We start from the raw sequence: 57,671 nt of genomic DNA, 5'->3' as shown, positions 1-57,671 counted from the left end.
AATCGCACGTTGGCTGCCGGTGCCAAGATGCATTTCGTCTGGGGCGCAGGCATTGCAACGCCGTCGGGCGTGGCCACGCGTCAGTCAAGACCCTTCGAATACGACGTCCGGGAGCCGTTCACGGCGAGCTTTAGTTGTGAGCGCGAGAACGCCAACGCCCCGTGCACGCCGCTGCGCCCGCTACGCCTGACGTTCAATTCGCCGGTCGCACGCGACATGGCCGCCAAGCTGCGCGTGGAAGGCGCCGGGGCGGAACGCAGTCCAAAATTCGACGCGAACGATCGTGCGTCGAGCGTCACCGATGTGACCTTCGATGCCCCGTTCCCCGAAAAGGCCGAGCTGACGATCAACCTCCCGAAGGGCTTCACCGACGACAGCGGCAGACCGCTCGCCAACGCGAGCGAGTTTCCGCTTCGCACCAAGACGTCGACGATGCCGCCGCTGGCGAAGTTTGCCGCAGCACCGTTCGGCATCGTCGAGCGCTTTGCCGAGCCCGGCATGCCGCCGATGCTGCCCGTGACGTTGCGCAAGGTCGAACCGGCGTTGCAGATCAATGGCCTGGGCGTGGCGGGCGAGGCGGCGATCAACGGCCGCACGATGCAACTGCGTGTGGACGACGATGCGCAGGTCTTGACGTGGCTGTCTCGCGTGCGCCGTTTCGACGAAACCTGGATGACGCGCAAGCAGATTGCCACCGAAATGCCGTCGATTCTCTCGGGCCCGGCGGCCAAGGACAGCTTCGGTCCCAACGCTGCGGCTACGGTCGAAGACAAAGTGACGCGTTACGACACGCGCAGCCTGTCGCTGCTCTCTGGGCTGCAAGGCGTGCAGGCGTTGACGCTACCGGTGCCGAAAGAAAAGGACCCGCGCCCGTTCGAGGTTGTCGGCATTCCGTTCCAGAAGCCGGGCTTCTACGTGGTGGAACTGGCATCCCCCTCGCTGGGGGCGGCGCTGCTCGGCAAATCGCTGCCGATGTATGTGCGCACGACCGTGCTGGTCACCAATCTCGGCGTGCATTTCAAGATGGGGCGCGACAACGCCGTGGCCTGGGTCACGACGCTGGATAAGGGGCAGCCCGTGCCCAACGCTAACGTTCGCGTGCTTGATTGCGACGGTAATGAAGTCGCGACCGCCGTGACCGACAAGACGGGCGTTGCGAAGATCGACAAGCCATTCGAGAGCTACAAGTACTGCGAGAAGAGCAGCCGATCGGGCTACTTTGTCGTGGCTCGCACGCAGGGCAATGATCCCGATATGGCATTCGTTTCCTCGGACTGGAATCGCGGCATCGAGCCGTGGCGCTTCCATGTGCCGACGGATGGCGGCAGCAGCCCGACCGTGCGTGCGCAAACGGTGTTCGACCGCATGCTGTTCCGCGTCGGTGAAACCGTGTCGATGAAACATTTCATTCGTCAGGAGACGATGCAGGGGTTGTCGCTGCCGGGTGGTTTGCCGTCGCAACTGACGATCACACACGAAGGCTCCGGGCAGACCTACACGCAACCGGTGACGTGGCGTAACGGCCGGTTAGCGGAGAACACCTTCCAGATTCCTCAGGGCGCCAAGCTTGGCGAGTACTCGGTGACGCTCGACTACACCGACGGTGACAAGCGTCCGCCCAACTACCCGGCGTCGCTCGATGCGGGGCACTTCCGCGTCGAAGCGTTCCGGCTGCCGGTGTTGGCGGGCAGCATCGGCGTGCGAGACGCTGCGAAGTCACCGCTCATCAACAAGACGGAAGCGCCGCTGAACGTGCAGGTGAATTACGTGGCAGGCGGGCCGGCCGGGAATTTGCCGGTGCGCGTGTCGGCATTGATGCGCCCGCGCGACCTGACGTTCGACGGCTACGACGACTTTAGCTTCACGCCTTATCGCCCACCCTCGGCACAAGCTGGTGCGTCGGACGACGACGACCAGAATGGCGACGAAGGGGCGGGGGCGAGCGATCAGAAGCTCGTGGCCGACAAGCAGCGGCTGGTGCTTGATCGCAATGGTGCTGGCAGTCTCACGCTCAAAGATCTGCCGAAGGTCGACCGGCCGAGCGATTTGGTGCTGGAGGCCAGCTTTGCCGATCCGAATGGCGAGATTCAGACGCTGCGCGGCAACGCCACGCTGTGGCCGGCGAATCTGATTACCGGGGTGCGCAGCGAAAGCTGGGTATCGGTGACGAACAAGCTGCCCGTGAAGGCGCTTGCGCTCGACCTGCAAGGCAAACCCAAGTCTGGCGTGGCGATGGACGTGCGTGCTGAAGCGCGCATCACCACCAGTAGCCGCAAGCGCATGGTGGGTGGCTTCTACGCCTACGACAACCGCACCGAGGTGAAGGACCTTGGGACGGTATGTAGCGGCAAGACCGACGATCGCGGACTGTTGTCGTGCGACGTGTCGCTCACGCAACCGGGTGAAATCACGCTGGTGGCGCAAGCGAAAGACGACAAGAGCAATCTGAGCACGGCCACGACCAGCGTCTGGGTCACCGGGCGCGGGGAGGTGTGGTTTGGCGGCGATAACACCGATCGTATGGATGTGCTGCCGGAGCGCCGCAGCTATGAGCCGGGCGAGACGGCCAAATTGCAGGTGCGCATGCCGTTCCGTACGGCGACGGCACTCGTGGCGATCGAGCGCGAGGGCGTGATCGAGACGCGCACGATGGAGATTTCGGGCAAGGATCCGAACATCTCGCTCAAGGTCGACCCGTCGTGGGGGCCTAACGTCTATGTGTCGGTGTTGGCGGTGCGAGGCCGCATTCATGAAGTGCCGTGGTATTCGTTCTTCCAGTGGGGCTGGAAGCAGCCGCTCGAATGGTTCCGGGCGTTCTGGTACGAGGGACGTGAATATCAAGCGCCGACCGGGCTGGTCGATCTGGGCAAGCCCGCCTATCGCTTTGGGGTGACGGAGCTTCGCGTGGGGACCGCGGGTCAGCGTCTTGGCATTGAAGTCAAACCAGACGCGGCGACGTACCCGGTGCGCGGTCATGCGAAGGTGCGTATCAAGGTCACTCAACCAGACGGCAAGCCCATGCCGGCCGGCTCGGAAGTGGCGCTTGCCGCCGTAGACGAGGCGCTGCTGGAGTTGGCACCGAACACCAGTTGGAATCTGCTCGACGCCATGTGGCAGCGCCGCAGCTACAGCGTGACGACGGCGACGGCGCAGATGGAGATCATTGGCCGCCGACACTACGGCCGTAAAGCCGTACCGGCAGGTGGGGGCGGGGGTAAGAGCCCGACGCGTGAGTTGTTCGATACGTTGCTGCTGTGGCAACCGCGCGTGGTGCTCGACGACAAGGGCGAGGCGAGCGTCGACGTGCCGCTCAACGACGCGATTTCGAGCTTCCGCATCGTGGCGATTGCCGACGACGGAAAGCCGGGTGACCCGAGTGCGAAGGCCCTCGGCTGGTTTGGCACGGGGACGGCGACGATCCGCACGACACAGGATCTGCAACTGATCTCGGGGCTGCCGCCGTTGGTGCGCGAGGGCGATAACTATCGCGCGCAATTTACCGTGCGCAACACCACGCAGCACGCCATGCAGGTGCAATTGACCGCTCGGGCGACACAACTCACGCTGGCACCGCAACGGGTCGACATCCCGGCAGGGGAGTCCCGCGAAGTGGCGTGGGAAGTGACCGCACCGACGGGGCTGGCGGATACGCGTGCGCAACGCGTGTTGTGGGAAGTCTCTGCACAAGCACCGGCGGCAGGGGGTGGTGCGGCCGCGAGCGACGCCATCAAGGTGGGGCAGGACATACAGCCCGCGTTGCCGGCGACCGTGCAGCAGTCGGTATTGACGCAAGTGGAAGGCAGCCTCACGTTGCCGATGGCACCGCCCGCCGGGGCCGTGGCAGACAGCACTGGCAAGCTGCGCGGCGGCGTGCGTGTGAGTTTGCAGCCGCGCTTGTCTCAGGGGTTGCCGGGCGTGAAGCGCTGGTTCGAGCTGTATCCATATGCCTGCCTCGAACAACAGGCGTCGAAGGCGTTGGGATTGCGTGATGTCGCGCAGTGGAAGCGCGTGACGGGCACGCTGCCGTCGTACCTCGACGAAGACGGTTTGGCGAGTTACTTCCCGCCGCAGGAAGGTTTTGCGAATCAGGGCAGCGACACGCTGACCGCCTATCTGCTTGCTGTCAGCAATGAGGCCAAGGCGCTCGACCCGGCGTATGCCATCCCCGACGATGCGCTCGCGCGCATGGAAGACGGGTTGGCGGCGTTTGTCGAAGGACGCTTGACGCGCAAGTTCTGGGCTCCGCGTGACGACCTAACGCTGCGTAAGCTCACGGCGATCGAAGCGCTTTCGCGCTACGGCCGCGCCAACGCGCGCATGCTCAGTTCCCTGACGATTGCGCCGAACGACTGGCCGACGTCGGCCGTCATCGACTGGTACGCCATCTTGCAACGTCTGCCCGACGTGCCGCAGCGTGCCGAGCAAATGGCGCAGGCCGAGCAGATTCTGCGTGCACGGCTGTCGTATCAGGGCACCCGCGTGGGCTTCTCGACACAGTCGAGCGACGGGCTCTGGTGGCTGATGGTTGGCCCCGAGACCAACGCCGCACGCTTGGCGTTGCTGATGAACGCCAACCCGGCGTGGAAGGACGAGATGCCGCGTTTGGTCATTGGTTTGCTCGGTTTGCAGTCGCGCGGGGCATGGTCGACGACGACGGCAAACGTCTGGGGCGGGCTGGCGGTCGATCGCTTCTCGGCGCGTTTCGAACGCGACACCCCGACGGGCCAGACGGCGATCCAGTGGCAGCGCGACAACCAGACGAGCGGCGGCGTTCAGACCGTCGACTGGGACAAGCTGAAAGCGGGCACCGTGCCGCCGCCGGTATCGCTGCCTTGGCTCGCGCAGGCCGCACCCGGGTCCGATAGCGGACGCGACGTGCTGCGGCTGGATCAGGGCGGTGCAGGCAAGCCGTGGGCGACGATTCAAAGCCTCGCAGCGGTGCCGCTCAAGGCACCGTTCTCGGCGGGTTATCGGGTCACGCGTACGGTGCAGGTGCAGGATGCCGCCGACAAATCGGGCGACAACTTTGTTCGCGGTGCCGTGTTGCGCGTGCGCCTCGATATCGATGCGCAAGCCGATATGCGCTGGGTCGTCGTGAGCGATCCGCTGCCGGGCGGCGCAACGGTATTGGGCGGCGGGCTGGGTCGTGATTCTGCGATTGCGACGCAGGGCGAGCGCAGCGAAGGCGCGATGCCAGCGTTCGAGGAGCGCGCGCAGGATGTCTACCGTGCCTATTACGACTACCTGCCGAAGGGCCAACACCGTATCGAATACACAGTGCGCCTGAATAACGTCGGCAAGTTTGCGACGCCGCCCACGCGTGTCGAGGCGATGTACGAACCGGCCATGTATGGCGAGTCGCCCAACGCGCCGGTGCAGGTCATTCCGGCCAAGTGATGAATCGGAGCATGAGGACGTTATGACGTCGAACTTCTTCCAGCCGTCGGCGGTTTTGCCGCGCGAATCCCGGCGCTTCTGGTGGCTGGCCGCTGCCGCGGGTGCCGGGTATGCGATCTCATTGCGCGGGGCACCGTATCCCGATCAAGCGGTCGCGAAGGTGTTCCTGTGTGCGCTGTTGTTGTTCGCGGCGCTATATCACCGCGTACCCGGCGAGCGTGGGTGGCTGTGTGCGGCACTGATTTTCTCTGGTGCGGGCGATGTCCTGCTGGCGTTGCCGGAGATGGCGCAAGGGTTCGTGCTGGGCCTCGGTGCGTTTCTGCTGGCGCACTTGGCCTACTTCGTCTTGTTCTGGCGCGTTCGCCGCCGTTGGTCGCAAGTGCCGGGGTGGCATCGAATCGCCATCGTGCTGGTATGGGTCACGGCGGCGCTCGCTTACGTGATGTATTGGCCCGGCATGGGGGAATTGAAGGCGCCCGTGGTCTGCTACGTGATCGTGTTGGCCATGATGGCCTCGGCGGCGCTACTTGCCGGTGTCAGCGGTGAGTGGGCCGCGGTCGGGGCATTGCTGTTCACGGTGTCGGACGCGCTGATCGGCACCACACGCTTCGTCGGCAGCGTGCCCGCGCAGGAATACGCCATCTGGATTCTTTACGCACTGGCGCAACTGCTGCTCACGGCTGGCATTCTGGCCGAACGTCCGGGGAGCGTGTCTCACGTTCCCGGGAGTCGCGGGGGTGGCAGGGGTGACGGCACAGACAGCGACGGCGCAACGCGTGGAAATCGTGGAGACGTGCGCGGTGCTTGATGTTCGCCGACTGACGGCCTCCGCCGTCATCGCCCTCGCGCTTTGCACGCTACAGGCGGTGCAGCCTGCGCATGCCGTGCCGTCGTTCGACGACGTGCGGCAAGACTGGCGCGCATCGGACTGGATTCTGCTGGATCGCCACGGGCAGCCGTTGCAGCGTCTGCGTGCAGATATGCGAGCGCAGCGCGGCGATTGGGTCACATTGGCCGATGTATCGCCCGCGTTCCGGCAGGCGTTGATCGTGTCGGAAGACAAGCGCTTTTACGAGCACAGCGGCGTTGACTGGCGAGGGGTTGCCGCTGCCGCGTGGGGCAATCTCTGGCATTCCCGCACGCGAGGTGCTTCGACGTTGACGATGCAACTGGCAGGTTTGCTCGACGACGATTTGCGGCCGAACACGCGCAATCGCTCGATGACGCAGAAGGTCGGCCAAGCGGCGACCGCCGTGTGGCTCGAACAACGCTGGCGTAAAGATCAAATTCTCGAGGCGTATCTGAATCTCGTGCCATTCCGCGGCGAACTGGTTGGGATCTCGGCCGTGTCGCAGACGCTCTTCGGCAAGCTGCCGATCGGGTTGGACGCACGGGAGTCCGCCATCGCCGTTGCGCTGCTGCGCGCGCCGAATGCGCCCGCTGCACGGGTTTCGCAGCGCGCGTGCGGCATCTTGCGCGATATGAATTCGGCAAGCGGGCAGGGCGGCGCTGCTAACGACTGCAACGGCTTGGAGGGGTACACGCAGCTCGTGTTCTCGCGGCCCGCCAGCGTGATGACCACACGGGACGCGGTCAGCCTGGCGCCGCACTTTGCACGCCGTGTGTTCTCGGCAAGTCGGCCTCCGGCGGGAACGCGTTTGACGAGTACGCTCGATGCCAACTTACAGCGTATGGCCGTCACCACGCTGCAACAGACGCTGCGCGAACTGGGTGCCCCAGGGCGCGGGCGCAATGTTCAGGACGGTGCGCTGGTGGTCATCGACAACGCCAGTGGCGATATCCTCGCGTGGGTAGGTTCGTCGGGTGCATTGTCGGCGGCGGCGCAGGTCGATGGGGTGACGTCGTTGCGTCAGGCGGGCTCGACGCTCAAGCCATTCCTCTACGCACAAGCGATTGGGGAACAACGGATGACGGCGGCATCGTTGCTCGACGACTCGCCGCTGGACCTGCCGACAGGCGGTGGCCTATACATTCCCCAAAACTATGACCGGCACTTCAAGGGGTGGGTGAGTGCGCGCACGGCGCTGGCATCGTCGCTGAACGTGCCAGCGGTGCGCACGCTGGTCATGGTGACGCCACGCCGCTTCGCGCAGACGTTAGTGTCGCTGGGGCTGCCGCTCACCCAAAGCGGCGATTACTACGGTTACAGCCTCGCGCTGGGCAGCGCAGACGTCACCTTGCTTTCGCTGACCAACGCCTACCGTGCGCTGGCCAACAACGGTGTGGCGAGCGACACGCGTGACCTGATGCCCGCGTCCTCGCGCGCCAGCAACGGCAAACTCGCTGCCAACGCCAACGCCAACGCCAACGCGAGTTCGCGGACGACCGTTTTCTCGCCGCAAGTGAGTTTTATCGTCTCGGACATGCTCTCCGATCGTCAGGCGCGCACGCGTACGTTCGGGCTCGACAGCCCGCTCTCCACGCGTTACTGGACCGCGGTGAAGACCGGCACGAGCAAAGACATGCGCGACAACTGGGCGGTGGGATATTCGCGCCGTTACACGGTCGGTGTCTGGGTTGGGAATGCGGACGGCGCGCCGATGTGGGATGTCTCCGGTGTGTCTGGCGCGGCGCCCATCTGGCACCGCGTCATGGATTATTTGCACCGCCGCACGGCCAGCCTGCCGCCCGCGCCGCCCGCAGGCGTCGAGCATGTCGCAGTGCAGTACGCCGAGCATGTCGAACCCGCGCGCGAAGAGTGGTTTCTCGCCGGTACGGCGCAGAGCACTATCGCGTTATCGTCGCTGGCGTCGAAAGCCCCGAGCGGCCCGCTATGGCGCATCGCGGGGCCGGCCGATGGCACCATCGTTGCACTCGACCCCGACATTCCCCCGGCGAATCAACGCTTGTGGTTTCAAGTGGCGGCGGCGTGGCCCAAAGGTGCCGCATGGCGACTCGATGGCAAGCCGCTGAGTGGCAGCGCACGCGTAAGCTGGCTGCCCTGGCCGGGACGCCATACGCTCGAACTCGTCGACGCATCCGGCGCGGTTCGCGACAGTGTTCGTTTCGAGGTACGCGGAGCGAGCGTGAACGACGGCAAGCGCATGCGCAATGCGAGTCGCTAAGCGTATGTGCTTATTCCGCAACAAGGATTGCGCGGTTTAATTTTGGATGGGGCAGACGCGTCGACGCGATGCGCGCTACACTAAAAATCAGACTTGGCAATGCGTGACGCGATGTGTCGGTGGCGGGTCGATCCCCCAACGGTGTGCGCGCACACGCCCTGTAGCGGAGACACATCGATGATCACGCTGGATGCGCGGCAAACCGCGCAGTTGCTACCTTATCCGCAATTGGCCGACGGTATCGAGGCCATGCTCATGGAGATGCGCTCGGGCACGGCGCGAGCGCCGGAGCGTCTGCACTTTCCCCTGACCGAACCTGAACGCGGCCGTCGTGGCGGCGTGTTGCTTGTGATGCCCGCCGCCAATCGCGACGTGGCGATGACCAAGCACATCACCGTGCATCCGGAGAACTGCCGCGCGGGCAAGCCATCGATCATCGGCGAAGTGATGGTGTTCGATCCGCATACCGGCGAGCGCCTGATGCTGCTCGACGGCCCGACGGTCACCGGGCGTCGCACGGCTGCTGTCACCTTGTTTGCCGCGCGCAAGTTCGCGCCACGTCCGCAGGGGCCGGTGCTGATCGTTGGCGCGGGTGTACAGGCGCGAGCACATCTGGAAGCCTTTGCGGCGGGCATGGGCACGCGTCACTTCATGATTTTCTCGCGCAGCCCGGAGCGCGCTCACGCGTTGGCCGATCATGCGGCCACGCTCGGCGTCGAAGCCACGGTCGTCGATGCTATCGAGCCGGTGTTGAGCACTGTGAGTATCGTCATCACCGCAACCACCAGCAGCGAGCCGGTACTGCCCGATAGCGACGCGATGCGCTGGCGCGACGACATCTTCGTCGCAGGCGTAGGCGCTTTCCGCCCCGATATGCGCGAACTGCCGCCGCAGTTGTGCCGTGACGCCGCGGTGCGCGGCACGCTCGTTGTCGATACGTGGGAAGTCAAACACGAAGCCGGTGATTTACTGCACGCGGCGATCGATTGGGGCCGGGCGGCACCGTTGCTCGACGCGATCATCACCCCCGACCGTTTCCGTGCAAGCGGCCCGGTGCTCTTCAAGAGCGTGGGTTATGCGCTGTGGGATCTGGCAGCGGTGCTGTGCGCGCGTGCCAATCTCAAAAAGGACGGCGTGCCGGAGGCGTGAGCGATGTGCATCGGCCTACGCCGGTAACGCAATCGGCACGCCAGCGGCGCCTGCCGACAGATGCGCAATGTCGGGGGTAATCACGTGAACGGGCAGGCCGAGCGTCTGCTCGATGAGGTCGGCGCGCATGATTTCGCGTGGCGTGCCCGTCGCCAGAATGCGGCCATCGGCCAGCAGCGCCATACGGTCCGCATGACGCGCGGCGAGGTTGACGTCGTGCACGATGGCCATCGCACCGAATCCCCACGACTTCGCGAGTTCACGCGTGAGCGCAAGCAGATGATGTTGATGCGCAAGATCTAGCGCCGCCGTCGGCTCGTCGAGCAGCAAATAGCGCGGCACCGACGGGATCGAAGATTCACCCGCCGCGTCCGAAGGCCACAACTGCGCCAGCACTCGCGCGAATTGCACGCGCGCCCATTCCCCGCCAGAAAGCGTTGTCACGTCGCGATGCAACAGCGGCCCAGCGCCCACGCGCTCCAGCGCTGCCGTGGCGATATCGGTATCGCTCGCGCCGCGTGCGTTGCCGCGACGTGGCGTCGAAAACGGCAGCCGCCCCATGGTCACGATTTCCAACGCGCTGAACGGAAACGACAACTGCGCCGTTTGCGGCAGCACGGCACGCAAACGGGCGAGTGCTGCGGTGGTGTATTGCGACAGATGCGCACCGTTGAGTGTGATGGCGCCCGACACTTGCGCACGCGGCGACATCGGCTCGCCCGCAAGCGCTTTGAGCAATGTGCTCTTACCCGCGCCATTGCGCCCGAGCAGCACGAGCAATTCACCGGGACGGATATCGAGCGACAGACCGTCGAGCACGGGCGAATCGGTATGGGCGATCGTCAGATTGTGGGCACTAAGCATGATGAAGTCCTGTCGGGTCTCGGGGCTCGCGTCACGTTCGTCGTTCCACGGTTCCCATTCCGTATTTCACAACCCGAACTGGCCACGGCGTCGCCACAGCAGCATCAGGAAGAAGGGGGCGCCGAGCAGTGCCGTCAGAATGCCGAGCGGCAACTCCGCAGGCGACACCCACGTGCGAGCGACGAGGTCGGCGAGCAATGTCAGAATCGCGCCGAACAGCGCCGCCGCAGGCAGCACCGCGCGCGGATCGGGGCCGACCACCAGCCGCACGATATGCGGTGCAATCAAGCCGATGAAGCCGATCATCCCGCTCGATGCCACGAGAGCCCCCACGCACAACGCACACGCGACCATCACTCGGCGCTTTACCGACTGCACGGCCACGCCTAGATGCAACGCTTCGGCTTCACCGAGCAGCAGCGCGTTGAGCGAGCGGCACTGACTCGCCAGCACCACAATGCCGAGTGCCACCGGCCACACGATCACGGCCAGCATCGGCCATTGCGCGCCGCCTAGGCTGCCGAGTGTCCAGAACGTGAGCGTGCGCAGTTGCGTGTCGTTCGCGAGATACGTCAGCAAGCCAATCGCAGCGCCGGAAATCGCGTTGATGGCGATACCCGCGAGCAGCAGCAAGGGCAGGGCGAGACGGCCACGACCCGCAGCTAGCCGATACACGAGCGCGGTGACGCCCAGTGCGCCAACGAACGCCGCCAACGGCAGCATCCAGAGCCCGAGCGATGCTGCCAGCGCCGCGGGCAGCAATACGCCGCCCATCACGATGACACCCGCCGCACCCAGCGCCGCACCGCTCGCGACGCCGATCAGACCGGGGTCGGCAAGCGGGTTGCGAAACAACGCCTGTAACGCTGCGCCAGCGGCACCGAAACCCGCGCCGACGAGCATGCCGAGCACGATGCGCGGCAGACGAATCTGCAACATCACGCTGCGTGCCTGATCTTGTACGAAATCGCCAGTGGCGCCACGAAACAGCGCCGTGATGGCTTCGCCCGGCGCGATCCGGTACGCGCCCCCGCACAGCGCCGCCAGCACGGCGAGTGCAAGCAATGAGACGAGGACGGTCATCACCAGCCATCGTGGCGGACGACGGCGAGCGATGCCTGTGACAGGGCGAACGACGGCGCGCGATGGCGACGGCGCGTTGAGCGGGGGAGCGGCTGACATATCTTCGTTCAATTGCTGACCTACAGCTGACCTATAGCGGGCCGGTCGCCAAAAGCAGACGCCCGGCGCGATTTACGCGGCGTGCACGCGCTGCGCGAGTTCCGCCACGGCCTGTGGCAGACGCGGACCGAAGCCGAGCAGATAGAGCGCATCGAAGCTCACCACTCGCTTGGCGCGTCCCGCAGGCGTGTTCGCCAACCCCGGCTGTGCCAGCAACGTCGCCGCCGGATCGGCGCTCGACGGCCCAGTCGTCGTGGTGAGCAGCACATCGGGCTGCGCGGCCACCGCGGCTTCTGCCGTGAGCGGGCGGTAGCCCGTAAAGCCAGAGAGAGCGTTGTCGGCACCGGCGTAGGCGAGCATCGCGTCGGCGGCGGTGTCCTGACCCGCGACCATCACCTGATTGCCGGTGTGGCCAAGGATGAACAACACACGTGGTCGGCGTTGCTTGCCATAGCGTTGCGTAATCTCGTCGCGCGCTTTCTGCCAGTCCGCCATGAAGCGCCCGGCCACGCGTGCGCCGTCGTCGTTCAGGCGCATCGCGGCGGCGACATCGCGAATGTTGTCGCGCACCAACTCGGCCGTGTAACCGTGCGTGAATCGCTTCACCGGCACGCCCGCCGCGGCGATCTGCGTGAGCACGTTCGGCGGCCCGGCTTCGGCGCCCGCGAGCAACAGATCGGGATGCAGCGACAACACGCCCTCGGCGGAGAGCGTGCGCAGATAGCCAATCTTCGGCAGCTTCGTGGCGGCTTCGGGGTAAAGGCTGGTGAGGTCGTTGGCCACCACACGGTCCTGCGCACCGAGCGCGTAGACGATTTCCGTCAGCGCGCCGCCCGCAACGACAACGCGCTTCGGCCCCGCTTCTGGTCCCGTTTTAGGCCCCGTTGCATTGGCACCGGGGGCGGGCGTGGCCGCCCACGCCGACGCGAGCGGCGAGAGCCACGCCCCCGCCGCAACGGCCATGCCGCCCGTGAGCAGCGCTCGCCGGGCAGCGTTGCCCGGCACACCCACGGACGTCACCGATGACGTGCGCGTGAGCGTGTCATGGGCGTCACGTGCGTCGAATTTCGTTTTCACGCTCACGCTCCCGTCACAGCGGTGGCAGCGGCCACGCGACCCAGCGTTGCACGCCAGTCTTCGCGTTCGGCCTGACCCGGTTTGCGCTCACCAAAGAACATGGCAATCACCATGCCCGAGGCGTCGAGCAATTCGAGCGACGACACGATGCCGTCCGACGTCGGCTTGCGCACGACCCAAGCGGTGGCGACGAGGTCTTCGCGCAGGTGCAGGTTGAAGCCAGCGTCGAGCACATTGACCCACGGCCCCATCACGCGGATGTTCTTCACCGGGCCGGTGTGAATCTGAATCATCCCGGCATTGCCCACGAACACCATGATCGGCAGGTCGGTGCCCGCAGCATCGTCGAGCAGCGTGCGCACCGACGATGCGGGTACGCGTTGCGCGTGCTCTGCGGGCGCGAGACGCAAAGCTTGCGCGCGCGATACGCCGTGACGGCGAAGCATGTCGAAGAACTGGTGCGTGTCGGTCATGGCGAGCCAGTCGCGCTGGAACGCGGCAACGTCGATGTCGGCGTCGGGCGTCTCGGCCTTCGGCGCGTCGGCGGCGACAACGTGTTCCCCCGGGGTCTGATCGTCGGCGCGGAACTTCGCGACGAGCGCGTCGTACGCGGCAACATCGCTGTGGTCGCGCAGGAACATCTTGTGCACGGCGGTGCCGGTCTTATCGAAGAATTGCAGCGAGCGGCGCGGACCGTTCTCGGCTGGCGTTTCGACGGCGTAACCGTAGGCCCACTGGTGATAGAAGATGCGCAGATCGAGTTCTTTGCCGAGGCCCAGACCGATGGTGCCGTTATGCGAGAGCTTCTCGTAGGGGCCATCCTTTTCGTGCACGGCGGCATTGTTGCGCGTGAGCGCCATGACGCGACCCAGTGCGGGCAGCGCTTCGACAATCTCGATGAAGTCGGGGCGCAGGCGCACGACGTGTTCACCGACAAACGCGGCAACAGTCTCGCCTTCGGACACACCGAGTGCGGCAGCGGCGTCGCGATCGCGCAGATTCTGTTCGGTCTTCACGCGTTGGAATTCGCTGCGCAGACGGGTGACGTCGGCGAGTGCGGGAAACACTGCGTTGGCAGCGGCGGTGGCGTTCTGAGCATTCATCATGGCAAATTCCTTTGTTGCGGTAGCTTGCTGGCAGGTGGCTTGAAGTTAGCTGGCAGGCGCCCGCGCGGCGGCGGGCGCATCGTCTGACTATCCCGAAGGATCAGTACTGCAATTTCAGGCTCACAGCCACGCTGCGGCCCGGTGCCGAATACGCGTCCTTCACGTTCGACGTCTCGGCGATGTTGCGCACGTCCGACCAATTCCAGTACTTGCGATCGAACACGTTGTAGACGCCCGCATAAACCGTGGCGTGTTTGTTGATGTGATAACCGCCCGAGAGGTCGAGCACGATCGACGAGCCCGGTGCCCAGCAGTTTTGGTTCTGCTGCGTGCCCGAGGTGCAGGTCTTCGCGATCTGGCTTTGCGACTTGGCGGCCTGGAACAGCAGGTCGGCTTGTGCGAACCACGTGCTGTTCGGCTCGTAGCGCACGCCCAGCACCATCGAGAACGGGTTGATGGTGTTGAGCGGCTGGCTGCTCGAACCATCGTCTTCCGTCGTACCGTGCGTATAGGCCATCGCCGTGCGCAGCGTCACACCGCCTTTGAGTGCCCACGTCGCGCGGCCTTCCCAGCCTTGAATCCGGGCGCGGCTGAAGTTCACGTACTGATAGATGAGCGGATCGTTCGGGCGGCCCGAACCGCTGATGTTCTGCTGCGAGATGAAGTTGCGGTAGTTGCCCGCAAACACCGCGGTGCTATACGTGACCGGCCCCAACGTGGTGGCCAGACGCCCGCGCAGACCGAGTTCCACCGTGTCGCTCGTTTCCGGCTTGAGGTTCGGGTTGGCGATCGACATGTAGCCATACAGCGGGTTCGCAAAGCCGTTGTTGACCTGATCGGGCGTCGGGGTACGGAAGCCGCGCGCGTATTGCACGTACGGAATCAGCGACGGCGCAATTTCATACATGATCGCCAGACGCGGCGAGAACGCCGAGTCGTTCGACGAGGTGGGGGCGACCGGTTGACCGCTCGCCGATTGCGAAACATACAGCGGGTCGTTTTGCTTGGGCGAGAGCCAGTAGGCGTCGTAACGGATGCCCGGCGTGACGGTCAGCGCGCCGTAACGGATTTCATCCTGCAAGAACGCACCGAAGAGCGTGTAGTCGGTATCGGGGAACGCCTTGTTCGGGAACGATTCACCCGCCCCTGGCACCGTGCCGTTGCGATAGCTGGTGATGAAGGCGCTGCTCGCGTCCGTGCCGTACACGAGCTTGTGGGCGAGCGGGCCGGTCACGAAGTTGCTCTCGGCTTGCAGCGAGCCGCCGATGGTGCGTTCTTTGTACGTGTTGTCGCGCGTACGATCGCCTGCGGTGCGTTTTTCGTACGCGTACTGATTGTTCTTGGCGTCTTGGTAGTAGAACAGCGCGTGCACGTTCTGCACATACGCTTGCGACGCGTCGTTGAAGTCGTAGTCGAGGCTGACGCGGTTGCGCTCTAAGCGGTCGCTGGTGGTCAGCCCGAGGGTCGTCGGCGGATTGACGGCGGACAGCACGCGGGTGTCGACGCGGCGGCGCACGTTCTCGGCGGTGAGCTTGAAGGTCGAGGTCGGCGTCGCCTTGAACACGAGCTTACCCAGCACCGAGTCGCCATTGCTGTCTTGCGGATTGGCGGTGGTGCGCGCGGTGCTGGCGGTGTTGTTGCTGCCGTGGCTGTCGAGTTCGTGGCCCTTGTTGCCGTCGATGATCACCATGCCCTGCCACTGCTCGCCGCCCCAGGCGGCTTGGGCCGTGGTGCCGAAGCTGCGGTCCATCGAGTTGTAGTACGGGCGCAGCGAGAAGTAGGTCGACTTGCCGAAGGTATCGAGCAAATCTTGCGGATCTTTGGTCAGGAAGTTGACCACGCCGGTCAGGCCGTCGCTGCCGTAGAGCGACGATGCCGGGCCACGCAAGATTTCGATGCGGCGCAGGATGTCCATACTCATGTAGTCGCCGCGACCGGCTTCGAGCGGGCCGAACGAGTAACCGGACGGCATGCGAATGCCGTCTTCGAAGAGGGCGACGCGGTTGCCTTCGAGACCTCGGATATTGATGCTCGAGTTGCCGTCACGCCCGCCGCCCAGCGCGGCCGAGCCGGGGCGATAGGGGGCACGGCGCACCGTGACGCCGGGCTCGTAGCGCAGCGCCTCCTTGATGTCTTGGGCTTGCTGCTCTTCGAGGTCCTGATCGGTGATGACCGAGATCGAGGCCGGTGTGCGAACCGATTCGGTGGGCGTGCGCGTGGCTGTCACGTTCACATCTCTCAGCTGGACTTCGGCGACTTGCAGCGGTGCTTTGGGCGATGTCTGGGCGAGCTGGACGGCCGGTGCGGCCGACGTCGTGGCATCGACCGGTGCCGGGGCTTGCTGCGCGTAGGCGGCAGACATTCCGGCAGGCAACCAGACAGCGGCAAACACCGCGCGCACCAGCGGACGCAGGCGCCGACGGTTCTCACGAGCGCGTTCGCTGCGCGAGTCTTCGATGCGATGACCGGCGCTGTGGCCGGTACGAATCGAAGTGGTGGCGCCGTGTCCCCGGCGCGTGGTCATGACAAATTGGCGGTCCCCGCCGCTCGACGACTGCTTCACTGCTGGCTCCCAGTGCAAATAACCCCGTTGCTGGCTGGCAAGCGCTCGTGGCAATCGTCGTGTTCCGCGGTGTCGTATGACAGGGCGGAGCACGCTGGCAGGCGCGGCTGGCGAAATCTCGTGCCACCCGGCCGCATGTTTTTCGGCCTTGGGACAACGAACTTGTCGTTCTTAAATAAGAATCATTCGCATTTTTAACGAAAAACGAAACCGGCGTCAAGCGGGAATTTCGACCGAAGTGCAAAACACGTTCTGTTGCAGGCAACGGTGAAAAAAGGCGCGCGCCGAGTCTTCGTTGGGAAAATACGAACACGCGATCCGTAGGAAGTCGTCGAGTGAGAAATCTGCGTTTCGGAACTCGGTGATGAGTCGATACCCGGCTTCGTTGAAGCGGAGTATCTCGAAGGTGTTCGCGTTAAAAAGACTTCTGTCGTGCTTGCGCTCGACTAGCGATTTGTTAAATCGATACACAGCTTTCACTCCGATATTGTTGGGGGAATCACGTCGCCCGCGAGACGCTGGGTAATGCGGGTATAGAGCGCGTGTTCGGACGTTTTCGCATCGCGCACGTAGTACGGAAACTCATCGGGTCGTATGACGGGACGTATGCATTCGAGCGCCCACAAGTTCGCCATCCTCTCGTCATCGGCGCGGTATTCGCGCTGAACATTGGCGCGCAATGTGCCCGTCGCGATGTGTCCGAGTTCGTGAAGCACGGTGAATTGGTCAAGCGGCCAGTCGAGTCCATCGCGGATCAGGACCGTATGTAAGCCGCCCTCGGCAAACACAATGCCATTGCAAGGAAGTCCTTCGTTCACATCGAGAATGGATCGGATGCCTAAATGACTACTGTGCAGAGAAATGACTGCATCGAAATAGTTCGAGATTCGTTCACTTAGCCACGCTCTGTATTGATACGACAGGGTGTTGGCTTCGCGCAAATGACCAAATCCGGGGCCATCCTCGCCGCTTCGAAGCGTGCCGTCAGCTGTGACGACAATCGGTGGCCGACCCATGGCGCGTGTCGGCAATCGTTCACCACTATGGAAGTCGTAACCCAGCACAACAACACGGTCGGACCAATCGTTGGCGTCAGCGAAGTGTTTCGTCAGCGAGAGTAACTTTGCGCGCGTGGACTCGGGAATTACCGTTGCCCCCTGAATTGGCCCAACCTGCTCGTAGAAGGCGATTTTGACTTTGTGGATATCGAGTTGCTTCGCTAGGTCGAGTAGCGGAACGAGCTCGGAGCGGTTCTCCATGCTCAGACAGGCCGCGATATTGACGAGGATTCCGGCGTTTTGCAGCCGCTCGACGTTTGCCATCACGTTGCGAAAGCTGCCTATCCCGCGACGACTATCGTGCAGCGATGCAGTGGCTGAATCGAGACTGACTTGAACACAAGGGATGCCCAATTCGGTCAACAACGCAATGTGTGCAGACAGCAGATAGTCACCGGAAATGCCGAGCAGCGGCAGAATTCGATGTCGACGAATCGTGCGAAGTATGGGGTCGAGGTCAGGGTGCCGAAGTGGGTCGCCGCCAGAAACGACCATCATATGAACGCCATTTTTCGCGGCGTCTTCCACGACGTTTTCCACATCGGCAACAGACAAACGGTGACGACCGATTTCGTCCGTCTCAACAAGATAACAATGCGGGCACCGGGAGCCACATTCGGTGGTGATCGTTAGGCTAATTGTCTGAGGGATGGGAAGTGCCAACATTGTCGCGGGAACGGTGAGAGAGGGTCACAAGCACGATTAAGGCCGCAATCGCGAGCGTATTGATCAACCGGTAAGCGGTAGTGAGATCGACGTTTTCCGCAAGGGCACCAATGCCAAACACCGCGAGCGCGGTCAGTAGCGCACGAATGAGATTGGCGATGGATAGCACCGTGGTTCTGGCAGGTGTGCCGCTAGGGATCTCGCGATTGATGCGATAGCTGTAGTACGACGGGAATATCCCGCGAACCAATTGATGCGCCGCCACGCTCAGCAACAACAATATCGGGGACGTTTCCATAAGCGCGAAGGGGAGCAATCCCGCGATGAAAACCGCGATGACGACGAGTTCCGGATACCCTCGATCCAGCCACGGTTTGGGGAGTTTCGAAAACAGCTTGGCGACGCCCCCGCCAAGCAGAACAAGTCCACAGAACGCAGCGCCGAAGTACTTCACCGGAATGCCCGTATCGAGCATGAGTGGCTGGTACGCGTTAAAGGAAGCGCGCACGCATGCGAATGTGATGGCCAATCCGGCGAATAACACGCAGAGCGTTGGCGAGGTCAGCGTAATGCGCCATGCCGAAGCGAGCACGTTTCGAATCGAGAGCGATGGTTCGGCAGGTGCTGACAATTCCCGATGCGTTGCGGACGGCATTCGCAGCAGCAGGTAGAGCGTGAGCAGAGCAAGGGCCGCCGCATCCAACAGAAGGGGCAATGCGAGCGAGTAACCCGCTAGCCACCCACCGACAGTGGCGGCAAGTGCGGCACCCCAAAGCCCGAGACCTGTTGCTTCCGCCATGACGGCGTGGAACTGCGGGGTTGCCTGGCGTGCGGCGAATGCTTCATACATCGTGGCTTGAAACGTGCCGCTAGCCAGGCAACTACCGACGGCATACATCAGTGCGACAAACGCCAGAGAGAGATGATTATTCGCGACGACCAATAGGACGATTGCGCCGACATAAATCGTGTTTCCCGCAATCAGGCATTTCTTTCGCCCAAACCTATCTGCGCAAGCCCCTGCGGGCACCTCCAACAGCCAGTTCAGAACGAAAAGACTCGCAGTAAATGTGCTGAATACGGAAAAGCTGAACCCGGCATACTCGACGAAAAAGATGACGAGTATGGCCATTGAAAATATCTCTGGCCCTAGCAGTGCCTGCGTTAGTGCGAGTCGTCGCCAAAGTCGTAGGTCTTTCGACAACGACACGTCACCTTTCATCACGAATCGCCTCGTTGCCAAACAAGTCTTTGCCGTAAGACTGGTATGCGAGATGACAGCCATGTTGATGCACACCCGCAAAATCAGCACGGTCTGTCTGATCTCTCCACCGTGCGAATAGCGGTGAATCCCGCCAAATATCGGCAAGCGATGTGCCTTCTCCGAGGCGGCGGGTCGTTCGCTCGCTTTGCGTTCTCATGTCGCAAGCGGAGACGGAAAGATCGCTGTTGATGATGATCGTGGTGGTTCCGGCGCCGCATCCGAACGTGCCACGTTGTTGCATGTGTTGAGTAGCGCGAGGAGTGATGGCGATGCGCCGGAGGAAAGGTCCACCGTCGATCTTTAGGCCGGGATGTTTTGCGCAAGCCGCTGAAAGTGAAGTCACGATTTCGCGGCAAATGACTGGCGTAAGGCTCAGTGCCTGCGCTGCCTTTGCCCCTGAACCGGTCGGGATGAACGGGGCGAGCTTCACTTCCGAGACGCCCAGCTTTTCTGCCAGATCAAGACATTGCGGTAACTGTCGGTAGTTCTGCGCCGTCATGGTGTACGCGAGCGTGACGCAGGCACCACCGGCCACTAGCGCTTCGACACCGGCAGTGATTCGAGGGAAGGTATTCGGCCCCCGTATCGCTTCGCAGGCCTCTGCCGTTGCGCCCTCAAGGCTGACTTGAAATGCGCTTGCCCCGTGCTCTATGAGGCTCAGGACACGCTCCGGCGTGGCATACATACCGTTTGTGGCGATGCGGGTGGTAATCCCGAGCGTGGTGAGGCGCCCCATGAGCAACTCAAGATCATCTCGAGTGAGCGGCTCTCCGCCCAAGATGGCGACACTACGAACGCCCGCATCCGACAGTTCATCCGCGACGTCTAGCAATCGCCCAAGGGGCGGCCTCAGCGTGTAGTCGTCGAGATAACAGTGCCGACAGCGGAGATTGCAGCGATTGGTGACGTACCACTTTGCGAACAGGGGGGTATGCAGCCAATGCACCTGTTTCATCGGATTCTCCCGTTTTCCGTCGGCTCCGGCGTACGCCGGAGCGGCGAGGTGCGTTCAGAATCCGAGAACGTTCGAGCTGCTCAGGCAGCCTTCGACTGAGATGACTTCGAAATCGGGGATTTCCTTCAGGCCATCGTCTTCGATGGCACCCTCGGTAACGATCGATTCGTCAGGGTTGGGGAATGGGTTAGGAACGGGGTCTTGCGATTGCATGCGAAAGCCCTCCGATAGGCTTGTTTTGAGGGACGGATCGTCGAGACTCGGGTGATCTCGACGTTTTCGCACTATCCGGAGTTGACGCGTCAATGTATATGGGCGAACTCCGAATTTGTCGCAGCCGGTTAGACCGGCAAACTCGTATCGAACTTAATCTCGCGCAGCACCACGCTCGTTTTGACGTGAGCGACGGCGGGCAGTCGGAAGATGTGTTCGTGCAGGAAGGCGTCGTACGCCTTGATGTCCGGCGCCACGATTTTCAGGATGTAGTCGGCCTCGCCGGTCGTGCTGTAGCACTCGGTCACTTCGGGACACGTGCGGATTTCACGCTCGAACTGTTCCGTCCCGCCTTCCGTGTGGCGCGTGAGTTGTACATGCGCGAGCGCACATACATGCAGCCCCAACTTCTCGCGATCGAGCAGCACCGTGTAGCGCTGGATCACGCCGTTTTGCTCCATCTCCTTGATGCGCCGCCAACACGGCGTTGCCGACAGCCCCACGTTTTCGGAGAGCTCCTGCGCCGAGCGGCGCGAGTCGATCTGTAACAACCGCAGGATCTGCCGCGCAAAGTTGTCGAGTAATTCCATTTTTCAAAATCCGCTATTTCGAAATGAACGTTTCGTATTCTGCGCCAAACGGAGTGAAATAGTAAAAATCTTTCTCCTGCCTGCCCATACACTGCTTCCATACGGACGCTCGCCTGTCCCCGTTGGGCCGGGCGCGACAACGAACATAACGACACGCCCCCGAAGCTCGGCCGCAGCATCGATCCCCCCAGGACCGGTCGATGCCCCCAGCAGGCCGCACGGGGTTCAGGAGATACACGATGAATGCCCCCATGCGCGCCGCGCTTGCGACGCCCACGGCCAACCCGCTGGCCCATCCCGACTATCAGCTCTCCGACGCGCTCACGGCTCGCCGCGGCCAGATTTTCCTCACCGGTACGCAAGCTCTCGTACGCATTCTGCTGATGCAACACCAGCTCGATGCCGCGCGTGGCCTGAACACCGCCGGTTTTATCAGCGGCTATCGTGGCTCACCGCTCGGGGGCGTGGATCAACAGTTGTGGAAGGCGAAGAAGCTGCTCGACGCCGCCAAGGTCAAGTTCCTGCCCGCGATCAACGAAGAGCTCGGCGGCACGGCCGTGATGGGCACGCAACGCGTGGAAGCCGACCCGGAACGCACTGTCGAAGGCGTGTTCGGCATGTGGTACGGCAAGGGCCCGGGCGTGGATCGCGCAGGCGACGCGCTCAAGCATGGCAACGCTTACGGCGCGTCGCGCCACGGCGGCGTGCTGGTGGTGGCGGGTGACGATCACGGTTGCGTGTCGTCGTCGATGCCGCACCAGAGCGACTTCACGATGATGTCGTGGAGCATGCCGGTGCTGAACCCGGCCGATATCGGCGAACTCGTTGAATTCGGCCTCTACGGCTACGCGTTGTCGCGGTTCTCGGGCGCATGGGCAGGCTTGAAAGCCATCTCGGAAACTGTGGAGTCGCGCGGCACCGTCGACCTCGATAAGATCCGCACCGATTGGGCCGAGCCGCTCGATTACGTCACCCCCGAAGGCGGCCTGCACAATCGCTGGCCCGACCTGCCGAGCCTCGCGCTCGAAACGCGTTTGGCCGCCAAGCTCGACGCCGTGCGCGCCTTCGCCCGTGTGAACAGCATCGACAAATGGATTGCGCCGACGCCAGATGCCGATATCGGCATCGTCACTTGCGGCAAGGCGCACCTCGACCTGATGGAGACGCTGCGCCGTCTGGACATCACCATCGACGATCTCGCGGCCGCAGGCGTGCGCATCTACAAGGTGGGGTTGTCGTTCCCGCTGGAAATGTCGCGTCTCGATAGCTTTGTCTCGGGCCTCAAGGAAATTCTCGTCATCGAAGAGAAGGGCCCGGTCGTCGAGCAGCAGATCAAGCAGTACCTATACAACCGCACGACCGGCTCGCGTCCCATCGTGCTCGGTAAAACCGATACCGATGGCCGTGCGCTGCTCTCCGCGCTGGGCGAACTGCGTCCGTCGCGCGTGCTGCCGGTGTTTGCCGAGTGGATTGCCAAGCATCGCCCGGCGCTCGATCGCCGCGAGCGTGTGGTCGATCTCGTGGCACACGACATCCTGTCGAACGAAGCCGACGGCGTGCGCCGCGTGCCGTATTTCTGCTCGGGATGCCCGCACAACACGTCGACCAAGGTGCCCGACGGCTCCATCGCGCAGGCGGGTATCGGCTGTCACTTCATGGCGTCGTGGATGGACCGCGATACGACCGGTCTGATTCAGATGGGCGGCGAAGGTGTCGACTGGGCCGCACATTCGAACTTCACCAAACGTCCGCACGTCTTCCAGAACTTGGGTGACGGCACGTACTTCCACTCGGGTCTGCTCGCGATTCGTCAGGCGGTCGCCTCGAAGGCGAACATCACCTACAAGATTCTCTACAACGACGCGGTTGCCATGACCGGCGGCCAGCCGGTCGACGGTTCGATTTCGGTGCCGCAGATCGCGCGTCAGGTCGAAGCCGAGGGCATCGCCAAGCTGGTGGTGGTGAGCGACGAACCGGAGAAGTACATCGGTCACGAAGGTCAGTTCCCGAAGGGCACGACGTTCCATCACCGCAGCGAACTCGATGCCGTGCAGCGCGAGTTGCGCGAGATCGCTGGCGCGACCGTGCTCATTTACGACCAGACCTGTGCGGCGGAAAAGCGTCGTCGCCGGAAGAAAAACGAATTCCCGAATCCGGATCGCCGTCTGTTCATCAATGAAGCCGTGTGCGAGGGCTGCGGCGATTGCGGCGTGGCGTCGAACTGCCTGTCGGTCGAGCCGGTCGAGACGGCGATGGGCCGCAAGCGCCGCATCGACCAGTCGTCGTGCAACAAAGACTTCTCGTGCGTGAACGGTTTCTGCCCGAGTTTCGTATCCGTGAAGGGCGCGGCGCTGAAGAAGGCGCTCGCGGCGGCGTTCGATCAGGCGGCGTTCGAAGGGCGATTGAATGCACTGCCGGAGCCGACAGCGCTCGCAGGCGATGCCCCGTTCGACATCATGGTCACGGGCGTGGGTGGCACGGGCGTGGTGACGATTGGCGCGCTCATCACGATGGCGGCGCACCTCGAAGGCAAGAGCGCCTCGGTGCTCGACTTCATGGGCTTCGCGCAGAAGGGCGGGGCGGTGCTGTCGTTCGTGCGTTTTGCGAATACGCCGCAGGCACTCAATCAGGTGCGTATCGATACGCAGCAAGCCGACGTGCTGCTGGCATGCGACATGGTGGTGGGGGCGAGCGCCGATGCGCTGCAAACCGTGCGCCGCGATCGCACGCGTGTGGTGGTGAATACGCATGCGATTCCGAACGCGACGTTTGTACAGAACCCCGACGCGAATCTGCACGCCGATGCGCTGCTCGCGAAGATGCGTCATGCAGCCGGTAACGACAAGCTCGACGCATGCGATGCGCAGGCGCTGGCGCAGCGTTTCCTGGGCGATACGATGGGCGCGAACATCATCATGCTCGGCTTCGCATGGCAACTGGGGCTGGTGCCGGTGTCGCTGGCCGCGCTGCAACGTGCTATCGAACTGAACAACGTCGCGGTGCCGATGAACCAACTGGCGCTGGCCATTGGGCGTCTGGCCGCAGGCGACCCGACGGCGCTCACGCAGACGACGGCGAAGGCCGTGAATCAGCCGGTGCATGCGCCGGTGGCTGCTGACATGTCGTTCGACGAACTCGTGGCGCATCGCGTCGATTTGCTCACGAAGTATCAAAGCGCGGCGTATGCAGCGCAGTTCGCTAGCTTCGTGAAAGACGTGGCCGATGCGGAAACGCGTGTGGCCGGAGCGCCGGGACGTCTGTCGCGTGCGGTGGCGCAGCAGCTTTCGCGGTTGATGGCGTACAAGGACGAGTACGAAGTGGCGCGTTTGTACGCCGAGACGTCGTTCACCGATGCGTTGGGCGAGACTTTCGACGGCAAGCCGGGCCGCGACTTCCGTCTTGAGTTCCACATGGCCCCGCCGCTGATCGCGCGTGGCAAGGACGGTGGCGTGCCGAAGAAGGTGACGATCGGTCCGTGGCTGTGGCCGGTGTTGCGTGGCATGGCGAAGCTGCGCGGTCTGCGCGGCGGTGCGCTTGATGTTTTCGGCTACACGCTGGAGCGCCGTATGGAGCGTCAGTTGATCGCTGACTACCGCGCGACCATCGGTCAGGCGCTGGCGGGTCTGAGCGCCGAGACGCTGGCCGACGTGGCCGCGTTGGCAGAAGTGCCCGCGAAGATTCGCGGCTACGGGCACGTGAAGCTGGCGAATCTGGTGATGGCCAAGCGCGTCGAAGCGACGATTGCGGGCCGCCTCGATGTCACGCCGTCCACGGGCGCCGCAGTGGCCGAAGCCCTCGCGCATGCATGTAGCAGCGGCAAGTCGCTCAAGGGCATTCCGGTGGTGACGGCGCGGTAAGCGGACGTAGCATCGATTGATAAGCTGTAAATGCCGTTCAGTGGCAAGACTGAACGGCATTTTTTTTGATCCGGTGAGATTGCGGCGCGCCCGTCCATGTACCGGTGTATCACTGCCCAAATTCACCCGCCCTCGCAGGCGTTTCCATACCGGCATTCGGCCAACGCGCTACCATTCGGGAGTTACGGTTTTCGCGAGTGGGTGGACTCGGCGCCGGACGGGCTCGCGACAGCGGCTCGGCACTGGGCGTCCGCCCGCCTAAGCGGTTGGATAAGCAGTTGATTATGGAGAGAAAAATGAGTGTTTCGAAGTCGCCTGCGGACCGCAAGGTCATTCTTACGGGTGACCGCCCGACCGGCCCGCTGCATCTGGGTCACTACGTCGGCAGTCTGAAGAACCGCGTCGCCTATCAGCATGAATACAAGCAATTCGTGCTCGTGGCCGACGCGCAGGCGCTCACCGATAACACGGACGATCGCGGCAAGGTGCACCGCAACGTCTCGGAAGTGGCGCTCGACTATCTGGCCGTCGGCATCGATCCGAGCGTGACCACCATCTGCGTGCAAACGTGGCTGCCCGAACTCACCGAACTCACGTTCTACTACCTGAACCTCGTCACGGTGGCTCGCCTCGAGCGCAACCCGACCGTGAAGACGGAAATCGGCCTGCGCAACTTCGAACGCGATATTCCGGCAGGCTTTCTCACGTACCCGGTGAGCCAGGCCGCCGACATCACGGCGTTCCGCGCCACGCTCGTGCCGGTGGGCGAAGACCAACTGCCGATGATCGAGCAGACGAACGAAATCGTGCGTCGCCTGAACCGGCTGGCCGATCGCGAGATTCTGGTCGAAACGAAAGCACTCGTGCCGCCGATCGGGCGTCTGCCGGGGATCGACGGCAAGGCGAAGATGAGCAAGTCGCTCGGCAACGTGATCAACATTTCGTCCACGCCGGATGAGATTCGCAAGGCGGTGAAGAACTGCTATACCGATCCGCTGCACTTGCGCGTGGAAGACCCGGGCCACCTGGAAGGCAACGTCGCGTTCGCGTATCTCGACGCGTTCGACGAAGACAAGGAAGGCCTGCAAGCCATGAAGGACCACTACGTGCGTGGCGGTCTGGGCGACTCGAAGGTGAAGGCGCGTCTGGAAGATCGTCTGCAAGAGCTGCTGCGCCCGATGCGCGAGCGCCGCGAAGAGTACGCGAAGAACCCGGACTACGTGTGGGACATGCTGCGTGCTGGCACGGAACGCGCCCGCGAAACCGTTTCGCAAACGCTGGAAGATGTTCGCTCGGTGTTTGTGACGCCGGGTTGGAAGAAGTAACCCTGCGCAAACGCGTCAGATGTAGAGAAGGGCAGCCCAAAGGGGCTGCCCTTTTTTGTTGGCACAGCCAGCGGTCATGCCTTCACTACGCGTGCGGCTTCGAAGTCGCGCCGCATGTCTTGCATCGTGGCTCGGAGCGACGCCATTTCGGCGCTGAATTCAGTTCGAATTGCGGAGACGTCATTCGCGATGTTGCTCACCGTTTGTGCGAGCGTTTCAACGCGACGGTCGGTGTTTCCCACCATTTTTGTGAGATTTTCAATGCGGCGGTCGCGGTTTTCCCCCATGGCCTTGAGATCTTCGATGCCCTTGCGCATGTGATAGGTGTTCATCGCGTGCATGCTTTGCTCCAGTTGGTTGATGGTTAGGTCGTGGAACTTGTCTATGGTGGTTGAGAATTTGTCCCACCCGGCATCGCGTTGATAGAAGCGCTGGTTGAGGATGGTGTTGATCCCGCTCGCGACAATGCACAAGACGCCAAGCGCTCCCAGCGCGGGGATGACGCCACCGGGTATCGCAATCGCACAAATCGCGCAGACGGTCGAGAGAACTGTAAACAGCGCGATCAACGTCGCTTTCACGTTGAACCGATTCTTTGATTTAGGCAGACATTGCCGAGCCTCATCGAGATGCGTGCGGACATCTCGCAGCACACTCGCTTGCTTGAGACTGTCTTCGGCACTCGGTTCGCTGGCGCACAAGGCTGAGGTCGACTTGAGCAGGCCGTGGAGTGCGCTGTCGAGATGCTGCAAACTTTCGTGAAGCTTTCGTGCCGACTTCGACATTTTCTCCACGTCGCACATGCCGCTCTGCTTGCGCGCGTAATGACGGAAAAAGTGCAGCGGATTGCGGTGAAACCCTGGAACCCGGGTTGCGTCCCACACCGTCGCGTCCACCTTCTTCATCGCTGCGTCAAGACTCTCGATAGCCGCATCGATCTGTGCTGTGGGGAGCAACTCGAAGGGCTTATCTCCCGTCTGCCACGCGACGTTTTTTAATGCGTCAAGTCTTGCGACGATGTCATGCTGAAGTTCCAGTCGTGATCGACCTTCGGCGATCTTGGTTGGTTGAATCTCGGTATCGGGCTTTGCCGCATTGAAGGGAGAGACAGCGTAATTACCGGAGTTTCGATATCGCCAAGGAGAGGCAAAGGCATATTGGGGCAGCATGTTGAGTGGGCTTCCTCTGATGTGCGCGGTATCAGGAAAAGGAAATGCTTCGTCATGTACCTGCGCTACCTGACGTAGCGGAGGTCATTCTTCTGCCGTTCGATGCGACGCGCTTTCGGTTTCCCTATTCATGTTTCACCAAGTGGACATCTCAAGTTCCCCGCGAACCGACCGGAAACCCCATATTTGGGCCTTTTCCTTGGCGCTACTTCGACAATTTGGCATCTAATCCCGGCACCCGATCACCCCCCGATGCGGTACGGGTGCCGCTGATGAAGATGACAACATCGAACGAGGGAACAGGAGATGAACCAGATTGCTGAAAAAGTGGGGCAGGCCTGGGCGCTGTCCACGCGGGATATGTGGGTGCTGGCCGCCAGCGCCTTGATGATGGTGACGATGATTCTCGTGCTGCCATTCGAGGACAAAACCAACCGAGGGCTCGCGCTCGCGGCCTTTGTCGCCGTGTTGTGGCTCTCCGAAGCCGTGCATCTCACGATGACGGCGCTGATGGTGCCTGTGCTCGCCGTGCTGCTCGGCATTTTGGAAACTCCCGCAGCACTTCAGTCGTTCGCGCATCCCATCGTGTTTCTGTTCTTTGGCGGATTTGCGCTGGCGACAGCGCTACGCGTGCAAGGACTCGACCGCTTTCTCGCGAACCGGCTGCTGCATCTCGCCGGTGGCCGCATGAGTCGCGCCGCGTGGATGCTGTTCGGTGCCACGGCGCTCATGTCGATGTGGGTGAACAACACGTCGACCACGTCGATGATGTTGCCGCTCGCGCTCGGCATTCTTGCGCAACTCGACACGCGCTCCGATCGCAACACCGTGACCTTCCTGCTGCTAGGCATTGCCTATAGCGCGAATATCGGCGGCTTGGGCACCATCGTCGGCAGCGTGCCCAACGCGATGGTGGCAACGCATCTCGGCATCGATTTTCTGACGTGGGCGAAATTCGGTGTGCCGTTAGTCGCCGTACTGTTGCCGCTGATGGTGATGACGACCTATGTGGTGTTGCGCCCGCGACTCGATCAGAAAATTCAGATCGAAACGGAGCCGATGGTCTGGACGCAGCAACGCGTGGTGGCGGTCGTGATCTTCGGCGGCACCGTGTTGAGTTGGATCTTTAGTCAACAACTGAGTGCATGGCTCGGTGGCGTGAAGCAATTGGATACGCTCATCGCGTTGTCTGCTGCCGTGCTGATCGGCATGACCGGCGTGGCCAGTTGGAAGCAAATTCAGGAGCACACCGACTGGGGCGTGTTGCTGCTCTTTGGCGGCGGGCTGACGTTGAGCGTGGTGCTGCGCAATTCGGGGGCAAGTGAGGTGATGGCGCATGGCGTATCGAGTGTCTTCTCGATGAGTCACACGCTGGCGGTTCTGCTCATCACTGCGGCGTTCATCGTCTTTCTGACTGAGCTCACGAGCAACACGGCCAGTGCGGCGATTCTGGTGCCGATTTTCGCCACGATCTCGGTGTCGCTGGGGTTTCCCGAAGCGCTGCTCACCATGGTGATCGGCATCGGCGCATCGTGTGCCTTCATGCTGCCCGTGGCGACCCCGCCCAACGCGATCGTGTTCGGCACAGGACAGGTGCCTCAGCGCCGTATGGTGCAAGCGGGCTTCTTCATCAACCTGATCTGCGTGATGGTGATTACGGCCTTCGCTTGGATGCTGTGGCGCTAATTTCACCAACATGAAAAACGCCGTGACGTTGTGCGCGTCACGGCGTTTTTTGTTGCTGCGTTCGTAATACCGATTAATGCGGCTGCTTTGCGACCTTACCGTCCTTGAACACCCACTGAATGCCTTCGCCCTGACCGGTCAACACGTCGATGGCTTCCAGCGGGTTGCCGTCGATGACGAGCACGTCGGCGAGCGCGCCCGGGGCGATGACGCCCAGCTCACCCACACGGTTCAGAATCTCGGCACCGATGACGGTGGCGGAACGCAGCGTATCGGCAGCGCCCAGCACATCGGCGCGTATCGTCAGCTCGTCCGACTGGTACTTGTGCATGTCGCCCAGCAAGTCGGAGCCGAAGCCCATCTTCACGCCAGCATCGCGATAGATCGACAGCGACTCGCGGCCCGCGCGTTGCACGCTCTCCACCTTCGCGACCGACTCCGGCGGCAAGCCCAGCGACGCGCCGTCTTTGGCGAGCGCATCGTAGGTCACCAGCGTCGGCACGACATACGCGCCTTTCTCCGCCATCAACTTGGCCGTCTCGGCATCGCACAGGTTGCCGTGTTCGATCGTGCGCACACCGCATCGCACCGCACGGGCAATGGCCTTCGGCGTGTACGCGTGGGCCATCACATACGTTTGCGCCGCTTCCGCCTCAGCAACTGCGGCGCGAATTTCGTCTTCTGAATATTGCGTGTTCGCAATCGGATCGACCGGCGAGGCGACACCGCCCGATGCCATCAACTTGATCTGCGTCGCGCCCTTCTGAATCTCTTCACGCACGGCCAGACGGATGGGATCGACACCGTCGACCACGCGCCCGATCGCGCCTGCACGGAACGCGCACGAGCACGGCTCGAGTACATCGCTGCGCGGACGGAAATCGCCGTGTCCGCCGGTTTGCGAGAGCGCCTTGCCCGACGGGAAAATGCGCGGCCCCGGAATCACGCCTTGCTCGATCGCCTGTTGCAATGCCCAATCGGCACCGCCGGCGTCACGCACGGTCGTGAAGCCTCGGTTGAGCATGCTTTGCATGATCGGCAGCGACTTGAGCACCGTCAGCACATTGGGCTGACTCGCGTTGGTGCCGAGGTTCGGATGGGAGGCGAGCACGTGCACGTGGCAATCGATCATGCCGGGCATGACGGTCTTGCCGGTCACATCGATGACGGTCGCACCCGCGATGTCGAGCGGCGTGGCCGAGACGGCGGTGATGCGGTTGCCCTCGATGGCGACGTCGTGGCGCGCGAGCAAGCGGCCGGCGGCAGCGTCGAGCACATTGCCGCCGCGAAGCAGGGTAACGGACATGGGGGAGTTCCTTGGACGTTGTTTGAGTGGTGGTGCAGAAATGCAGAGTTACCGCGATGTAGCGATGTTGCGAAACGGGAAAAGCAAAAAGGCGCGCCCTTGAGGACGCGCCTTTGATGCAGAACGCTTACGCCTTGGTCGTCGAGTTAGCCACCTTAGGCAGCGGCTTCACGAAGCGCGTACCGACGAGGCTGATGGCCGCCGCGATGATCACGTAGATCGCCGGGGCCATGTTGCTGCCCGTGCGGGCGATCAGCCACGTGATGATGAGCGCGGCGAAACCGCCGAAGATCGTCACGGCGAAGTTGTACGCCACCGACAGGCCGGTCGAGAGCACCTGTGCCGGGAACAACTCCGAGAACGCCGCGAGAATCGGGCCCGTGTAGCAGGCGATGAGCAGGCCGAACACGATCTGGAACGTGAGCAGCGATTGCAGGCCCGGCGCCACGTTCAGGTACGTGAACATCGGCCATGCGAGCAGCAGAATCAGCAGTGCGGAGCCCGACAGGAACGGACGGCGGCCGAAGCGGTCTGCCAGACGTCCCACGACCGGTGCGAACACCAAAATCATCGCGCCACCGACCATACCTGCGGTGAAACCATCCGACGCGGGCAGCTTCAGCACGCGCTGGGCATACGTCGGCATGTAGAACAGCAGCACGTAGGTGCAAATCGTCCACAACACGACCATCGAGAAGCTCGCGAGCGTTTCGCGCGGGTACTTCGAGAACACGTCGCGCAGCGGCGTATTCGACTTCTCTGCGTGTTGGAACGTCGGCGTCTCGTCGATCTTGCTACGGATGTAGAAGCCGACCGGGCCGATCAACATCCCCACGATGAACGGCACACGCCAGCCCCACGATTCGAGCGATGCCTTGTCGAGTTCGGTCGTCACGAACGTGCCCACGGCGGCACCGAGCAGCACGGCAAAGCCGATGCTCGATTGAATCCATGCCGAGTAATACGCGCGCTGATTGGGCGGGGCGTATTCCGTCAGGAAGGCCGTCGCACCGCCCATTTCGCCACCGGCCGAGAAGCCTTGCAGCAAGCGAGCGAGCACGATGATCACGGGCGCTGCCAGACCGATCTGGTCGTAGGTCGGCGCGAGGCCGATCATCGCGGTGCCTGCCGCCATCAACAAGATGGTGAGCGAGAGCGCGGCTTTGCGGCCCACGCGGTCGGAGTACACGCCGAGGACGATGCCGCCGACCGGACGCATGAAGAAGCCCACGCCGAAGGTGGCCACCGCCAGCAGGAACGACGAGAGGTCGTCGCCCGTGGGGAAGAACTGCTTGGCGATAATCGCCGCGAAAAAGCTATAAACAGTGAAGTCGAACCATTCCAGACCGTTGCCGATCACCGTCGCCACAATGGCGTGACGGCGTTGGCGGTCCAGGTTGTCTTGAGGCACTGCGTAGGTCGCCTGCATCTGGGTCTCCCGGAGGATGGGTGGCGTCCGTCGCGTGCGAGAAATCACGTCATACCGGTAATACGCCTGCTTTTTTGTCGGATCATGCCCGCCATACGGCGCGGACATGTGCGGATGGACCACAACATAGGACAGACAAAATGACAGGAGAAACGATAATTCCGCATGTTGCCATGCGTGTAGCGCATAGCAACTTTCTCAAAGCCGCCGTAAACCTATGATGGCAAACGAATTTGCGAGTAGATCCAATTGCGGAAAATTCGCGCTGCGGCATGCTCATGGCGATCGGCAGGCCACACGAGGTAGTAGCCGCCGCCGAGACTCGCGTGAGAATCGCAGGCTTTGACGAGCAAACCGGCCTCGAGACACGGATCGATCATATGACGCCAGCCCATCACGATGCCGCCGCCTTCGATGGCCATTTGCACGAGTAGCGGGTAGTAATTGGCGCTGACCATGCGCGGCGATTTAGGCGCACTCACGCCTTGCAATTCGAACCAGTCGGGCCACGACATCCATTTGCGCTGACCGTCTTCGATGAACAGCAGCGTTTCGTTCACGAGATCGGCCGGTTTGAGGGTGCGGCCGTCGAGATAGGCGGGGGCGCAGACGGGGAAGACTTCTTCGTCGAAGAGCCGCCGTCCCGCGAAATCCGGCGGCAGATCGTTGCGCACGTAGTAGACGCCGAGATCGAATTCAGACGCTGAGAGCGACGTGATGCCATCTTTGACGATCACGCGAATCTTCACATCGGGGTGGTCGGCGCGAAAGCGCATGAGTTGCGGGGTCATCCACAACACGGCGACGCCCGACGAGCACGCGACGGTGAGTTCAAGGTCGCCGCGTCGCTTCATGAGGTCGGCGGTGGCCTCGGCGCACTCGTTGAGCAGGCGTTGAATCTGTTCGGCGTAGCGCTGGCCCGCGACCGTGAGGCGCAGGGTGCGATGTTCGCGCGTGAAAAGCGTGCGCCCGAGAAACTCTTCGAGTTGCGCGATCTGACGGCTGACCGCGCTTTGGGTGAGATTGAGTTCCGCCGCCGCGCGGGTGAAGCTCGCGTGCCGCACGGCAGCGTCGAATGCAACAAGACAGTGCAGTGGCGGCAACGGCGAGATGGGCATGCGCGGCGGGGTCTCCTGTGGGCGGGGTGGTTGGTGCGGCGCTTAGCGCTTACCGACCATTTGCTCCGGGCGCACCCAGGCGTCGAACTGTTCGGCCGTGACGTGGCCCAGTGCCAGCGCCGCTGCCTTGAGCGTGGTGCCTTCCTTGTGCGCCTTCTTCGCGATTGCGGCGGCCTTGTCGTAGCCGATATGCGGATTGAGCGCGGTCACGAGCATCAGCGACTCTTCGAGCAGGTTGCCGATGCGCGCACGGTTCGGCTCGATGCCGATGGCGCAGTTGTCGTTGAAGCTGACCGAGCCGTCGGCCAGCACGCGTACGCTTTGCAGGAAGTTGTGAATGAGCATGGGCTTGAACACGTTCAGTTCGAAGTTGCCCATCGAGCCGCCGATGTTGATCGCGACGTCGTTGCCCAGCACCTGACAACAAAGCATGGTCATCGCTTCGCACTGGGTCGGGTTGACCTTGCCCGGCATGATCGAGCTGCCCGGTTCGTTTTCCGGAATCTGCAATTCGCCGATGCCGCAGCGCGGGCCGCTAGCGAGCCAGCGCACGTCGTTGGCAATCTTCATCAGGCTGGCGGCGAGCGTCTTGAGCGTGCCGTGGGCGTTGACGATGGCGTCGTTGGCGGCGAGCGCTTCGAACTTGTTCGGCGCCGTGACGAACGGCAAGCCCGTATCGCGGGCGAGCGCGTCGGCCACTTTCTTGGCGAATTCCGGATGCGCATTCAGACCGGTGCCGACTGCGGTGCCGCCCAGGGCGAGTTCAGCCACGTGGGGCAGGGCGTCGTCGACGTGCTTCAGACCGTGATCGAGTTGTGCGACCCAGCCCGAGATTTCCTGACCCAGCGTGAGCGGCGTGGCGTCTTGCAGGTGAGTGCGGCCGATTTTGACGATGTTGTCGTAGGCGTGGGCCTTCGCGGCGAGCGTGTCGCGCAGTTGGCCGACGCTGGGCTTGAGGTGGTTGATGAGGGCGTCGAGGGCGGCCACGCTCATGGCTGTCGGGAACACGTCGTTCGACGACTGGCCCTTGTTCACGTCGTCGTTCGGATGCACGAGACGCTCTTCGCCGCGCACGCCGCCGAGCAATTCGCTGGCACGGTTGGCGAGCACTTCGTTCATGTTCATGTTCGACTGCGTGCCCGAGCCGGTTTGCCACACGGCCAGCGGGAATTCGTCGTCATGCTGGCCCGCGACGACTTCGTCGGCGGCCTTGATGATGGCGTCGGCCTTCTTGGCGTCGAGCACGCCCAGGTCCTTGTTGACTTCCGCGGCGGCGCGCTTCACGCGGGCCAGTGCGCGCACGAGTTCGCGCGGCATCTTTTCCGAGGAAATCTTGAAGTTTTGCAGCGAGCGCTGCGTTTGTGCACCCCACAGACGATCGGCAGGCACTGCAATTTCGCCGAAGGTATCGCGTTCCATTCTCACAGACATGATCAACATCCTTGTAGAGAGGCTGCCCCGCGCAAATGGGTGGGGCGGACTCTGAATTGTAGAACTTCAGTGACGATTCGACATGACAGGCCGCCTGAGGGAAACCATGTCATGGGAATGAATTGCGGGGGCCGGTAGTCGCCTGGGCGTGGCTGCATTGGCCGCATGGCCCGCTTCGCTGGCGGGCCTATGGCGGCTCTCACACCCGGTGAGGCGTGGCGGCAGCCGCCGGTATTCTGTCATGCCCAGACCGCCGCGACCAGTTGCAAGGCGGCGGCGATGGCGGGTTCGTCGCGGCGCGCCGCCAGTGTGACGAACGTGAGTTCGGTGGGTACCGCGACGCCGTCGGCAATCACCAGCCCGTGCGCGCGGGCTTCGCGCAGCGCGATCGAGTCGCGCATGAGCGACAGGCCGATGCCCGACTTCACGAGATCGAGCATCGACGGCTCCTGATCGACTTCGGCCACTTTCACGGGTGAAACGTCCAACGCGCCGAATATGGCCGAAAGCAGACGGTGGTGGGCGGATTCGGGCGGTGTCCAGATCCACGGCAGCGCAGCCAGTTCTCGCCAACCGCGTCGGGCCACGCGTTCGCGCCAGCCCGCTGGGGCCAGCACCTGATACGAGAACGGCGTGAGCGTAATGGTGTGAAAGCGGTCGCCGTCAGGTCGGCCAAGATAGAAGCCGACATCGAGTTCGCCGCGCGCGATCTGTTGCAGCACCGAGCCCGACATGCCGTGCCGTAGCGCCGTCTCGATCTGCGGATACGACTCGACAAGGCGCTTGAGAAACGCACCCAGCCGCGTGAATTCCGGATCGAGGATGGTGCCGATGCGCAGGCGGCCACGCACGGTCTCTCGCAAGGCGCCAGCGGCTTGTTGCAGATCGGCTAGCGCAGCCAGCATGCGCTCGGCGAGTGGCAGCAGCGCCTGACCGTCGCGCGTGAGCGCCAGCCCTTGTGCCGTGCGGGTGAAGAGGGTGAGGCGCAACGCTTCCTGAAGCGCTTTGACTTGCAGACTCACTGCCGGCTGCGTCAGATGCAGACGCTGCGCCGCCCGCGTGAGGTTGCCCTCATGGGCGATAGCGACGAAGGCGCGGAGATGAGCGAGTTCCATTCAGATCCCGTGAGATGGGCGATCAAGGCGGTCGGGGTGGCGGGAGAGTGCGGCGTATGCGATTCCCGGCGTTGTCTTGCCTCGCGCGCAGCAACATAAGCGGATCTTATATTGCTTTTCATTTTTTCTCATTGGATCGCGCGGCGCTGCGGCAGTACGCTACGCAATCACTTTTGGCGTACGACGTCGTGCTGCACTGCGGCACACGGCGGTCTCGCCATTCCACGCAGAGACCGGATTCGGGGAAAACGAACATGAGCAACGCTGATATTCCTACCGTGCAGCACTTTATCGACGGTCAGTTGGTGGCCGGTCGCAGCGAGCGCTTCGCCCATGTCTACAACCCCGCCGAAGGCGCGGTAAGCGCCCGCGTGGCGCTGGCGAGCGAGGCCGACGTCGATGCGGCGGTCGCGGCGGCAAAAGCGGCCTTGCCTGCGTGGTCGGAGACGGCGCCGCTCAAGCGCGCGCGTGTGTTGTTCAAGTTCAAGGCGCTGCTCGATGCGCATCAGGACGACCTTGCGCGGATCATCTCGCGTGAGCATGGCAAGGTGTTTTCCGATGCCCGTGGCGAAGTCACGCGCGGCATCGAGATCGTCGAATATGCGTGTGGTGCGCCGCAACTGTTGATGGGCAAGCATAGCGACAACATCGGCGGCGGCATCGACAACTGGCATCTGCGTCAGCCGGTCGGCGTGTGCGCTGGCATCACGCCGTTCAACTTCCCCGCGATGGTGCCGATGTGGATGTTCCCCATCGCGCTGGCCTGCGGTAATACGTTCGTGTTGAAGCCGTCCGAGCGCGATCCGTCGGCGAGTTTGTTGATGGCGGAATTGCTGCGCGAAGCCGGTTTGCCTGACGGCGTGTTCAACGTCGTGCAAGGCGACAAAGTGGCGGTGGACGCATTGCTCGCACACCCCGATGTGGAAGCGCTGTCGTTCGTGGGCTCCACGCCGATTGCCGAATGCATCTATACGGAAGGCACGCGCCGCGGCAAGCGCGTGCAGGCGCTGGGCGGCGCGAAGAATCATCTGGTGGTGATGCCCGATGCCGATCTCGATCAAGCGGTCGATGCGTTGATCGGTGCCGCGTACGGTTCGGCGGGCGAACGTTGTATGGCGATTTCGGTGGCCGTGGCGGTGGGGCAGGTGGCCGATCGTCTCGTCGAGGCGCTGGTGCCGCGTGTGAAGGCGCTGTGCATCGGGCCGGGCACGGACGAAGCCGCCGAAATGGGGCCGGTGGTCACGGCCGCGCACAAGGCGAAGATCGAGGACTATATTGCGCAAGGCGTGGCGGCGGGGGCCGAGTTGCTCGTCGATGGACGCGGTTTGCAGGTGGCGGGGTACGAGAAGGGCTTCTTCCTCGGCGGCACGCTGTTCGACAACGTCACGACCGAGATGACGATTTATCGCGAAGAGATTTTTGGCCCGGTGCTCGCGGTGGTGCGTGTGCCCGATCTCGCGGCTGCGATCGAGCTCGTGAATGCGCACGAGTATGGTAACGGCGTGTCGTGCTTCACGAGCGATGGCGGTGTGGCGCGTGCGTTCTCGCGTCAGGTGAAGATCGGCATGGTGGGCATTAACGTGCCGATTCCGGTGCCGATGGCGTGGCAATCGTTCGGCGGCTGGAAGCGCTCGCTGTTCGGTGATCATCATGCGTATGGCGAAGAGGGCGTGCGCTTCTATACGCGCTTCAAGAGCGTGATGCAGCGCTGGCCGGACAGCATTGCGAAGGGCGCGGAATTTACGATGCCGGTTGCGAAGTAAAAAATGAACCCGATGGCGGTGGGCGCAGTCCACCTCACTCGGGCGCCGCACATGAGCCGGCGTCGCACTACGGCGAACGCTGCGCGATCGATGGAGACTGGCGGGAATGAGCAAGCAGGCAGCTAAGGAAGAGACCTTCGATTACGTGATCGTGGGGGCAGGTTCGGCCGGGTGTGTGCTGGCCAATCGACTGACGCAAGACCGCGATGTCAATGTGCTGCTGCTCGAGGCCGGCGGCAAAGACGACTATCACTGGATTCACATTCCTGTCGGATATCTCTATTGCATCGGAAATCCGCGCACCGATTGGCTCTATCGCACGCAGGCCGAAGCCGGGCTCAATGGGCGTTCGCTCGCGTATCCGCGTGGGCGTGTGCTGGGCGGCAGTTCATCGATCAACGGCATGATTTACATGCGCGGCCAACGCGAAGATTACGACGTGTGGGCCGATGCGACCGGTGACGACGGCTGGCGCTGGGACAACGTGCTGCCGCTGTTCAAGCGCAGCGAAGATCACTACAAGGGCGGCTCCGAGTTTCACGGCAGCGGTGGCGAATGGCGCGTGGAAAAGCAGCGCTTGTCGTGGCGCGTGCTCGATTCGTTCGCCGATGCCGCCGAGCAAATCGGCATTCCGAAAACGGACGATTTCAATCGCGGCGATAACTTCGGTATTGGCTACTTCGAAGTGAATCAGCGGCGCGGTGTGCGCTGGAGTGCTGCGAAGGGTTTCCTGCGACCGGCCAGCGAGCGCCCGAATCTGACGGTGATTACCGGCGCGAGCGTGAACAAGCTGTTGTTCGAGGGCACGCGGTGCACCGGCGTGTCGTATCGCGGCGGTAACGACGACTACACGGCGCTCGCGCGTGCTGAAGTCATCCTCGCAGCGGGCGCGGTGAACTCTCCGCATCTGCTCGAAGTGTCGGGCATTGGCGATGGCGAGCGGCTGCGTGGTTTTGGCATCGATGTCGTGTCCGATTTGCCCGGCGTGGGCGAGAACTTGCAGGACCATTTGCAACTGCGCACGGTGTACAAGCTGCGCGGTGTGACGACGTTGAATCTCACGGCGAACAGTTTGTGGGGCAAGCTCAAGATCGGCATGCAGTACGCGTTTGCGCAGCGTGGACCGATGAGCATGGCACCGTCGCAACTCGGTGCGTTTGCGAAGAGTCGCGATGATGTTGCGCGCCCCGATTTGGAATATCACGTGCAACCGTTGTCGCTCGATCGATTTGGCGAGCCGTTGCACAAGTTCAACGCGTTCACGGCATCGGTTTGCAACTTGCGGCCGACGTCGCGCGGCAATGTGCATTTGACGTCACCCGATGTGCGCGAAGCGCCCGCGATTGCGCCGCACTACTTATCGACGGAAGCGGATTTGGCGGTCGCGGCGGAGGCGATCAAACTCACGCGCCGCATTGTGGGCGCACCGGCATTTGCGCGTTACGAACCACGCGAATATTTACCAGGGCCGTCTTATCAAACCGATGAAGATTTGAAGCGTGCCGCGGGCGACATCGGCACGACGATCTTCCATCCGGTAGGTACCTGCCGCATGGGGCGCGCAGACGATCGCAGCGCCGTGGTCGATGCGCAATTGCGCGTGCGGGGTGTGCAGAACTTGCGGGTGGTCGATGCGTCGGTCATGCCGGTGATCACGTCGGGCAACACCAACTCCCCGACGATCATGATTGCCGAGCGCGCGAGCGACATGATTCGCGCGGCGCGAAAAGCAGGGCGGTAAAGGTCGGTAACGGCACAAAACTTCGATTGGAATTCGAGAGATGTGTTGTGATCAGCGCGCCGAGTGTGCCTTCGCCGAGGCATGCCCGCGCGCTTTCTGCTTTTCCGGATTTCCAGACTCACCGCTAAAACTTACGTAGTAATACCTAATGTTGTGTGCGCACGTTGGCGCGCACTCATCGAAAAAAGCTATCGCACGCGTATTTGCGTGTGCCGCAAAAGCCTTATTCCATAAGGCCGGAAGCGGTGCGCGCGCGTTGTTACCGATGGGTCTGAAACGCTTGCGAACATGCGCGTTTCAAGCGATGCGAAGCCTAGTGCAAATCCCAATGATCGCGTTGCAGCAATCCGCCCACAATAACGTTTCCCTATGTGCGACCGAACCAAGAATTCGGCGCGACGCAAGGGACGCGAGAGATTCACCGGGCAACGCAAACGACAGCGTCACCTAAGTGCCTCGCGGTTGTCACAGACGATGGTGCCGGGGCTAATCGATCGCCTCACACCGCCAACCAGGAATGTGGCAGGAGACATGGCGAACAACGATTACATTCTCGAAACCCGCGGACTCACCAAAGAGTTCCGTGGCTTCACCGCCGTGAACGGGGTCGACCTGCGCGTTGCGCGCGGCACCATTCACGCACTCATCGGGCCGAATGGCGCGGGCAAGACCACCTGCTTCAACCTGCTCACCAAATTCCTCGTGCCGAGTGCCGGCACCATCACGTTCAACGGTGAAGACATCACCCGCGAAGCGCCCGCACAGATCGCACGCCGCGGCATCATCCGCTCGTTCCAGATCTCTGCCGTGTTCCCGCATCTCTCGGTGCTGGAGAACGTGCGCATCGGCCTGCAACGCAACCTCGGCACCGCGTTCCACTTCTGGCGCAGCAGCGCGTCGCTCAGCCAACTCGACGCACGCGCCATGGAACTGCTCGCCGAAGTCGGGCTCACCGAATTCGCTCACACCCTCACCGTCGAGCTGCCGTACGGCCGCAAGCGCGCGTTGGAAATCGCCACCACACTTGCTATGGAGCCCGAACTAATGCTGCTCGACGAACCCACGCAAGGCATGGGTCACGAAGACGTCGATCGCGTGACGGCGCTCATCAAGAAGGTGTCGGTCGGCCGCACGATTCTGATGGTCGAGCACAACATGAACGTGGTTGCAGGCATCTCCGACACGATCACCGTGCTGCAACGCGGTGAAGTGCTCGCCGAAGGGCCGTATCACGAAGTCTCGAAGAATCCGCAAGTGATGGAAGCCTATATGGGCACTGCGGACAGCGAATTGCAGGGAGCGCACGGGTGAGGACGGCTATGTACGGAAACGGCGGCGGCAATGTGCCCGCACTCGAAGTCGAAGGACTGCAAGCCTGGTACGGCGAATCGCACATCCTGCACGGTGTGGACCTGACCGTGGGGCGCGGCGAAGTCGTCACGCTGCTCGGGCGCAATGGCGCAGGCCGCACGACGACGCTGCGCGCCATCATGGGTCTGACCGGTCAGCGGCAAGGCTCGATTCGTGTCGCTGGCGAAGAAACGATTCATCTGCCGACCTATAAGGTGGCGCATCACGGCGTGGGCTACTGCCCCGAGGAGCGCGGCATTTTCTCGAGCCTGTCGTGCGAAGAAAACCTGCTGCTGCCGCCTTATATCGGCATGCGCGGCAATCGTCGCGAAGACGGCGGCAAAGGCATGTCGATCGAAGAGATCTACGACATGTTCCCCAATCTGAAAGAGCGTCGTCACAGCCAGGGCACGCGTCTTTCCGGCGGCGAGCAACAGATGCTGGCCGTGGCGCGCATTCTGCGCACGGGGGCCAATTTGCTCCTGCTCGACGAAATCTCGGAAGGGCTCGCACCAGTCATCGTGCAGACGCTCGCACGCATGATCACCACGCTCAAAGCGCGGGGCTACACGATCGTGATGGTCGAACAGAATTTCCGTTTTGCAGCACCGCTTGCCGATCGCTTCTATGTGATGGAGCACGGCAAGATCGTGGAGCGCTTCGGCGCGCCCGAGCTGGAAACGAAGATGCCGGTGCTGCACGAATTGTTAGGCGTATGAGGTGAGCTACCCGGAGCGTCCCGTTCCGGGCGATGGACCCAGGCGATACAAATCCACGAAGGAGACGAAGATGACGATGCGGATGAAGGCGTTGGCCGTTGCGGCTGCATTTGGTTTTGCGACGATGGCCACGCAGGCGCAAGCCGATGGCAACACGGTGAAGATCGGTTTCATTACCGATATGTCGGGGCTGTACACCGACATCGACGGGCAGGGCGGGGCAGAAGCCATCAAGATGGCCATCGCCGACTTCGGCGGCAAGGTGCTCGGCAAGCCGATCGAACTGGTCACGGCCGATCACCAGAACAAGGCCGACGTGGCCGCCTCGAAGGCGCGCGAATGGTTCGACCGCGGCGGCGTCGACATGCTCATCGGCGGTACCAACTCGGGTACCGGTCTGGCGATGAATAAGGTCTCGGCCGAGAAGAAGAAGGTCTACATCAACGTCGGCGCAGGCTCCGACGCCCTCACCAACGATCAGTGCCAGCCGTACGGCGTGCACTACGCCTACGACACTGTCGCGCTCGCCCGCGGTACCGGTTCAGCCGTGGTCAAGGCAGGCGGCAAGTCGTGGTTCTTCCTGACGGCCGACTACGCGTTCGGTCACGCGCTGGAAAAGGCGACGGCCGACGTGGTTAAGGCCAACGGCGGCACGGTCAAGGGCGCAGTCAAGCACCCGCTCTCGGCATCGGACTTCTCGTCGTATCTGCTGCAAGCGCAGTCCTCGGGCGCGCAAGTGCTGGGTCTGGCTAACGCCGGCGGCGACACCATCAACGCCATCAAGGCCGCGAAGGAGTTCGGTATCAAGGGCAAGATGCAGATCGCCGGTCTGCTCGTGTTCATCAACGACATTCACTCGCTGGGTCTGGACAACACCGAAGGCATGTACCTGACGGACAGCTGGTACTGGGACAAGGACGACAAGACGCGCGCCTTCGCCAAGCGCTACTTCGACAAGATGCGCAAGATGCCGTCGAGCCTGCAAGCAGGTGACTACTCGGCCACGATGACGTACCTGAAGGCCGTGCAAGCCGCCGGCAGCACCGATGCCGACAAGGTGATGGACGAGCTGCACAAGATCAAGATCGACGACATGTACAGCAAGGGCTACATCCGCAAGGACGGCACGATGGTCCACGACATGTACCTGATGCAAGTGAAGTCGAAGAAGGAATCGAAGGAACCTTGGGACTACTACAAGGTGGTAGCGACGATTCCGGGCGACAAGGCATTCACCACCGTGGCGGAATCGACCTGCCCGTTGATGAAGAAGTAAGCCGGGTTCGTATCTTCACCTGACAGTGACAGTGCACTGAAAAAGCGGCGGGACGTGTGTCCCGTCGCGGTCTTTCTCCCAGAGAATCGATTTCGATGGAATTACTAGGCATCCCCCTGCCGGCGCTGTTGAGCCAACTGCTGCTGGGACTGGTGAATGGCTCGTTCTACGCCATGCTGAGTCTTGGCCTGGCGGTGATTTTCGGTCTGCTCAACGTGATCAACTTCGCGCACGGCGCGTTGTTCATGCTGGGTGCCATGCTCGCCTGGATGGGCGGCAACTATCTCGGCCTCAATTACTGGGTCATGCTGATTCTCGCCCCGATCGTCGTGGGCATTATCGGCATCATCATCGAGCGCACGATGCTGCGCTGGATTTACAAGCTCGATCACCTCTACGGACTGCTGCTCACGTTCGGTATCACGCTCGTGCTCGAAGGCGTGTTCCGTTCGATGTTCGGTGTGTCGGGGCAGCCGTACGATGCGCCGGAAGCGCTCTCGGGCGCGACGAATCTCGGCTTTATGTTCATGCCGAACTATCGCGGCTGGGTCGTCGTGGCCTCGCTCGTGGTGTGCTTCACCACGTGGTTCGTGATCGAGAAGACGAAGCTCGGTGCGTATCTGCGCGCAGGCACGGAGAACCCGAAGCTCGTTGAAGCGTTCGGTGTGAACGTGCCGCTCATGATCACGCTGACGTACGGCTTCGGCGTCGGGCTGGCCGCATTCGCGGGCGTGCTCGCTGCACCGGTTATTCAGATCTCGCCGCTCATGGGTCAGTCGATGATCATCACCGTGTTTGCGGTGGTCGTGATCGGCGGCATGGGGTCGATCATGGGCTCGATCATCACCGGCCTGATGCTCGGTGTGATCGAAGGCTTCACGAAGGTGTTCTACCCGGAAGCCTCGGCGACCGTGGTGTTCGTGATCATGGTGATCGTGCTGCTGCTGCGCCCGGCAGGGCTGTTCGGCAAACAAAAGTAAGGGGCACAGCAATGCAACAACGTATGCAACAACGGGTGCTCTACGCCCTCCTGCTATTGGCGCTGATTGCGGCGCCGTTTGCCGGCGCGTATCCGGTCTTCGTGATGAAGGTGTTGTGCTTCGCGCTGTTCGCCTGCGCGTTCAATCTGCTGCTGGGCTTTACCGGCTTGCTGTCGTTCGGGCACGCCGCGTTCTTCGGCAGCGCAGGCTATGTGACAGGCTATGCGATTCGCAACCTCGGCTTCACGCCCGAAGTCGGCATTCTTGCCGGGATGGTGGCGGGCGCGGTGCTGGGGCTGGTGATCGGGTTGCTGGCGATTCGGCGTCAGGGCATCTACTTCGCGATGATTACGCTGGCGCTCGCGCAGATGCTGTACTTCTTCTGTCTGCAAGCCCCGTTCACCGGCGGCGAAGACGGGCTGCAAGGCGTGCCGCGCGGCAGCTTGTTCGGTCTGCTGCCGCTCGACTCGGATCTGACGCTGTACTACGTGGTGCTGGCCATCTGCGCGCTGGGCTTCCTGCTCATCATGCGCGTGGTGCACTCGCCGTTCGGTCAGGTGCTCAAGGCGATCAAGGAGAACGAACCGCGCGCGATCTCGCTCGGGTATGACGTCGATCGCTTCAAGCTGCTGGCGTTTGTGCTCTCGGCCACGCTGGCCGCGCTCGCCGGGTCGACCAAAACCGTGGTGCTGGGCTTCGAGACGCTCACCGACGTGCACTGGACGATGTCGGGCATGGTGATTCTGATGACGCTCGTGGGCGGCCTGGGCACGATGCTTGGACCGGTGGTCGGTGCCGTGGTGATCATCGTGCTGGAGAACAAGCTGGGCGACATCGGCAACTGGCTGGCGACGGCCACGGGCGTGACGTGGTTCCAGACGCTCGGCGAGTCGGTGACGATCGTCATCGGCGCGATCTTCATCATCTGCGTGCTGGCGTTCCGGCGCGGGCTGGTCGGGGAGTTGGCCGCGCGCAGCAAGTTCTTCCGGGGTGTGGCGCAGCAGTCTCCGGGGAGCGCGCATTGACGGTGTTTGCACCGAGTTGGGGCGTGCTTTCGCCGCCCCGGCGCACAAATGTCGGAAAAACTCTCATCCGTAGGGGTAAATGCTGACTTGTGGTGCATTGGGTGCTCCTTTATTCTCACCCCTAGTTCGCGTCACAGCAGGATATAGGGGCGAGGAACGAGGAGACAATAAGCGCGATAACGCGCACCGCCAAAAAGGAAGCGCTGTTGGAGAATGCTCCAACAGCGCTTTTTATATTGCGCTTCGATATCGTGCTTTCTTCGTGGCTTTCCCGCGCTTCTGTCTGACTTCCGCTGCGTTCTCAATCGCGTCGAATCCGCTGTCCGGCATTGGCCGATGGCGCCATCCCTCGCGGTATCCCCCGTCGCTACACCGTTCGCACCTTTTGCGCCGATTACTTCCGGCCTATCCCCCCATGCTTTACGTCATCGATAGTCTGACTTCCCCAACACATGACGGGAGGCCAGCATGATGACCTCCTGGGCACTCTCCGATCTCCTGATGCTCGCCGGCGGGGCCTTCCTCGCGGGGCTGGTCGACGCCGTCGTCGGCGGCGGTGGCCTCATCTCGGTACCCACGCTGTTTGCCGTCTTCCCGAACGCTGCGCCGCCGCTGTTGCTCGGTACCAACAAGATGGCCGGGGTCTGGGGCACCGCGTCGGCCGCATGGCGTTTCGCACGCGGTGTGGAACTGCGCTGGGCGATTCTGCTGCCCGCGACGATCGCGGCTTTCCTCTTCTCGTTTGGCGGCGCCTATGCCGTCACGCACCTGCCCGCCGATGCGCTGCGCAAGCTGCTGCCGTTCGTGCTCGTGGGCGTGGCCGTCTACACCCTGCACAAGAAGGATTTCGGGACGGTACATGCGCCTGTGAAGGGCGGCACAGGGGTCACCCTTGCCGCGGTGGGCGTCGGGGCTGCTATCGGCTTCTACGACGGTTTCTTCGGGCCGGGCACCGGCAGCTTTCTCGTCTTCTTGTTCGTGCGGCTGTTCGGACAGGACTTCGTGAATGCCTCGGCGTCCTCGAAGATCGTCAACGTGGCGACGAATTTGGCCGCGTTGCTGCTCTTCGGCATCGGTGGCCACGTGTGGTGGCAACTCGGTCTGGGCATGGCGGTGATGAACGTGCTGGGCAGCCAGATCGGCAGTCGTTTGGCACTGCGGCACGGGGTGGGATTCGTGCGTCGAATGTTCCTGTGTGTGGTTGGCGTATTGATCCTGAAGACGGGTTACGATGCCTTCCTGCGTTAGATTTTCACCTTCGCAGCGCAACATGCCGGGAAAACCCGTTGTGGCGATTGCCACAGTTTGGGGAAACCGCACTTTACGAGACGGGGCGGGTGCCCGTAAGATGGGCGGCAATTCACCGACTGAGCGGTCGGTTAATGTAAGAAGAACGAATTCGAAATTTTGTGAGGAGACCCAAATGAAACTGAAGTTGCTGTGCATGGCATCGGCGATGATGCTGGCTGCGGGCGTCGCGCACGCTCAAGTGAAGATTGGTGTGTCGCTGTCGGCGACCGGTCCGGCGGCTTCGCTGGGCATTCCCGAAAAGAACACCATCGCGCTCATGCCGAAGACGATCGCAGGGCAGTCGGTGCAGTACATCGTGCTCGACGATGCGACCGACACCACGACCGCCGTCAAGAACATGCGCAAGCTCATCAGCGAAGATCACGTCGACGCCGTGCTCGGCTCGACCGTGACGCCGAACTCGCTGGCCATGGTCGACGTGGCTGCCGAGACGCAAACGCCGGTGATTTCGATGGCCGCAGGGGCTGCCATCGTCGAGCCGATGGATGCCAAGCGCGCGTGGTCGTTCAAGACGCCGCAGAACGACATTCTGATGGCCACCGCTATCGCCAAGCACATGGCCGATAACGGCGTGAAGACCGCTGCGTTCATCGGCTTCTCGGATGCGTACGGCGAAGGCTGGTACAAGGAATTCCTGAAGGCCGCCGACCTGAACAAGATCAAGATCGTCGCCAACGAGCGCTTCAACCGCGCCGACACGTCGGTGACCGGCCAGACGCTCAAGATCATGGGTGCCAACCCCGACGCCGTGCTGATCGCCGGTTCGGGCACGCCGGCTGCACTGCCGCAACGCTCGCTCAAGGAGCGCGGCTACAAGGGCAAGCTGTATCAGACGCACGGCGTCGCCAACAACGACTTCTTGCGTGTTTGCGGCAAGGACTGCGAAGGCACGTTCCTGCCGGCCGGCCCGCTGCTCGTGGTCGATCAACTGCCGGCGGACAACCCTGTGAAGAAGTCGGCTGCCGCCTATAAGGCCACGTACGAGAAGGCCTACGGCGCCGGTTCGATCTCGACCTTCGGCGGTCACGCCTGGGACGGCGGCCTGCTGCTGCAAACGGCCATCCCGATGGCGCTCAAGAAAGCCAAGCCGGGCACCGCCGAATTCCGCGCCGCCCTGCGTGAAGCGCTGGAGAACGTGAAGGAAATGCCGGGCACCGCCGGTATCTTCAACATGAGCAAGAACGATCACAACGGTCTGGATCAACGCTCGCGCGTGATGGTGCAAATCGTCGACGGCAAGTGGAAATTGGCGAACTGATGCGCTGCGGAGCTGCCTATAGCCTGTAGTAGTAGGCAGGCATGCTCCGCTTCTCATTTGCGTTATCGGCAGTAACAGCGCCCAGTAGGGCGGAAGAACGGGCGTTCGCGCCCGTTTTTTTTGAGCGTGGTAGTTTCGCGCTTCGCAAAGAGTCGGCAGGACATGCGAAACGAGCGGCACATCAGAGGCCGCGTTGTCCCAACCTGATCGCCACAGCCGGGGGGCTGCCCTGGCGATCCTTTCGAGCGTAAATCCATGACGGGTGAATTCGAGCACCGCAATCTATCTCTGGTGTTGTTGCAGACGCGTGAAGCGGTGATGGGGCTGTTCCGGCCTTTGCTCAATCGATACGACATTACGGAACAACAGTGGCGCGTGATCCGCGCTGTGAACGACAGTGAATCGGGGGAAATGGAGATCGGGCAGGTGGCACGCGAGTGCTGCATTCTGAGCCCGAGCCTGTCGGGCATGCTCGAGCGCATGGAGGCCTCGGGGCTCATCCTGCGCAAGCGTGTCTCTTCCGATCAACGCCGGGTGATGGTGTCGCTCACGCCCACGAGCCGTGCGCTGTGCAAAAAACTCGGCCCGCTGGTCGAGGAGCGCTACGGGTATCTGGAAGAGAAGGTCGGGCGCGACACGCTCGCCGAAATCTACCGGTTGCTCGATGTGGTGCGCGACGCGCTGCCGCCCGAAGTGCTGGCCGAAGCACCGTCGCTGCCCGCGAAGCCGCGCCGCCGCCGCAAGTCGGCCGACTGAGGCGATTGGGTCGGCGGCCAAGGCGCACGGGGTTGTGCGCCTCGGAAATCGACCGTTGCCCGGGGCTTGGGCAACCAGTTTGTGAAAGACGGGTGCCGACCGGAGAGGATCCATCTCAGTAGTCACCCGGGTTTTACCAATGCATAACCGTTTATACAATTCATAATTCGCTGCGCTGCTCCAAGGAGACCAGGAGGGGTGCGTCGAAGTGAAGGGGAACGGGGCGGCAGCGCGCCGCGCCGTGCATCACACCGGCTGTCTCGCCAGCCGGTTCAAGAAGTACTCAAACGAAGTGAGAGGAGCATGGATCTTTCGATTGCCGCCATCCTGGCGCAGGACGGCATCACTACGGGTGCGATTTATGCCTTGCTGGCATTGGCGCTCGTGTTGGTGTTCTCCGTTACCCGCGTCATCTTTATTCCGCAGGGCGAGTTCGTGTCGTACGGCGCACTCACGCTCGCGGCCCTGCAAACCCAGAAATTCCCGCTGACCAGCTGGCTGCTCGTGGCCATGGGCGTGTGCACGTTTATCGTGGAAACCGCCGGTGTGTTGCGTCACAGCGAGCGCCGCAAACTGGCGGGCCGACTGGTGCCAGTGCTGGCCGGCAAGTATCTGGTGTTCCCGATCGCCATCTTCTTCGTCGTGAAGATGCTCACGCCGATGACGCTGCCGATGCTCGTGCAAATCGCGCTGACGCTGCTGCTGGTCGTGCCGATGGGCCCGATGCTCTATCGCCTGGCCTACCAGCCGCTCGCCGAAGCCAGCACGCTTTTGCTGCTGATCGTCTCGGTGGGGGTGCACTTCGCGCTGACCGGCCTCGGTCTGGTGATGTTCGGTGCCGAAGGCTCGCGCACGCAGCCGTTCTCGGACGCCAGCTTCAACATCGGCTCGGTCATGATCTCGGGTCAGAGCCTGTGGGTGCTCGGCGTGTCGGTCGTGATGATTCTCGCGCTGTACTTCTACTTCGACCGTTCGCTCTCGGGCAAGGCGCTGCGCGCCACCGCGGTGAACCGTCTGGGCGCACGCCTGGTGGGTATCGGCACGGTGCAGGCCGGGCGTCTGGCGTTCACGCTGGCGGCCGTACTCGGCGTGCTGTGCGGCATTCTGATCGCACCGATTACGACCATCTATTACGAGTCGGGCTTCCTGATCGGTCTGAAGGGCTTCGTGGGCGCGATTATCGGCGGTCTGGTGAGCTATCCGGTCGCGGCGCTCGGCGCCATTCTCGTGGGCCTGCTTGAGTCGTATTCGTCGTTCTGGGCGAGTGCGTACAAAGAGGTCATCGTCTTCACGCTGATCCTTCCGGTGCTGCTGTGGCTGTCGCTCACAAGCAAGCATGTGGAAGAAGACGAGGAATAAGCCGGGGCGGACCAAAGAATGAAAAACAAATACTTCCTGATTTTTCTGGCATTGCTGGCCGTGTTGCCAGTCTTGCCCGCGCCGGTACGTCTGCCTGAATACTGGGTGACGCTGCTGAACTACATCGGCCTTTACAGCATTGTGGCCATCGGTTTGGTCTTGCTCACGGGCGTGGCCGGTATGACGTCGTTCGGGCAGGCCGCGTTCGTCGGTCTGGGCGCCTACGCGACGGCCTATCTGACGACCGCGTACGGTGCGTCGCCGTGGCTCGGTCTGGTGGTCGGTATCGTCATCACGGCCGCTGCGGCGCTCGTGATCGGTGCGATCACCATGCGTCTGTCGGGGCACTTTCTGCCGCTCGGCACGATCGCTTGGGGCCTTGCGCTGTACTACCTGTTCGGCAACCTCGAGTTCCTCGGCAAGTACGACGGCCTGAACGACATTCCGACCATCAACCTGTTCGGCTTGGAGTTGGCGAGCGGGCGTCAGATGTTCTATCTGATCTGGATCGTCGTGGTGCTGTCGGTGGTGTCGATCAAGAACCTGCTCGATTCGCGTCAGGGCCGTGCCATTCGCGCGCTTAAGGGCGGCGGCGTGATGGCCGAAGCCATGGGCGTGAACACGGCGTGGATGAAGGTGGTGGTGTTCGTCTACGCCGCCGTGCTCGCCGCGATTTCGGGCTGGCTGTACGCGCACTTGCAGCGTGCCGTGAACCCGACGCCGTTCAACCTGAACCACGGTATCGAATACCTGTTCATGGCGGTGGTGGGGGGCGTCTCGCACGTTTGGGGCGCAGTGCTGGGGGCCGCGATCCTCACGGTGCTCAAGGACTACTTGCAGAACATTCTGCCGGTGCTGCTCGGTGCCAACGGTAACTTCGAAACCATCGTCTTCGGCGTGCTGCTGGTGCTGTTGCTGCAATACGCTCGCGACGGCGTGTGGCCGTTCTTCGCGAAGATCTTCCCGGCGCGCCGTGTTGCCAAAGCGCCGGAACAAGCCGACGCATTGGGTCATCGCCCCAAGCCGGCGGTGGGCGAAGTGGTGCTCAAGCTGGAGAAAGCGCGCAAGGAGTTCGGCGGGCTGGTGGCGGTCAACGACGTGTCGTTCGAAGTGAAAGCGGGTGAAATCGTCGGCCTGATCGGCCCGAACGGCGCCGGTAAGTCGACCACGTTCAACTTGGTCACTGGCGTGTTGCAAGCGACGCGCGGCGAAATTTCGTTCCTCGGCGAGCGTATCGACCGTCTGCCGTCACGTGAAATCGTCAAGCGCGGCATCGGCCGCACTTTCCAGCACGTGCGCTTAATGCCGCATATGAGCGTGCTGGAGAACGTGGCCATCGGTGCGTATCTACGCGACAAGAACGGCCTGCGCCGTCGTCCGCAGGGCGGTGTGTGGGCCAGCGTGCTGCGTTTGGACCGTCACGAAGAAGCCATGCTGCTGCACGAAGCCGCGAAGCAGATCGAACGTGTGGGCCTCGGCGCACACATGTACGACGAAGCGGGCAGTCTGGCACTGGGCCAGCAGCGCATTCTGGAAATCGCCCGCGCATTGGCGTGCGATCCGACGCTGCTGCTGCTCGATGAGCCGGCCGCTGGCTTGCGCTACAAAGAGAAGCAGGCGCTGGGCGATTTGCTGCGCAAGCTCAAGGATGAAGGCATGAGCGTGCTGCTCGTCGAGCACGACATGGACTTCGTGATGAACCTGACCGATCACCTGGTGGTGATGGAGTTCGGCACCAAAATCGCCGAGGGGCTGCCCGAAAACGTGCAGAAGAACCCGGCGGTGCTCGAGGCTTACCTCGGAGGAGTGGAGTGATGGCAGAGGCGATTCTGGAGGTCAAGGACCTGGCGGTAGCCTACGGCAAGGTCGAGGCGTTGCACGGTGCGCATCTTCGCGTGGAAGCGGGGCAGATCGTCACGGTGATCGGTCCGAACGGGGCCGGCAAGTCGAGCATGCTCAACGCGATCATGGGCGCGCTGCCGCAGAACGGTTCGAGCCGCGGCAGCGTGGCGTATCTCGGTCAAGAGATGTCAGCGCTGACGATCGAGGCGCGGGTGTCGCGTGGGATGTGTCTGGTGCCGGAGAAGCGCGAGTTGTTCTCGACGATGACGGTCGAAGACAACCTGCTGCTCGGCGCGTACCGTCGCAAGCGCGCCGGAGAGAAGAACTTCCTCGATCAGATGGAAGTGGTCTACGCCCTGTTCCCGCGTCTGAAGGAGCGCCGTACGCAGCAGGCTGGCACGCTGTCGGGCGGTGAGCGTCAGATGCTGGCCGTGGGCCGTGCGCTGATGGCGAAGCCGCAATTGCTGATGCTCGACGAGCCTAGCCTGGGCTTGGCGCCGTTGATCGTGAAGGAAATCTTCCACATCATCAACGACTTGCGTAAGACGGGCGTGGCGACGCTGCTGATCGAGCAGAACGCCCGTGCGGCCTTGCAGGTGGCCGACTACGCCTACGTGATCGAGACCGGTGAGCTGGCGCTGGAAGGCCCGGCACAGGAGTTGGCAACGAACCCGAAGGTGATCGAGACGTATCTCGGGCTGGCAAAGAAGGCCGCCTGATATTCGTAGCGAGCGCGGCACTGCCGCCAACGTTGAAGAAGAAACCCGCCACCCGGCGGGTTTTTTTATGGCGCGTCGCGGCGTTGAAATGCGGTGTTGGATAGGGGGCGTCGATTGTCGCGCAGATGATCCGGCCCTATTTTTGATGTGGTCCGCAAGGTCACTTATCCACGTCAATGCGAACTCACTTATTCACAGTTGCTTGTGGATAGTTCTGCACCGCGCAAATCTATGGCGCACCGCCGCAATAAGGGGTTCCGAGATTTTTACGATTTTCGAGTGAATTCGCGCGACGAGGTTATCCACAGAAAAGCAATTTCTTATTCGAGGATTGCGAGGGGAATCGTGATGTGTGGATAAGCGGACTTCGGCGGGACATTGGTTCGTTGGAATGCGTCGAGTTAGCAAGGCTGCTTTTGAAAAGATGCGGTTGATTTTCGATGTTCGGCAGAAGGGGGAGTCGGACGTATTTCGGGGCGGATATGTGCGGGACTTGTATGGGGTCTGGGTTTCACGTGGAACGCCGGGCGCTGTGTTTGTATCCAGTGGTGGCGGGCGTGCGGTCTCAGGCGTGTGACTCGCGTCGGGAGCGAGACCTGTGGTTGCATCCAGTGCACGAACTTTCGGAAGCAACGCTATTTGTGTTTGATCTGTCGCGTCGCGGTGGATGAGGGGCAGGATAATTTTTTCTTGGAAGCGGAAGCTGGGTTTGTGTCCAGTGGTTGTGCTGTGTGTCTGCCACTAAGTGCGGATTCTCGGTTTTTGTTGGAACGCCGGGTTGGGGCAGATAGTGCGAGCGCGACGTTCGATTTTGAGAATTTCGCGGAGTGGTTACGTGGGAGTGGCGGGGTGCGATCTCGGTGAGAGCCAGTGCCTTTTGTTTCACGTGAAACGGGCAGGGACTGGAGGATGAGTCCGGAGCAATTTCGATCGGTGGATGGCATGAGTTATCCGCTCGCTTCCATCTGAGAATCGGGTGCTGAAGAATGGGTTCGCGATTTCCACCAGGCCGTAACGGGTTGCTATGTTTCACGTGAAACCGACGGTTGGTTTCACGTTAGCCATTTTTCGGTTGGATGCTCTCCTGCGCGCTGCGATGTTTCACGTGAAACGAGGGGTAGGGCAGTTATCGAGTTGAGCGTGCGATCGGAGGGGGGCAACGAGCTGGGGCATTTATCAGATTCGATGCAGGTTTCACGTGAAACATCATTCGCCCGATGCGTTCCACGGCAGATGGTCGATAGGGTGGGGCGCGGTATCTGCTATCCGGTTGCGCTCACAACGATTCGCTTGCGGCCAATCCGATCCCTCAATACCAGCAGCGCCAGCGCCAATTCCCCCGACTGTTTCACGTGAAACCATCCCGCAATCCGTCGTTTTCCACTCACGTTCCACGTGAAACATCGAGTGGTTACAAATGATGCATCGCAATACCGCTATAATTCCGCAATTACCGAATCCAGAGAGTTTGCCGCGCACGGCAATATTGCGATGCTTTATCCAACCGAGTTCGATGTGATCGTGGTGGGTGGCGGCCATGCCGGCACTGAGGCTGCGCTCGCCTCGGCCCGCATGGGCTGTAAGACCCTTTTGCTTACCCACAACATCGAGACGCTCGGTCAGATGAGCTGCAACCCCTCGATTGGGGGCATCGGCAAAGGCCATCTCGTCAAAGAAGTCGATGCGCTTGGCGGCGCGATGGCCGCGGCTACCGACGAGAGCGGCATCCAGTTCCGCATCCTGAACTCGTCCAAAGGCCCGGCCGTGCGTGCCACACGCGCTCAGGCAGACCGCATTCTGTACAAGCAGGCGATCCGCCATCGGCTCGAGAACCAACCGAATCTTTGGCTGTTCCAGCAAGCCGTTGAAGACCTGATGGTCGAAGGCGAGCGCGTTGTCGGTGCGATCACTCAGGTGGGGTTGCGCTTCCGCGCCCGTGCCGTGGTGCTGACCGCTGGCACGTTCCTCGACGGCAAGATCCACGTCGGACTGAATAACTACGTCGGCGGCCGTGCCGGTGATCCGGCTGCCGTCAGTCTGTCGGCTCGCCTGAAAGAGTTGAAACTCCCGCAAGGCCGCTTGAAAACGGGTACGCCGCCGCGTATCGATGGCCGTTCGATCGACTTCTCGGTGCTCGAAGAGCAGCCCGGTGACCTCGATCCGGTGCCGGTTTTCTCGTTCCTGGGCAGTGCCGATCAGCATCCGCGCCAAGTGCCGTGCTGGGTGACGCATACCAACGAGCGCACGCACGACATCATCCGTAGCGGCCTCGACCGTTCCCCGATGTACACGGGCGTTATCGAAGGGGTAGGGCCGCGCTACTGTCCGTCGATCGAAGACAAGATTCACCGCTTTGCCGATAAGTCGTCGCACCAGATCTATCTGGAGCCGGAAGGGCTGACGACCAACGAGTTTTATCCGAATGGCATCTCCACGAGCCTGCCGTTCGATGTTCAGCTCGAGCTCGTTCGCTCGATGAAGGGCATGGAGAACGCGTACATCCTGCGCCCGGGCTATGCCATCGAGTACGACTACTTCGATCCGCGCGGTCTGCGTAGCTCGCTCGAGACGCGTGTGATTTCGGGTCTGTTCTTCGCCGGTCAGATCAATGGGACGACGGGTTACGAGGAAGCGGCCGCCCAAGGGTTGCTCGCGGGGATGAACGCGGCACTTCAGGTGCAAGGCCGTGAGGCGTGGTGCCCGCGACGCGATCAGGCGTATCTCGGCGTACTCGTCGACGATCTGATCACGCGCGGTGTGTCCGAGCCGTATCGCATGTTCACCAGCCGGGCCGAGTACCGTTTGTCGCTGCGTGAAGACAATGCCGACATGCGCTTGACGGAGATCGGCCGCGAACTCGGTGTGGTCGACGATATCCGTTGGGAAGCTTTTTGCCGCAAGCGCGACGCTGTTTCACGTGAAACAGAACGACTCAAGACGACGTGGGTGAATCCCAAGACGTTCCCGGCGGAAGATGCCGTGCCGTTGCTCGGCAAAGCCATCGATCACGAATACTCGCTGGCCGATCTGCTGCGTCGCCCGGAAGTGAGTTACGACGCGCTGATGGCAGTGCAGGGCGGCCGGTTGGCACCGGAAGTCGCGCTGTCCGACGACGCGCTGCAAGCCGGGCAGATTCGCGAGCAGATTGAGATCGCGATGAAGTATCAGGGCTATATCGACCGTCAGGCCGACGAAATCGTGCGCAAGGAAGCCAACGAGAACACCGTGCTGCCGGCGAGCATCGATTACAACGACGTGCGCGGTCTGTCGATTGAAGTGCGCCAGAAGCTCAACGCGCAGCGGCCCGAAACACTGGGGCAGGCGTCGCGTATCTCTGGCGTGACACCGGCAGCGATCTCGTTGCTGATGATCCATCTGAAGAAAGGGCTGGGGCGCCGTCGTGCGTCGGGCGAAACGAGTGCGGCTGCCGATGACGGCGACCAGCACGCCGCCTGACCGGAGACGACATGACAGTTTCGCGTACTCCCGCCACCCAAGGCGGCAACGAACTGGCGACGCTATTGGCCGACGGCATTGCACAGCTTGGGCTGTCGATCAGTGCCGAACAGCAGGCACGGCTGCTCGACTTTCAGGCGCTGCTTGCTAAGTGGAATGCCGCGCTTCAGATGACCTCGATTCGCGATCCGCGTCAGATGGTCGTCAAGCATCTGCTCGACTCCCTCTCAATCCTGCCGCGTCTCGATCGTGAGCCAATTTCACGTGTGCTTGACGTGGGTTCAGGCGGCGGGTTGCCGGGCGTGGTGCTGGCCATCGTGCGCCCGGACTGGCAAGTCACCGTCAACGACATCGTTCACAAGAAGACGGCGTTCCTTACGCAGGCGCGTGCGACCTTCAAGCTGACCAATCTCACGGTCGTCACCGGCCGCGTGGAGTCGCTGGTGGTGGGCAAAGAGGTGCCGGCGCCGTTCGACGCGATTGTTTCACGTGCCTTTGCCGAGCTGATGGACTTCGTGACGCTGGGGCATAAATTGCTCGCTGCCGACGGCAGTTTCTGGGCGATGAAGGGCGTCGCCGCCGAGAGCGAACTGGCCTTGCCGCCGGGTTACGCGCTGGTCGAACGCTTGCCGCTGCAAGTGCCATTCCTCGACGCCGAGCGTCATTTGCTTCGCGTGAAGGTGGCGGCATGACCCGTATTACCCGCTGGATTGGTGTCGCCATCGTTGGTTTTTCGCTGCTCGCCGCTGTCGCTTGGGCACAAACCGGGCAGGAATCGCTGACCACGCGTGTGCGCCCGGTCGGTGCCATCGACAAATCGCGATATGTCGGCACTTGGTACGAAATAGCACGCTACCCGAATTTCTTCGAGCGAAAATGTGTGTCGGACGTGAGCGCCGAGTACGTGGCGCGCCCGGACGGCAAGATCGAAGTGACGAATAAATGCCGCAAGGACGACGGCACCTGGGTCAGCGACGCCGGCCTCGCGCGCACCGATGGGCAGGGCACAGGCACCGCGCGTTTCAAGGTGACGTTTGCGCCGGACTGGTTGCGCTGGATTCCCTGGCTTTGGGCGAACTACTGGGTTATCGTGCTCGACGGCGACTATCAATATGCCGCCGTCGGAGAGCCGGGCCGCGAGTACCTGTGGATCCTTTCGCGCACCCCGACCATCGACGAGAACACGTTGAATCAAATGCGCGCGCAGTTGCGCAAGCAAGGCTACGACACCGACAAGCTCGTGTTGACGCCGCAGAAAGCCAGCATCGGCAATAACTGAGCATTGCTCAGGTAATCGAAATCATCGGATACATCGGGTTGGCAGCATGGCGAAGCCATCGCGCGTGGCGACGGACTGACGTTGCGGCACCGCGAGCTATCACCCGATGCATCAGCATTAATCGCGCTTGAACAAGGCAGCATTCGGAGGACTACATCGGCATGGCGAAAATTTTCTGCGTGGCCAATCAGAAGGGCGGCGTCGGCAAGACGACCACCACGGTGAACCTCGCCGCCGGTCTGGCGTCGCACGGACAGCGTGTCCTATTGGTCGACCTGGATCCGCAGGGCAACGCGACCATGGGCAGCGGCATCGACAAAGCCGCGCTCGAGACGAGCGTCTATGAAGTGCTGGTCGATGGCACCGACGTGACGGTGAGCCGTCAACGTTCGGAGACGGGCAACTACGACGTGCTGCCCGCCAACCGCGAACTCGCGGGTGCCGACGTGGAACTCGTCTCGCTCGAGAATCGCGACACGCGACTCAAACAGGCCCTCGAGAAAGTGGACGATGCCTACGACTTCGTTCTCATCGATTGCCCGCCGACGCTCTCGCTCCTCACGCTCAACGGCCTGTGTGCTGCGCACGGCGTGATCATTCCGATGCAGTGCGAGTACTTCGCGCTCGAAGGGCTCTCGGATCTCGTCAATACGATCAAGCAGGTGCACGCGAATCTGAATCGCGACCTGAAGGTCATCGGCTTGCTGCGCGTGATGTTCGATCCGCGCATCACGCTGCAACAACAAGTGTCGGAGCAGCTCAAGCAGCACTTCGGCGATAAAGTTTTCAACGCGATCATTCCGCGCAATGTGCGGCTCGCCGAGGCGCCGAGTTACGGCATGCCCGGCGTCGTCTTCGACCCCGCATCGCGTGGCGCGCAGGCGTATCTGCAATTCGGCGCAGAGATGATCGCGCGCATTCAAACTATGTAAGGCGCATTCGCGCAGGAACGCATTGTCATGGCGACCAAGACCAACGCACTGAAAAAGAAGGGCCTGGGCCGCGGCCTCGAAGCGCTGCTAGGCGCGCACGCCGATAACCATAATGGCGCAGACGAAGCTGCCGCTGCCATCGAGGGCGCACCGTCGGTGATGACGCTCGACCGCCTTCAGGCGGGCAAGTATCAGCCGCGCACGCGCATGGACGAGGGTGCATTGCAGGAGCTCGCCGCGAGCATTCGCGCGCAAGGGCTGATGCAGCCGATTCTCGTGCGCCGCGTCGATGGTGAGAA

At 62.3% G+C, this 57,671-nt stretch carries 41 protein-coding genes (2 of these 41 running past the window's edge); 25 read left to right on the top strand and 16 right to left on the bottom strand.

The window, feature by feature from the left end; genetic code table 11:
* From PPN31114_RS10355 to PPN31114_RS10340, 4 genes are all read left to right on the top strand, one after another.
* Nucleotides 1-5,397, top strand: the 3' portion of a protein-coding gene (locus PPN31114_RS10355; protein WP_150679440.1) for an alpha-2-macroglobulin family protein. It extends 630 nt beyond the left edge of the window; 5,397 of the gene's 6,027 nt are visible here — the last part of the coding sequence; its start codon lies beyond the left edge, outside the window; the stop codon is at nt 5,395-5,397.
* A 22-nt stretch (nt 5,398-5,419) separates the two neighbouring features.
* Complete coding sequence (locus tag PPN31114_RS10350; protein WP_150679439.1) at nt 5,420-6,205, top strand: lysoplasmalogenase; 786 nt, start codon at nt 5,420-5,422, stop codon at nt 6,203-6,205.
* A complete protein-coding gene (gene pbpC / locus PPN31114_RS10345; RefSeq protein ID WP_150679438.1) occupies nt 6,198-8,483 on the top strand; it encodes a penicillin-binding protein 1C in 2,286 nt (761 codons plus the stop codon). Before PPN31114_RS10350 ends, pbpC begins: the two co-directional genes overlap by 8 nt.
* Nucleotides 8,484-8,660: 177 nt before the next feature.
* A complete protein-coding gene (locus tag PPN31114_RS10340) occupies nt 8,661-9,632 on the top strand; it encodes a delta(1)-pyrroline-2-carboxylate reductase family protein (protein WP_150679437.1) in 972 nt (323 codons plus the stop codon).
* A gap of 15 nt (nt 9,633-9,647) precedes the next feature.
* On the opposite strand, the gene PPN31114_RS10335 is transcribed toward PPN31114_RS10340, so the two are convergent.
* From PPN31114_RS10335 to PPN31114_RS10295, 10 genes are all read right to left on the bottom strand, one after another.
* Nucleotides 9,648-10,499, bottom strand: coding sequence for a heme ABC transporter ATP-binding protein (locus PPN31114_RS10335; RefSeq protein ID WP_370865878.1), 852 nt, complete (start codon nt 10,497-10,499; stop codon nt 9,648-9,650).
* A 63-nt stretch (nt 10,500-10,562) separates the two neighbouring features.
* Nucleotides 10,563-11,678: a FecCD family ABC transporter permease gene (locus PPN31114_RS10330; RefSeq protein ID WP_174987903.1), complete on the bottom strand. Its 1,116-nt coding sequence runs from the start codon at nt 11,676-11,678 to the stop codon at nt 10,563-10,565.
* A 72-nt stretch (nt 11,679-11,750) separates the two neighbouring features.
* Nucleotides 11,751-12,641, bottom strand: a complete 891-nt coding sequence (locus PPN31114_RS10325; RefSeq protein WP_150680351.1) for a heme/hemin ABC transporter substrate-binding protein — start codon at nt 12,639-12,641, stop codon at nt 11,751-11,753.
* A gap of 116 nt (nt 12,642-12,757) precedes the next feature.
* On the bottom strand, nt 12,758-13,861 hold the full coding sequence (locus PPN31114_RS10320; protein WP_150679435.1) for a hemin-degrading factor: 1,104 nt from the start codon (nt 13,859-13,861) through the stop codon (nt 12,758-12,760).
* Between the two features lie 100 nt (nt 13,862-13,961).
* On the bottom strand, nt 13,962-16,223 hold the full coding sequence (locus PPN31114_RS10315; RefSeq protein ID WP_150680349.1) for a TonB-dependent hemoglobin/transferrin/lactoferrin family receptor: 2,262 nt from the start codon (nt 16,221-16,223) through the stop codon (nt 13,962-13,964).
* A gap of 677 nt (nt 16,224-16,900) precedes the next feature.
* Nucleotides 16,901-18,148 (bottom strand): radical SAM protein, encoded by a 1,248-nt coding sequence (locus PPN31114_RS10310; protein WP_150679434.1) that lies wholly within the window; start codon nt 18,146-18,148, stop codon nt 16,901-16,903.
* On the bottom strand, nt 18,117-19,280 hold the full coding sequence (locus PPN31114_RS10305; protein ID WP_174987900.1) for an MFS transporter: 1,164 nt from the start codon (nt 19,278-19,280) through the stop codon (nt 18,117-18,119). The genes PPN31114_RS10310 and PPN31114_RS10305 overlap by 32 nt, the downstream gene beginning before the upstream one ends.
* A gap of 79 nt (nt 19,281-19,359) precedes the next feature.
* On the bottom strand, nt 19,360-20,367 hold the full coding sequence (locus tag PPN31114_RS10300) for a radical SAM/SPASM domain-containing protein (RefSeq protein WP_150679432.1): 1,008 nt from the start codon (nt 20,365-20,367) through the stop codon (nt 19,360-19,362).
* Nucleotides 20,368-20,421: 54 nt separating this feature from the next.
* A complete protein-coding gene (locus PPN31114_RS26170) occupies nt 20,422-20,580 on the bottom strand; it encodes a hypothetical protein (RefSeq protein WP_174987897.1) in 159 nt (52 codons plus the stop codon).
* A gap of 128 nt (nt 20,581-20,708) precedes the next feature.
* Nucleotides 20,709-21,170 carry an Lrp/AsnC family transcriptional regulator gene (locus tag PPN31114_RS10295; RefSeq protein ID WP_058376615.1) on the bottom strand — a complete coding sequence of 154 codons (462 nt, stop codon included), beginning with the start codon at nt 21,168-21,170 and terminating at the stop codon, nt 20,709-20,711.
* A 251-nt stretch (nt 21,171-21,421) separates the two neighbouring features.
* On the opposite strand from PPN31114_RS10295, the gene PPN31114_RS10290 reads away from it, so the two are divergent.
* Nucleotides 21,422-25,027: an indolepyruvate ferredoxin oxidoreductase family protein gene (locus tag PPN31114_RS10290; protein ID WP_370865877.1), complete on the top strand. Its 3,606-nt coding sequence runs from the start codon at nt 21,422-21,424 to the stop codon at nt 25,025-25,027.
* A gap of 296 nt (nt 25,028-25,323) precedes the next feature.
* Nucleotides 25,324-26,352, top strand: coding sequence for a tryptophan--tRNA ligase (gene trpS / locus PPN31114_RS10285; protein WP_150679430.1), 1,029 nt, complete (start codon nt 25,324-25,326; stop codon nt 26,350-26,352).
* A gap of 74 nt (nt 26,353-26,426) precedes the next feature.
* On the opposite strand, the gene PPN31114_RS10280 is transcribed toward trpS, so the two are convergent.
* Nucleotides 26,427-27,521, bottom strand: a complete 1,095-nt coding sequence (locus tag PPN31114_RS10280) for a hypothetical protein (protein WP_150679429.1) — start codon at nt 27,519-27,521, stop codon at nt 26,427-26,429.
* A gap of 306 nt (nt 27,522-27,827) precedes the next feature.
* On the opposite strand from PPN31114_RS10280, the gene PPN31114_RS10275 reads away from it, so the two are divergent.
* Nucleotides 27,828-29,207, top strand: coding sequence for a DASS family sodium-coupled anion symporter (locus PPN31114_RS10275; RefSeq protein ID WP_150679428.1), 1,380 nt, complete (start codon nt 27,828-27,830; stop codon nt 29,205-29,207).
* Nucleotides 29,208-29,280: 73 nt separating this feature from the next.
* On the opposite strand, the gene PPN31114_RS10270 is transcribed toward PPN31114_RS10275, so the two are convergent.
* The 5 genes from PPN31114_RS10270 to PPN31114_RS10250 all read right to left on the bottom strand — a co-directional run bounded on the left by PPN31114_RS10270 (nt 29,281) and on the right by PPN31114_RS10250 (nt 35,606).
* On the bottom strand, nt 29,281-30,513 hold the full coding sequence (locus PPN31114_RS10270) for a metal-dependent hydrolase family protein (protein WP_150679427.1): 1,233 nt from the start codon (nt 30,511-30,513) through the stop codon (nt 29,281-29,283).
* A gap of 127 nt (nt 30,514-30,640) precedes the next feature.
* Nucleotides 30,641-31,942: an MFS transporter gene (locus PPN31114_RS10265; RefSeq protein ID WP_150679426.1), complete on the bottom strand. Its 1,302-nt coding sequence runs from the start codon at nt 31,940-31,942 to the stop codon at nt 30,641-30,643.
* Between the two features lie 215 nt (nt 31,943-32,157).
* Nucleotides 32,158-33,060, bottom strand: a complete 903-nt coding sequence (locus PPN31114_RS10260; RefSeq protein ID WP_150679425.1) for a LysR substrate-binding domain-containing protein — start codon at nt 33,058-33,060, stop codon at nt 32,158-32,160.
* 42 nt (nt 33,061-33,102) lie between these two features.
* Nucleotides 33,103-34,491 carry a class II fumarate hydratase gene (gene fumC / locus PPN31114_RS10255; protein ID WP_370865862.1) on the bottom strand — a complete coding sequence of 463 codons (1,389 nt, stop codon included), beginning with the start codon at nt 34,489-34,491 and terminating at the stop codon, nt 33,103-33,105.
* Between the two features lie 239 nt (nt 34,492-34,730).
* A complete protein-coding gene (locus PPN31114_RS10250) occupies nt 34,731-35,606 on the bottom strand; it encodes a LysR family transcriptional regulator (protein WP_150679424.1) in 876 nt (291 codons plus the stop codon).
* Between the two features lie 254 nt (nt 35,607-35,860).
* Here PPN31114_RS10250 and PPN31114_RS10245 point away from each other — a divergent pair, with 254 nt between their 5' ends.
* From PPN31114_RS10245 to PPN31114_RS10160, 18 genes are all read left to right on the top strand, one after another.
* Complete coding sequence (locus PPN31114_RS10245) at nt 35,861-37,369, top strand: CoA-acylating methylmalonate-semialdehyde dehydrogenase (protein WP_174987895.1); 1,509 nt, start codon at nt 35,861-35,863, stop codon at nt 37,367-37,369.
* Nucleotides 37,370-37,475: 106 nt separating this feature from the next.
* The gene (locus PPN31114_RS10240; protein ID WP_150679423.1) at nt 37,476-39,110 is read left to right on the top strand and encodes a GMC family oxidoreductase; all 1,635 of its coding nucleotides are present in this window, start codon (nt 37,476-37,478) and stop codon (nt 39,108-39,110) included.
* Nucleotides 39,111-39,641: 531 nt separating this feature from the next.
* Nucleotides 39,642-40,421 (top strand): ABC transporter ATP-binding protein, encoded by a 780-nt coding sequence (locus PPN31114_RS10235; protein ID WP_150679422.1) that lies wholly within the window; start codon nt 39,642-39,644, stop codon nt 40,419-40,421.
* An 8-nt stretch (nt 40,422-40,429) separates the two neighbouring features.
* On the top strand, nt 40,430-41,179 hold the full coding sequence (locus tag PPN31114_RS10230) for an ABC transporter ATP-binding protein (protein WP_150679421.1): 750 nt from the start codon (nt 40,430-40,432) through the stop codon (nt 41,177-41,179).
* Between the two features lie 76 nt (nt 41,180-41,255).
* On the top strand, nt 41,256-42,455 hold the full coding sequence (locus tag PPN31114_RS10225; RefSeq protein ID WP_370865876.1) for an ABC transporter substrate-binding protein: 1,200 nt from the start codon (nt 41,256-41,258) through the stop codon (nt 42,453-42,455).
* Nucleotides 42,456-42,550: 95 nt separating this feature from the next.
* The gene (locus PPN31114_RS10220) at nt 42,551-43,435 is read left to right on the top strand and encodes a branched-chain amino acid ABC transporter permease (RefSeq protein WP_150679419.1); all 885 of its coding nucleotides are present in this window, start codon (nt 42,551-42,553) and stop codon (nt 43,433-43,435) included.
* Nucleotides 43,436-43,446: 11 nt separating this feature from the next.
* A complete protein-coding gene (locus PPN31114_RS10215) occupies nt 43,447-44,460 on the top strand; it encodes a branched-chain amino acid ABC transporter permease (RefSeq protein ID WP_150679418.1) in 1,014 nt (337 codons plus the stop codon).
* 468 nt (nt 44,461-44,928) lie between these two features.
* On the top strand, nt 44,929-45,708 hold the full coding sequence (locus tag PPN31114_RS10210; RefSeq protein WP_150679417.1) for a sulfite exporter TauE/SafE family protein: 780 nt from the start codon (nt 44,929-44,931) through the stop codon (nt 45,706-45,708).
* Between the two features lie 175 nt (nt 45,709-45,883).
* Nucleotides 45,884-47,029, top strand: a complete 1,146-nt coding sequence (locus tag PPN31114_RS10205; RefSeq protein ID WP_150679416.1) for an ABC transporter substrate-binding protein — start codon at nt 45,884-45,886, stop codon at nt 47,027-47,029.
* A 255-nt stretch (nt 47,030-47,284) separates the two neighbouring features.
* A complete protein-coding gene (gene hpaR, locus PPN31114_RS10200) occupies nt 47,285-47,785 on the top strand; it encodes a homoprotocatechuate degradation operon regulator HpaR (RefSeq protein ID WP_150679415.1) in 501 nt (166 codons plus the stop codon).
* Nucleotides 47,786-48,088: 303 nt separating this feature from the next.
* Nucleotides 48,089-49,144: a branched-chain amino acid ABC transporter permease gene (locus PPN31114_RS10195; protein WP_150679414.1), complete on the top strand. Its 1,056-nt coding sequence runs from the start codon at nt 48,089-48,091 to the stop codon at nt 49,142-49,144.
* Nucleotides 49,145-49,162: 18 nt separating this feature from the next.
* On the top strand, nt 49,163-50,959 hold the full coding sequence (locus tag PPN31114_RS10190; RefSeq protein WP_150679413.1) for a branched-chain amino acid ABC transporter ATP-binding protein/permease: 1,797 nt from the start codon (nt 49,163-49,165) through the stop codon (nt 50,957-50,959).
* On the top strand, nt 50,959-51,705 hold the full coding sequence (locus PPN31114_RS10185) for an ABC transporter ATP-binding protein (protein WP_150679412.1): 747 nt from the start codon (nt 50,959-50,961) through the stop codon (nt 51,703-51,705). Before PPN31114_RS10190 ends, PPN31114_RS10185 begins: the two co-directional genes overlap by 1 nt.
* A 1,491-nt stretch (nt 51,706-53,196) precedes the next feature.
* Nucleotides 53,197-55,161 (top strand): tRNA uridine-5-carboxymethylaminomethyl(34) synthesis enzyme MnmG, encoded by a 1,965-nt coding sequence (gene mnmG, locus PPN31114_RS10180; RefSeq protein WP_150679411.1) that lies wholly within the window; start codon nt 53,197-53,199, stop codon nt 55,159-55,161.
* A gap of 11 nt (nt 55,162-55,172) precedes the next feature.
* A complete protein-coding gene (gene rsmG, locus PPN31114_RS10175) occupies nt 55,173-55,853 on the top strand; it encodes a 16S rRNA (guanine(527)-N(7))-methyltransferase RsmG (RefSeq protein WP_150679410.1) in 681 nt (226 codons plus the stop codon).
* Nucleotides 55,850-56,440, top strand: coding sequence for a lipocalin family protein (locus tag PPN31114_RS10170; RefSeq protein WP_150679409.1), 591 nt, complete (start codon nt 55,850-55,852; stop codon nt 56,438-56,440). Before rsmG ends, PPN31114_RS10170 begins: the two co-directional genes overlap by 4 nt.
* A gap of 161 nt (nt 56,441-56,601) precedes the next feature.
* The gene (locus PPN31114_RS10165) at nt 56,602-57,372 is read left to right on the top strand and encodes a ParA family protein (RefSeq protein WP_150679408.1); all 771 of its coding nucleotides are present in this window, start codon (nt 56,602-56,604) and stop codon (nt 57,370-57,372) included.
* A gap of 27 nt (nt 57,373-57,399) precedes the next feature.
* Nucleotides 57,400-57,671, top strand: the 5' portion of a protein-coding gene (locus tag PPN31114_RS10160) for a ParB/RepB/Spo0J family partition protein (RefSeq protein ID WP_150679407.1). It continues 634 nt past the right edge of the window; only the first 272 of its 906 coding nucleotides appear in the window; it begins with the start codon at nt 57,400-57,402; the stop codon falls past the right edge of the window.

It is taken from the genome of Pandoraea pneumonica, from assembly GCF_902459645.1.
Taxonomy (GTDB): domain Bacteria; phylum Pseudomonadota; class Gammaproteobacteria; order Burkholderiales; family Burkholderiaceae; genus Pandoraea; species Pandoraea pneumonica.
Note: the sequence above shows the minus strand (reverse complement) of the source record. Positions and strands in the feature narration are given on the sequence as shown.

What these genes read in the sequence shown, in the direction of transcription:
- PPN31114_RS10240 (WP_150679423.1), top strand. Translation starts at nt 37,476, where the DNA reads ATGAGCAAGCAGGCAGCTAAGGAAGAGACCTTCGATTACGTGATCGTG.
- PPN31114_RS10250 (WP_150679424.1), bottom strand. Translation starts at nt 35,606, where the DNA reads ATGGAACTCGCTCATCTCCGCGCCTTCGTCGCTATCGCCCATGAGGGC.
- PPN31114_RS10245 (WP_174987895.1), top strand. Translation starts at nt 35,861, where the DNA reads ATGAGCAACGCTGATATTCCTACCGTGCAGCACTTTATCGACGGTCAG.
- PPN31114_RS10230 (WP_150679421.1), top strand. Translation starts at nt 40,430, where the DNA reads ATGTACGGAAACGGCGGCGGCAATGTGCCCGCACTCGAAGTCGAAGGA.
- rsmG (WP_150679410.1), top strand. Translation starts at nt 55,173, where the DNA reads ATGACAGTTTCGCGTACTCCCGCCACCCAAGGCGGCAACGAACTGGCG.
- PPN31114_RS10290 (WP_370865877.1), top strand. Translation starts at nt 21,422, where the DNA reads ATGCGCGCCGCGCTTGCGACGCCCACGGCCAACCCGCTGGCCCATCCC.
- PPN31114_RS10270 (WP_150679427.1), bottom strand. Translation starts at nt 30,513, where the DNA reads ATGTCCGTTACCCTGCTTCGCGGCGGCAATGTGCTCGACGCTGCCGCC.
- PPN31114_RS26170 (WP_174987897.1), bottom strand. Translation starts at nt 20,580, where the DNA reads ATGCAATCGCAAGACCCCGTTCCTAACCCATTCCCCAACCCTGACGAA.
- PPN31114_RS10260 (WP_150679425.1), bottom strand. Translation starts at nt 33,060, where the DNA reads ATGCCCATCTCGCCGTTGCCGCCACTGCACTGTCTTGTTGCATTCGAC.
- PPN31114_RS10325 (WP_150680351.1), bottom strand. Translation starts at nt 12,641, where the DNA reads ATGGCCGTTGCGGCGGGGGCGTGGCTCTCGCCGCTCGCGTCGGCGTGG.
- PPN31114_RS10190 (WP_150679413.1), top strand. Translation starts at nt 49,163, where the DNA reads ATGAAAAACAAATACTTCCTGATTTTTCTGGCATTGCTGGCCGTGTTG.
- PPN31114_RS10295 (WP_058376615.1), bottom strand. Translation starts at nt 21,170, where the DNA reads ATGGAATTACTCGACAACTTTGCGCGGCAGATCCTGCGGTTGTTACAG.
- PPN31114_RS10185 (WP_150679412.1), top strand. Translation starts at nt 50,959, where the DNA reads ATGGCAGAGGCGATTCTGGAGGTCAAGGACCTGGCGGTAGCCTACGGC.
- PPN31114_RS10320 (WP_150679435.1), bottom strand. Translation starts at nt 13,861, where the DNA reads ATGATGAATGCTCAGAACGCCACCGCCGCTGCCAACGCAGTGTTTCCC.
- hpaR (WP_150679415.1), top strand. Translation starts at nt 47,285, where the DNA reads ATGACGGGTGAATTCGAGCACCGCAATCTATCTCTGGTGTTGTTGCAG.
- PPN31114_RS10165 (WP_150679408.1), top strand. Translation starts at nt 56,602, where the DNA reads ATGGCGAAAATTTTCTGCGTGGCCAATCAGAAGGGCGGCGTCGGCAAG.
- PPN31114_RS10350 (WP_150679439.1), top strand. Translation starts at nt 5,420, where the DNA reads ATGACGTCGAACTTCTTCCAGCCGTCGGCGGTTTTGCCGCGCGAATCC.
- PPN31114_RS10275 (WP_150679428.1), top strand. Translation starts at nt 27,828, where the DNA reads ATGAACCAGATTGCTGAAAAAGTGGGGCAGGCCTGGGCGCTGTCCACG.
- PPN31114_RS10210 (WP_150679417.1), top strand. Translation starts at nt 44,929, where the DNA reads ATGATGACCTCCTGGGCACTCTCCGATCTCCTGATGCTCGCCGGCGGG.
- PPN31114_RS10205 (WP_150679416.1), top strand. Translation starts at nt 45,884, where the DNA reads ATGAAACTGAAGTTGCTGTGCATGGCATCGGCGATGATGCTGGCTGCG.
- PPN31114_RS10330 (WP_174987903.1), bottom strand. Translation starts at nt 11,678, where the DNA reads ATGTCAGCCGCTCCCCCGCTCAACGCGCCGTCGCCATCGCGCGCCGTC.
- PPN31114_RS10195 (WP_150679414.1), top strand. Translation starts at nt 48,089, where the DNA reads ATGGATCTTTCGATTGCCGCCATCCTGGCGCAGGACGGCATCACTACG.
- PPN31114_RS10170 (WP_150679409.1), top strand. Translation starts at nt 55,850, where the DNA reads ATGACCCGTATTACCCGCTGGATTGGTGTCGCCATCGTTGGTTTTTCG.
- mnmG (WP_150679411.1), top strand. Translation starts at nt 53,197, where the DNA reads ATGCTTTATCCAACCGAGTTCGATGTGATCGTGGTGGGTGGCGGCCAT.
- PPN31114_RS10340 (WP_150679437.1), top strand. Translation starts at nt 8,661, where the DNA reads ATGATCACGCTGGATGCGCGGCAAACCGCGCAGTTGCTACCTTATCCG.
- PPN31114_RS10300 (WP_150679432.1), bottom strand. Translation starts at nt 20,367, where the DNA reads ATGAAACAGGTGCATTGGCTGCATACCCCCCTGTTCGCAAAGTGGTAC.
- fumC (WP_370865862.1), bottom strand. Translation starts at nt 34,491, where the DNA reads ATGTCTGTGAGAATGGAACGCGATACCTTCGGCGAAATTGCAGTGCCT.
- PPN31114_RS10225 (WP_370865876.1), top strand. Translation starts at nt 41,256, where the DNA reads ATGCGGATGAAGGCGTTGGCCGTTGCGGCTGCATTTGGTTTTGCGACG.
- PPN31114_RS10235 (WP_150679422.1), top strand. Translation starts at nt 39,642, where the DNA reads ATGGCGAACAACGATTACATTCTCGAAACCCGCGGACTCACCAAAGAG.
- trpS (WP_150679430.1), top strand. Translation starts at nt 25,324, where the DNA reads ATGAGTGTTTCGAAGTCGCCTGCGGACCGCAAGGTCATTCTTACGGGT.
- PPN31114_RS10220 (WP_150679419.1), top strand. Translation starts at nt 42,551, where the DNA reads ATGGAATTACTAGGCATCCCCCTGCCGGCGCTGTTGAGCCAACTGCTG.
- PPN31114_RS10315 (WP_150680349.1), bottom strand. Translation starts at nt 16,223, where the DNA reads ATGTCTGCCGCCTACGCGCAGCAAGCCCCGGCACCGGTCGATGCCACG.
- PPN31114_RS10265 (WP_150679426.1), bottom strand. Translation starts at nt 31,942, where the DNA reads ATGCAGGCGACCTACGCAGTGCCTCAAGACAACCTGGACCGCCAACGC.
- PPN31114_RS10215 (WP_150679418.1), top strand. Translation starts at nt 43,447, where the DNA reads ATGCAACAACGTATGCAACAACGGGTGCTCTACGCCCTCCTGCTATTG.
- PPN31114_RS10305 (WP_174987900.1), bottom strand. Translation starts at nt 19,280, where the DNA reads ATGGCCATACTCGTCATCTTTTTCGTCGAGTATGCCGGGTTCAGCTTT.
- PPN31114_RS10310 (WP_150679434.1), bottom strand. Translation starts at nt 18,148, where the DNA reads ATGTTGGCACTTCCCATCCCTCAGACAATTAGCCTAACGATCACCACC.
- PPN31114_RS10280 (WP_150679429.1), bottom strand. Translation starts at nt 27,521, where the DNA reads ATGCTGCCCCAATATGCCTTTGCCTCTCCTTGGCGATATCGAAACTCC.